The sequence below is a fragment of the Phycisphaeraceae bacterium genome, assembly GCA_019636795.1.
Lineage (GTDB): Bacteria > Planctomycetota > Phycisphaerae > Phycisphaerales > UBA1924 > JAHBWW01.
The window spans coordinates 1-57,671 of sequence record JAHBWW010000002.1 but is presented as its reverse complement, the minus strand read 5'-3'; the positions used below and the strand labels follow the sequence as shown (position 1 = coordinate 57,671).

At 60.3% G+C, this 57,671-nt stretch carries 43 protein-coding genes, 1 tRNA gene and 1 pseudogene (1 of these 45 running past the window's edge); 15 read left to right on the top strand and 30 right to left on the bottom strand.

The window, feature by feature from the left end; translation table 11 throughout:
• Positions 1–60: the 5' portion of a DUF3467 domain-containing protein gene (locus KF757_03400; GenBank protein MBX3322017.1), read on the bottom strand. The gene continues 258 nt to the left of window position 1, outside the view; the window shows 60 of its 318 coding nt (coding positions 1–60); the start codon lies at positions 58–60; its stop codon lies beyond the left edge, outside the window.
• A gap of 259 nt (positions 61–319) precedes the next feature.
• Between KF757_03400 and KF757_03395 the strand changes: the two genes are divergently transcribed.
• Positions 320–1,681, top strand: coding sequence for a hypothetical protein (locus KF757_03395; GenBank protein ID MBX3322016.1), 1,362 nt, complete (start codon positions 320–322; stop codon positions 1,679–1,681).
• 13 nt (positions 1,682–1,694) lie between these two features.
• Here KF757_03395 and KF757_03390 read toward each other — a convergent pair whose 3' ends face one another.
• Positions 1,695–2,534 carry an ABC transporter ATP-binding protein gene (locus KF757_03390; GenBank protein MBX3322015.1) on the bottom strand — a complete coding sequence of 280 codons (840 nt, stop codon included), beginning with the start codon at positions 2,532–2,534 and terminating at the stop codon, positions 1,695–1,697.
• A 117-nt stretch (positions 2,535–2,651) separates the two neighbouring features.
• Here KF757_03390 and KF757_03385 point away from each other — a divergent pair.
• Positions 2,652–2,724, top strand: a tRNA-Phe gene (locus KF757_03385).
• A gap of 169 nt (positions 2,725–2,893) precedes the next feature.
• On the opposite strand, the pseudogene KF757_03380 reads toward KF757_03385, so the two are convergent.
• From KF757_03380 to KF757_03345, 8 genes and pseudogenes are all read right to left on the bottom strand, one after another.
• A pseudogene (locus tag KF757_03380) lies at positions 2,894–3,973 on the bottom strand (site-specific integrase).
• A gap of 17 nt (positions 3,974–3,990) precedes the next feature.
• Positions 3,991–4,290 (bottom strand): HigA family addiction module antidote protein, encoded by a 300-nt coding sequence (locus tag KF757_03375; protein ID MBX3322014.1) that lies wholly within the window; start codon positions 4,288–4,290, stop codon positions 3,991–3,993.
• Positions 4,291–4,300: 10 nt separating this feature from the next.
• On the bottom strand, positions 4,301–4,582 hold the full coding sequence (locus tag KF757_03370; protein MBX3322013.1) for a type II toxin-antitoxin system RelE/ParE family toxin: 282 nt from the start codon (positions 4,580–4,582) through the stop codon (positions 4,301–4,303).
• Between the two features lie 62 nt (positions 4,583–4,644).
• Positions 4,645–5,070, bottom strand: a complete 426-nt coding sequence (locus tag KF757_03365) for a hypothetical protein (protein MBX3322012.1) — start codon at positions 5,068–5,070, stop codon at positions 4,645–4,647.
• 850 nt (positions 5,071–5,920) lie between these two features.
• Positions 5,921–6,121 carry a helix-turn-helix domain-containing protein gene (locus tag KF757_03360; protein ID MBX3322011.1) on the bottom strand — a complete coding sequence of 67 codons (201 nt, stop codon included), beginning with the start codon at positions 6,119–6,121 and terminating at the stop codon, positions 5,921–5,923.
• Positions 6,122–6,402: 281 nt separating this feature from the next.
• On the bottom strand, positions 6,403–7,485 hold the full coding sequence (locus KF757_03355) for a hypothetical protein (GenBank protein ID MBX3322010.1): 1,083 nt from the start codon (positions 7,483–7,485) through the stop codon (positions 6,403–6,405).
• A gap of 109 nt (positions 7,486–7,594) precedes the next feature.
• Positions 7,595–7,756: a hypothetical protein gene (locus tag KF757_03350; protein MBX3322009.1), complete on the bottom strand. Its 162-nt coding sequence runs from the start codon at positions 7,754–7,756 to the stop codon at positions 7,595–7,597.
• A gap of 19 nt (positions 7,757–7,775) precedes the next feature.
• Positions 7,776–8,426: a hypothetical protein gene (locus tag KF757_03345; GenBank protein ID MBX3322008.1), complete on the bottom strand. Its 651-nt coding sequence runs from the start codon at positions 8,424–8,426 to the stop codon at positions 7,776–7,778.
• 363 nt (positions 8,427–8,789) lie between these two features.
• On the opposite strand from KF757_03345, the gene KF757_03340 reads away from it, so the two are divergent.
• A complete protein-coding gene (locus tag KF757_03340; GenBank protein ID MBX3322007.1) occupies positions 8,790–9,224 on the top strand; it encodes a hypothetical protein in 435 nt (144 codons plus the stop codon).
• Between the two features lie 313 nt (positions 9,225–9,537).
• Here the strand turns inward: KF757_03340 and KF757_03335 are convergent, their stop codons facing one another.
• The 4 genes from KF757_03335 to KF757_03320 form a co-directional block, all read right to left on the bottom strand.
• Entirely contained in the window at positions 9,538–10,878 is a 1,341-nt protein-coding gene (locus tag KF757_03335) for an RNA-directed DNA polymerase (GenBank protein ID MBX3322006.1), read from the bottom strand.
• Positions 10,879–11,127: 249 nt separating this feature from the next.
• Complete coding sequence (locus KF757_03330) at positions 11,128–11,808, bottom strand: winged helix-turn-helix domain-containing protein (protein MBX3322005.1); 681 nt, start codon at positions 11,806–11,808, stop codon at positions 11,128–11,130.
• Positions 11,786–15,181: a hypothetical protein gene (locus KF757_03325; protein ID MBX3322004.1), complete on the bottom strand. Its 3,396-nt coding sequence runs from the start codon at positions 15,179–15,181 to the stop codon at positions 11,786–11,788. The genes KF757_03330 and KF757_03325 overlap by 23 nt, the downstream gene beginning before the upstream one ends.
• 77 nt (positions 15,182–15,258) lie before the next feature.
• On the bottom strand, positions 15,259–17,037 hold the full coding sequence (locus KF757_03320) for a sigma-70 family RNA polymerase sigma factor (protein ID MBX3322003.1): 1,779 nt from the start codon (positions 17,035–17,037) through the stop codon (positions 15,259–15,261).
• A 10-nt stretch (positions 17,038–17,047) separates the two neighbouring features.
• On the opposite strand from KF757_03320, the gene KF757_03315 reads away from it, so the two are divergent.
• Positions 17,048–17,263, top strand: coding sequence for a hypothetical protein (locus tag KF757_03315; protein MBX3322002.1), 216 nt, complete (start codon positions 17,048–17,050; stop codon positions 17,261–17,263).
• On the opposite strand, the gene KF757_03310 is transcribed toward KF757_03315, so the two are convergent.
• From KF757_03310 to KF757_03270, 9 genes are all read right to left on the bottom strand, one after another.
• A complete protein-coding gene (locus KF757_03310; GenBank protein MBX3322001.1) occupies positions 17,250–20,411 on the bottom strand; it encodes a hypothetical protein in 3,162 nt (1,053 codons plus the stop codon). The genes KF757_03315 and KF757_03310 overlap by 14 nt on opposite strands.
• A gap of 109 nt (positions 20,412–20,520) precedes the next feature.
• Positions 20,521–21,774 (bottom strand): AIPR family protein, encoded by a 1,254-nt coding sequence (locus tag KF757_03305; GenBank protein MBX3322000.1) that lies wholly within the window; start codon positions 21,772–21,774, stop codon positions 20,521–20,523.
• Between the two features lie 233 nt (positions 21,775–22,007).
• Positions 22,008–23,846 carry an ATP-dependent helicase gene (locus KF757_03300; GenBank protein ID MBX3321999.1) on the bottom strand — a complete coding sequence of 613 codons (1,839 nt, stop codon included), beginning with the start codon at positions 23,844–23,846 and terminating at the stop codon, positions 22,008–22,010.
• On the bottom strand, positions 23,843–25,681 hold the full coding sequence (locus tag KF757_03295) for an AAA family ATPase (GenBank protein MBX3321998.1): 1,839 nt from the start codon (positions 25,679–25,681) through the stop codon (positions 23,843–23,845). Before KF757_03295 ends, KF757_03300 begins: the two co-directional genes overlap by 4 nt.
• Before the next feature lie 33 nt (positions 25,682–25,714).
• Complete coding sequence (locus KF757_03290) at positions 25,715–26,908, bottom strand: DUF2130 domain-containing protein (GenBank protein MBX3321997.1); 1,194 nt, start codon at positions 26,906–26,908, stop codon at positions 25,715–25,717.
• A gap of 528 nt (positions 26,909–27,436) precedes the next feature.
• Entirely contained in the window at positions 27,437–31,639 is a 4,203-nt protein-coding gene (locus tag KF757_03285; protein MBX3321996.1) for a DUF3883 domain-containing protein, read from the bottom strand.
• Between the two features lie 9 nt (positions 31,640–31,648).
• Positions 31,649–32,563, bottom strand: a complete 915-nt coding sequence (locus tag KF757_03280; GenBank protein MBX3321995.1) for a nucleotidyl transferase AbiEii/AbiGii toxin family protein — start codon at positions 32,561–32,563, stop codon at positions 31,649–31,651.
• Complete coding sequence (locus KF757_03275) at positions 32,556–33,314, bottom strand: type IV toxin-antitoxin system AbiEi family antitoxin domain-containing protein (GenBank protein MBX3321994.1); 759 nt, start codon at positions 33,312–33,314, stop codon at positions 32,556–32,558. Before KF757_03275 ends, KF757_03280 begins: the two co-directional genes overlap by 8 nt.
• 377 nt (positions 33,315–33,691) lie before the next feature.
• Positions 33,692–34,750 carry a hypothetical protein gene (locus KF757_03270; protein MBX3321993.1) on the bottom strand — a complete coding sequence of 353 codons (1,059 nt, stop codon included), beginning with the start codon at positions 34,748–34,750 and terminating at the stop codon, positions 33,692–33,694.
• Positions 34,751–35,630: 880 nt separating this feature from the next.
• Between KF757_03270 and KF757_03265 the strand changes: the two genes are divergently transcribed.
• Positions 35,631–37,091 carry a family 16 glycosylhydrolase gene (locus KF757_03265; GenBank protein ID MBX3321992.1) on the top strand — a complete coding sequence of 487 codons (1,461 nt, stop codon included), beginning with the start codon at positions 35,631–35,633 and terminating at the stop codon, positions 37,089–37,091.
• Between the two features lie 7 nt (positions 37,092–37,098).
• On the opposite strand, the gene KF757_03260 is transcribed toward KF757_03265, so the two are convergent.
• Positions 37,099–38,295, bottom strand: a complete 1,197-nt coding sequence (locus KF757_03260) for a hypothetical protein (protein MBX3321991.1) — start codon at positions 38,293–38,295, stop codon at positions 37,099–37,101.
• A gap of 449 nt (positions 38,296–38,744) precedes the next feature.
• Here KF757_03260 and KF757_03255 point away from each other — a divergent pair, with 449 nt between their 5' ends.
• From KF757_03255 to KF757_03230, 6 genes are all read left to right on the top strand, one after another.
• On the top strand, positions 38,745–39,734 hold the full coding sequence (locus KF757_03255; GenBank protein MBX3321990.1) for a DUF1559 domain-containing protein: 990 nt from the start codon (positions 38,745–38,747) through the stop codon (positions 39,732–39,734).
• 6 nt (positions 39,735–39,740) lie between these two features.
• The gene (locus KF757_03250; protein ID MBX3321989.1) at positions 39,741–40,787 is read left to right on the top strand and encodes a LacI family DNA-binding transcriptional regulator; all 1,047 of its coding nucleotides are present in this window, start codon (positions 39,741–39,743) and stop codon (positions 40,785–40,787) included.
• A 68-nt stretch (positions 40,788–40,855) separates the two neighbouring features.
• Positions 40,856–41,569, top strand: coding sequence for a hypothetical protein (locus tag KF757_03245; protein ID MBX3321988.1), 714 nt, complete (start codon positions 40,856–40,858; stop codon positions 41,567–41,569).
• Between the two features lie 76 nt (positions 41,570–41,645).
• On the top strand, positions 41,646–43,025 hold the full coding sequence (locus tag KF757_03240) for an extracellular solute-binding protein (protein ID MBX3321987.1): 1,380 nt from the start codon (positions 41,646–41,648) through the stop codon (positions 43,023–43,025).
• Positions 43,022–43,918, top strand: coding sequence for a sugar ABC transporter permease (locus KF757_03235; protein MBX3321986.1), 897 nt, complete (start codon positions 43,022–43,024; stop codon positions 43,916–43,918). Before KF757_03240 ends, KF757_03235 begins: the two co-directional genes overlap by 4 nt.
• The gene (locus tag KF757_03230) at positions 43,879–44,796 is read left to right on the top strand and encodes a carbohydrate ABC transporter permease (protein MBX3321985.1); all 918 of its coding nucleotides are present in this window, start codon (positions 43,879–43,881) and stop codon (positions 44,794–44,796) included. Before KF757_03235 ends, KF757_03230 begins: the two co-directional genes overlap by 40 nt.
• 107 nt (positions 44,797–44,903) lie before the next feature.
• On the opposite strand, the gene KF757_03225 is transcribed toward KF757_03230, so the two are convergent.
• The 5 genes from KF757_03225 to KF757_03205 form a co-directional block, all read right to left on the bottom strand.
• On the bottom strand, positions 44,904–45,581 hold the full coding sequence (locus KF757_03225) for a hypothetical protein (protein MBX3321984.1): 678 nt from the start codon (positions 45,579–45,581) through the stop codon (positions 44,904–44,906).
• Positions 45,582–45,820: 239 nt separating this feature from the next.
• Positions 45,821–47,200, bottom strand: coding sequence for a beta-glucosidase (locus tag KF757_03220; GenBank protein MBX3321983.1), 1,380 nt, complete (start codon positions 47,198–47,200; stop codon positions 45,821–45,823).
• A 274-nt stretch (positions 47,201–47,474) separates the two neighbouring features.
• Entirely contained in the window at positions 47,475–48,509 is a 1,035-nt protein-coding gene (locus KF757_03215) for an alpha/beta fold hydrolase (protein MBX3321982.1), read from the bottom strand.
• Between the two features lie 123 nt (positions 48,510–48,632).
• Positions 48,633–49,319 (bottom strand): PAS domain-containing protein, encoded by a 687-nt coding sequence (locus KF757_03210; GenBank protein MBX3321981.1) that lies wholly within the window; start codon positions 49,317–49,319, stop codon positions 48,633–48,635.
• A 230-nt stretch (positions 49,320–49,549) separates the two neighbouring features.
• Positions 49,550–51,646, bottom strand: coding sequence for a cation-translocating P-type ATPase (locus KF757_03205; GenBank protein MBX3321980.1), 2,097 nt, complete (start codon positions 51,644–51,646; stop codon positions 49,550–49,552).
• 181 nt (positions 51,647–51,827) lie between these two features.
• Here KF757_03205 and KF757_03200 point away from each other — a divergent pair, with 181 nt between their 5' ends.
• From KF757_03200 to KF757_03190, 3 genes are all read left to right on the top strand, one after another.
• Positions 51,828–52,904 (top strand): NAD(P)-dependent glycerol-3-phosphate dehydrogenase, encoded by a 1,077-nt coding sequence (locus KF757_03200; protein MBX3321979.1) that lies wholly within the window; start codon positions 51,828–51,830, stop codon positions 52,902–52,904.
• 84 nt (positions 52,905–52,988) lie between these two features.
• Entirely contained in the window at positions 52,989–55,217 is a 2,229-nt protein-coding gene (locus tag KF757_03195) for a DUF2339 domain-containing protein (GenBank protein ID MBX3321978.1), read from the top strand.
• Positions 55,218–55,280: 63 nt separating this feature from the next.
• Positions 55,281–55,889, top strand: a complete 609-nt coding sequence (locus KF757_03190) for a hypothetical protein (GenBank protein ID MBX3321977.1) — start codon at positions 55,281–55,283, stop codon at positions 55,887–55,889.
• 450 nt (positions 55,890–56,339) lie between these two features.
• On the opposite strand, the gene KF757_03185 is transcribed toward KF757_03190, so the two are convergent.
• Positions 56,340–56,798, bottom strand: a complete 459-nt coding sequence (locus KF757_03185; protein MBX3321976.1) for a hypothetical protein — start codon at positions 56,796–56,798, stop codon at positions 56,340–56,342.
• Between the two features lie 174 nt (positions 56,799–56,972).
• Here KF757_03185 and KF757_03180 point away from each other — a divergent pair, with 174 nt between their 5' ends.
• On the top strand, positions 56,973–57,425 hold the full coding sequence (locus KF757_03180) for a flavin reductase family protein (GenBank protein ID MBX3321975.1): 453 nt from the start codon (positions 56,973–56,975) through the stop codon (positions 57,423–57,425).
• Positions 57,426–57,671: the final 246 nt, after the last annotated feature.

Genomic DNA, 57,671 nt, shown 5'->3' with positions numbered 1-57,671 from the left:
GCTATGCATTTTGGATTCGTCGATGCGGAGCTGAATCTGCTGACCTTGGTTCTCTGCCATGGCGTTGGGTCCACCTTTCGAGGATCTGGGTTTGCGTGCCACCCGGGTATGCTGCGGCTTCGGGCCGCACGCGCCGGGTCACAACCTTAGCCACACTGCGGCGGTTTTGACACTGCCTCACGATGCATCGGTCGGCCATACAGGGGCGAATATGCCTGTGGTAAGCAACCAGCTCTGTAGAATTGTGTGTGTACTGGGCATTGCTAAACCGCAAAGGTCGACGGGCATGCACTGGCCGATCTGCAGCCGAAGGGGGAGAATGATGCGATTGTGGCTCGTGATGGGATTTCTTGCGGCGTGTCTTGGGCAAGTGAGGGCAGACCTTGGCGAACCGGGGACATTTGCTGCGGGCTACAGGCAGGTCAGTGTGACGCGGGCAAACGGCTCGACTTTTACCGCCAGGCTGTTTTATCCGGCGTTGGTCGCAGGGGAGAACGCGGCGATCGACGGATCGGGCGGGCCTTACCCTGGAATCAGTTTCGGACATGGATTTGTGCAGGCGGTGTCCAACTATCAATCCACGCTTTTGCATCTCGCGTCGCATGGCTATCTCGTCATCGCGACCAACTCGGAGGGAGGCCTCTTCCCGAGCCACGCGAATTTCGCCGCCGATCTGCTCCTCAGCCTGACCTATCTTGAGCAGCAGAACACGCTTCCGGGAGGGTTTCTCGAAGGACTTGTCGATACCGCAGCGTTCGGGCTCAGTGGTCACTCGATGGGAGGCGGCGCATCGATTCTGGCTGCGAGCGATCCACGAGTGCGGGCGATTGCGCCACTTGCAGCTGCGAATACCAATCCATCGAGCATTGCGGCATCGAGCGCATTCTTTGTTCCTGTGCGGCACATTGTGGGTTCATCGGACACAATCGTTACGCCCGCAACGACCATCCAGATGTACAACAACTCGGCACGTGCTCGGCAGTTTGTGAACCTGCAGGGCGGGTTTCATTGCGGGTTCATCGACTCGCAGGGGTTCGGCTGTGACACCGGAAGCATGACGCGAGGCGATCAATTGCGCTTCACGCGACGCCTGCTCACCGAATTCTTCAATCTGTACCTCAAGGGCGACCAGAATGCATGGCGCGCAGTCTGGTTCGATGAAGCACAGTCCGACCCGCGCATTGTGACCACAGGCGAGGCGGACAGCGAGATCTCCCCTGCTGAAGCAAACCTCAGTGTGCGAGCAGGCGCAACTGTCACAATCCCGATTGATGTTTTCAATCGCGGGCCGGATGTGATGACGTTGACGCTCGAAGTCGTCGAGTCCCCTTGGCCGGTCGCGTTCGAGCCTGCGGGTGTGGGACCGCTGGCGATCAATGCTTCGGGCAAAGCTGTCGTGCGAGTTGTCCTTCCGCCCGAGGCTACGCTCGGCCAAAGCACGGTTATCGTCGCGGCCAGATCCGGGCGCGATGGTGGTTCACGCTCGATTGCCAGACTCGCTCTCACCGTAACTTGCGGCGGTGACTTCAACGGCGACAAGGTGGTTGACTTCTTCGATGTTCAGGCGTTCCTGGCGGCATTCAGTGACGACGATAGTTCGGCCGACTTCAACGGCGATGGCATCTTCGACTTCTTCGATGTGCAGGCATTTCTGGCGTCGTTCTCCGCCGGATGCGGGTGATCTCGCGTCAACCTTATCCCGCGCGCCGCGGCACTGGCCTGGGCACCGCGGCCAGCAGCGTTTTGGTGTACTCGTGCTGCGGGTCATGGATAATCTGTTCGCGCGCTCCAACTTCTACGATCTTGCCCGCTTTCATGACTGCGATTCGCGAGCACATGTGTCCGATGACTGCCATGTCGTGGCTGATGAACAGGTAGCTCAGATGCAGATCACGCTGGAGATCCTTGAGCAGGTTGATGATCTGGGCTTGAACAGAAACATCAAGAGCACTCGTCGGTTCATCGCAGATGATGAAGTGCGGGTTGATCGAAAGCGCGCGGGCGATGCCGATGCGTTGCCGCTGCCCGCCACTGAACTCGTGCGGATAGCGGTCGATCACGCTCGAAGGCATTCCGCAGCGATCCAGAAGCGTTGCGGCGCGGGCGCGAAGGTCGGAGCGTGTGCGCGCAAGACCGAAGATACGCAAAGGCTCAGTCACAATCTGCCACACGCGCATGCGCGGATTGAGGCTGCCAGCGGGGTCCTGAAAGATGATTTGCATGTTCTTGCGGTGTTCGCGCAGCTCGCGGCCTCGAGCCCCCAGCACATCGCTTCCCTCGAACATGACGCTGCCCGATGCGGCACGCACAAGTCCGAGAATCGTGCGGCCGACGGTGGTCTTGCCACAGCCTGACTCCCCAACCAGCCCGAGGGTTTCCCCTGGCGCAATGTCGAACGACACGCCATCAACCGCGCGCACATGGTCGGTCACTCGGGCGAAAAGACCTGAACGCACCGGAAAGTGCGTAACCAGATCGCGAACGCAAACAAGTGGCGGGGCGGGATGATCAGGCATGCGGCTTGCGGCGGTCATGGATAGGCATGGTAGAACGTCAGGGCGTGTCAACCGCCGCCTTGCGCCGTTTGATTTGACGCGGGCATCGAAGGGCATACTCTTGTGACTCGCCCGAGGGGGCGGGTTTGACAATCCGGGCAGATAGCTCAGTTGGTAGAGCACCGCACTGAAAATGCGGGTGTCGCCGGTTCAAGTCCGGCTCTGCCCATTAGGTAGTTGTTAGGTATGTCACACACGATACCACCCACTACCAAAACCGCAGGATTTTCAGGGTTTTCCGCTTCGACGTGTGTGTCGGTGCGCGCGCTTGGGGGCGTGTGTGTTGCCGGATTTGATGCCGCCTCGATCCCGCCTGTTGCCCGTGTCCAATCCGCATCCGTGACTTGCAGGTAGTGCCCCGCCGCAATCGCCTTCGTGTTGCCGATCCACGCGCAGACAGTGTGCAAGGGGAATGTCGCTGCAAGTTCTGTTTGTCGGCTCGCCCGCAGATTGTGCCACGTCCGGGGCCATGGGGTGACACCCGCTCTCGTGATGATCCGTCGGAAGTGCGGATTCAGGTTGGACCCCACCCGATACCGCCCGATGACGTAGACCGATCCCTCGGGGGCCGCGTCGTACACCGCCTGCAAGTGCTCTCGAATCTCGGGGAAGATTGGAACATGCCGCGTTGCCCGCCCTTCGTGATGCTCAGTCTTCGATGATCGCACCGTCAGCCGATTGTGTGACCAGTCCACGTCGTTCCACGTGAGGGCCAGAGCTTCACTCGGAACCCGCAAGCCGCCGAATCTGGAAAGTGCAATCAGCAGCCGCCACTCGGCATCGGGGGCTGCGTCGATTATCTTCTGGATGACTTCCTGACTGATGAAGACAGAACGCTTCGCGTTGACTTGCGACCCCGCTTTCACGTCGTCGAATGGGTTGCGTTGCACAAGTTCGCGCTTGATTCCCCACCGCCAGAACTGCCGCGCGTACAGAACGGTTCGGCTGATCGTCGCATCGGCATACTCAGCAGCCTTCAAGCCCGCACGCCATTTCTCGGCATCGGCTCCGGCAATCTTCGAGAGTTCACGATCTTCGCCGAAGTGCTCCAGCAGAGCGGCCTCTGCCTGTTTCATGCGGACCAGCGTCGCGGGCTTCACGTCCACCCCCGCAAAGAACTTCGTCAGCATCCCGCCCAGCGTCAACGCTTCGGCCGCCTTGCGGGGTTCGCACAGCCCCAGCCTTGCGACTCGTTCATGCAGCCGATCGTCGATTGCTTCGAGCCATCGCACGCCATCGGGGTGGATCGTCGATCCGATGCGATGGGCTTCGAGCACCCGCTCGAATCCGGCCAGTGCGCTTTGGGCCGCCTTCTCGGAGCATGGGCCGAGCCTCAGGGTTTTCTGCTTGCCGCTCGCGTCGCGGAAGATGATGCGTTTGAGTTCGCCCTTCGTGCCTTCGCGTCCGATGCTTGCCATGTGCTATTCCCTTCGTTTCACGCCGCATCCATCGGCTTGACTTGCTGTTCGATGTCCCGTCCGCGTTCGTCAATTGCAGTTTCAAGGTCGTAGCGGGCCTGCAGGTTCATCCAAAACTCGGGGCTTGTACCGAAGAATCTGGCCAGCCGCAGGGCCGTATCCGCCGTGAACGCTCGCGTCCCCTTGACCAGCCGGGCGATGCGATCGGCGGGCATCCCGGTTTGCTGGGCAAGTCGATACTGCGACAGACCTAGCGGTTCGAGAAACTCCGCGTTCAGGATTTCGCCGGGATGAATGGGCTTGTGTCGCTTGGCCATTGATGAATCCTCAGTGGTAGTCCACGATTGCGACGTTGTGCGCCGCGTTGTTTTTCCACTCGAAGACGATCCGCCATTGATCGTTGATTCGGATGGAGTGCTGTCCTTTGCGTTCGCCCTTGAGCGCTTCGAGTCGGTTACCGGGCGGAATGCGCAGATCATCCAGCGTTGCCGCCGCATCGAGCATGACCAGTTTTCGCAGTGCGACACGCTGGAGTCGGGCATCCATCCGGGCGATTCGCTCGCGTCGGAACAGGGCTTCGGCGTTGCGATCGGCGAAACTGGCGATCATGAAGTGTATCATAACGCTTGGCGTTAGTGATGTCAAGAGCATTTTGTCCTCCGATTCTGGTGCTATGCGGGTCTGATCAAGCGGGTCGTGACTTCACACACCGCTTCGCCAATGCTGGCGTCGCGTGCGCGTTGCTCCCCATGCGATCTCCGCAACTGTTCTAGTCTTGCGATGCTCGCCTGATCCTGCTTAGACAATGGTGGCCGCCCGGCGAGTTTGATCCCCGCCCGTGCAGCTAGCCGCTTGACCAGCACCGCGGGGAGATTCCGCACGTTGCGGTCCGATCTCAATGACCGAGTTTCTTCCTCGACCACACGCGCCGTGATGCCCGCTGCATTCGCTAAAATGTCGAGGTTTGGCCCCCTCACGCCAGCCTGTTCGAGCAGCCTCCGTACGTCTGGCGGCTCCGTCTGACCAAAGTCACCTGCTTCCTTGCGATCCAACCGCAACCGCGTTCCGTGGTCTGCCTGTCCAACCCATCCACCCATCCCAGCGCCAGCGCGTGCATCCTCACCAACTCCGTTGGGCGGCTTTGCGATCGTGTGCGTTGTGGATGGTTCGTCTGGTTGTTCATCTGGGAGATGGATGGATGGTTCCCCTGAACGCCGTTCAGGGTTTTGTGTCGTTGCGTTCAGGGTTGTTGGCCTCGCGGTTCCGGGTTTGATGTTGTGAGGCACAGGGGTCAACCCTGAATCCCGTTCAGGGTTGACCTCAGCCTTGTCGAAGCAGACGATCCGATACCGGTTCGTCTTGCCGCGGCCACCCATCGATGTGCCAACGACCTCCAGCAGTCCGCGCTCCACGAGACGCTTCAGAACTTTTCTGAGTCCACGCTCAGTCAGCCCAGCCATCTTTGCCCAGGACTCCACAGAAGGCCAAAGCTCTCCATCCTTGTTTGCCCAACGCAATGCGGCGAGCAATACAGCTCGTTCCGCAGGACTGCGCGTGAGGGTGTTGGCCACTTGGTCCATGCGCTGCCATGGGTTCATGCAGCACCCCCATTCGTTCGCAAAGCGCGAGCACGTCTCGCCGCGACTACCGCTTGATGTGCGTTGGGTATCGGGAATCGCTGATCGCATTCGACCGGATGCCATTGAACGTGTAGCACGCCCCGGCCGAGTGATGCTGACATATGGCGGATCCCTGTGTCCGCTGTCATCTCGGAATCGAATGCTTCGAAATGGGAACCGCTCTGCGCGGACTCAATGAATTGCTTGCGTGTATGATGTGGAGTAGTAGTCCATTTCTCGACTTCGACGCCAGCCCCGCCCGCCAGCGGGGCCGCGTCGTTTCTCGGAGGTGGGTCGGGCGGCCTGTAAGCGAATGTGCCGTTGGCGGTCATTCTGTCACCTCCTTCCGAGTCGCGATGAGCTGGCGGAGGTCTTCGACGTCGTAGAGGCGTCGCATGCCGATTTTCAGACTCGGCAGTTCGCCGCGGAGACGGAGGTTGTCGATCGTCCCGGGCGATACTGAAAGGAGTTTGGCCGCCTCACGACGGTCAACCAGCAGCGGGGGAATGGTGGGATGCTCATTTCTCACTGAACACCCCCTTTCTCCGGTGGAGCCGATTCGCGCAGCCGAGCAAGCACGATCCGCTCCACTTCCTCAGGGTCAAATAGCAGCACACTTCCCGCGCGCAGATGCGGGATGCGGCCCGCTTCGGCTTCTTCTCGCAGCCACTTAGCCGGAACGCGCAACCGGCGGGCCATTGCTCCCAAGTACATTGGCTTTATGTTTTCGTGAGACATGCCCCAACGAAAGGGATTGGTCGCTTCTGCCGTGGGTATTTTGCGCGGCAATAAGGGGGCATTAGCGGGGCATTAGTGGGGCGTCGGCGCGGTTGCACGTCGCAGCGCTTCCACCCCAGCGGGCAGGATCGCCACGCCCGTTCGACCACCCTTCGGAAAGTCCACCAGCGGGGGCGTTCTGTCGGCCAACTTTCGAAGGCGACTCGCCACCGCCTTTCGGTCTTGCGGTCCATTGTCAGGAAGCACGTCGGAAATCTTCCGACGCATATTCGGTATTCGATTGAGAAACTCCAGCAGCGCCAGGTCGTGTTCGTCGATCACGTAAGCCCCATCGTGAAGGGGTGGGGACGTGGGTTGCTCTGCGTTCATCTCTTTGTTTGCGGCCTCAGATTCGCCACATGCACATTCAGCCGGATCAGCTGTACCCTCGGTGATCCCAGATGCCTCATCCCCCTCGCGCAAGACCGCGAATTCTCGTTTGGTCTCTTGGTCGGGACTTGCGTCCTTGCGCAGCATTTCAGCTGGGACCTTCGTAATCACCTGCGCTATTCGCCCTTCGTCTTTACTTTCCTCGTCGTCATTTGCTTCCAGACTCAATTTCGGTCGGAGCACATCGACCGCACCTTCCACAATTTCTGGCCATCGACCCTCGCCGTCGTCGAAGCCAGCATTTATGGATGCGAATCCTCGGCCTAGTTGCTCTCCTATCTGGCCTTTCGGTAACGTCGCCAAGTCGATCTTGTCTCCCAGATATTCGTGAACATCCCGGTCTATCACCAGGGCGACGAGGAGCACAACTTTCGCGGCTTCCAGACGCTCGGTATCGCGATCGCTCCAACCCTCAATTTTTCCCCATCTCGGATCGATGTGAAACAAGTCAATCAGTGCTGCCGAAAGCCGCCAGACCTCAGCGGGTTTGCCAAGCTCAGTGCCGCAAATCTGCATCGCTGACCATCGGTGTGAGTGATCCGCACTGCGGTCGGCATCAACTGCTTCCCGACGCTGACGGACGGCCTCTTCGGAATACTCGGTATTGAACCAGTCAATTGCAGCCTGCCCTTCGGGTGTTGCCAGCAGATCGCGTGCGACCTCGCACGCGCGATGCAGTACCTGGATCCACTTGCGCCTGCGTTGATCAACACTCATATCAGTCATTGCTTCACCTTCATTGCCTCGGGCCGGAAGGTCTGGGCAAATCGAGAGGCGAGTGCCGCCGTCCAGACCGTTCCGTTCAACGAGCGATGAATCCCGACGACACCCGTGTTCAGGCATCGTATTGCGGGTCAATCTCGAAGGACAAAGAGCATTGAGGGAGCGTCGCCCACTGGTGTTCCAGGTCTTCGCGGATACAGCGGCGGAGCGCTGTGAGTTCTCGCCGCAGCTCTGCCAATTCAGCCGACCGCTCGCCGTGTTTGAGCGCGTTCATGCAGCTCCTGGCCTTGCCCTCAGCCGACTTCGGCCCGGTCGAGTGCTCCCAAGGCCGCCGGCTCAGGGCAGCATTCCGCAAGGACGCGCGCCCCTGAGGACTCAAGCGATACGGGCGACGCGGCTTGCCCGGCATCGCATCCTTGTTCGTTCGTCGTGTTTTTCGTTCCATGACTGTCCCCGTTGAGCACGACCTGCTGCGAGGCGAAGTTCGCCTGCTGAATGGCGGTGATGGTGTCGCCTTGCTTGGCCGGTCGGCGATAGTCGGTCAAGGTCAGCATCAGTCGGCGGTACGTGTTGCTCGCCCGCTCGGCGTGCTCGTTGAGGATGCGGATGTGGTCGAGATCGCTGGCTGACGTAGCCATCATGGTCAGCCGCACCGTGCGAGCATGAGCCATGAGCATCTGCGAGACAAGCAGTTCTTCAGCCGGGTCGCGAGGCTGCATCCGCTCGAAAAAGTCTTCAACAAACCGCAGAGTTGTGGTGTGCAGGCAGGGGCCTGGTGTGGGAGCGGTGCCAAAGAGAATGTCGTGCAGGAGCATCGACGTCATGAAGTCGACGACAACCTGTCGTGCACCTTTGGCATCGGTCTCCGGGTTGGTTGACATGCGAAATGCCGGCCGAGACCGAGCTTCGCCGCGCTTGCTTCCCGATGTTGAACGCCCGACCATGGCAGAATCCTCCGAGCACGCGAGCCGGAGGTATGGTACCACACGTCAGGGTTTCGTGCGGATGATCTTGATTGGGCTGAACACGTTTATCTCGATCAGGAAACTTGTTCAAACCCCGCCCAGAGCGCTAGATTTTGTTGGATCGGTCCCTCTCAGCCTAATGTGTCCCTCCGACCCTCGCCGCCTCGTGGCCGAGGGTTTCGAGCATGAGCATGAGGTCGAGTGCGTCGATTAGGCTGCTGGCATTGGGGTTGGTCGTCGGAACTCATTGGGCTTCGGGTGGAAGAAGGTGTGCAACGCTTGGCCTCAACATGAGGGCGTTCGGGCAATCGGCTGCGTCAACACGGCCGCCCGCTCGACGCGTTGCGTTCGCTGGTGGTCGATGCGCCGTGCCTGGATGACTCGGGCATCGAGGTCATCACGCGACCAGGCTTGCACCTGAGCCGGCTCATGAAGCTGTGGGTCCGCTGGTCGGAGGTCACCGACGAGGGCGTTCGGATGCTCTGCGAGCCCGAAGCGATGCCGATCCTCAACGACCTGAAACTCCGTCGCAACAGGCTCTCCGGCGACTCACTCCGTCTACTGCTCAGTCGCGGCACGGGCCTCTGCCATCTCGTCAGGCTCTGCGTCGCACAGAACTATCTCGGCCCCACCGCGACCGAGTTCCTGCGGCACGAGGACTCGGCGCTCATAAACCTTGAGGCCCTGAACCTCGGCTTCTGCGGCCTCAATCACCGGGCATTGATGGACCAGGCGCACAGCGAACGGGCCCTCCCAAGCCTGCACCGCATCGGCTAGGCCGGGAATGAAACCTCGGACGAGGACCTGGGCCTGCTTCGCGGCCTCGGGCACACCGTTGGTGAAGCGAATCACGCACTTGGATGTGAGCGACTCGCCGCGGGTCAGCGACGAGATGTTCGATCTGCTGGAGGGGCCCGGCCAGAACCTGACAGCGCTCACCCGCTTTTCAATGCGTCGAAACTATCTGACGGACCATGTGCTTCGGGGATGTTGTTTCCGGACACATTCACCGCGCTGCGAATCCTGGATCGCCGCGGCACGCATGTGGACACGATCGAACTCCATTTCGCTACGTCGCACCCGAACAGCCCTAAGCAGGGGAGAAGCCGAGCCCATCCCGATCCATGAGTGAAGCCACCGCGCTCACGGGCGGAGGAACGGGACGCACAACTGGTTGATAGAACGTAACCCCATTCGCCCGCATCCAGGCCCAGTTGGGGTCTGCGGCAATGTGGTCGCCACCACCCTTGGTCGCACGCCACCCCTTCAGCCTGGCCTCGTAGCTCACCAGCCACTGCTCGCCGTACAGCTCTGAAGTGGCCATGAAGTCCTCCCAAGCTGTCGGCGGTATTGGGCCAGGGAGCAAGCATTGGGCCTCTGCGTCGAGCAAAAGCATCGCGACGACCGAGTCGTCCATGGTTCTGGCCGCGTCCGTGGCGTCTACAGATAGCCGCAGGCCAAACGCCAATGTGGCCCACAGCGCCCAAGCGACGTCGTTCCCGTGCCCTTGGGGTGCGTGACGAACGATTTGCCTTTCGATGACGGTGGAGAGGGCTGCGGTATCCAGAACCATCCCGAGGGCCTGAAACCGGATAAGTTGGCTGAGCGCTTCAGGCATGACGCCGGGCTCAGCGAGTACCGCCTGGTGGAGGAACCTCTCGTGAATCTGCCAGTTGCTCGGGTCGATGCGGATCGGGCGGAGCCGAGACATCGAGTACTTCACTACGGCGCCATCCGGGTACTCCGCAGCTGTACGGAGTACGAGGTCATAGAAAGCCAACAGGTCAAACTTCTGCGAGCTCGCGCCGCGACGGAAGCGGAAGCGTCTGAGGGCGTGAATCCACGGTTCCGCAAAGGGGCTTGGCTGCTCAATGACCTTGGTCTTCTTGGGGTTCAGCGACAGCTCGTATGTGGTCAGACTCCGCTGTAACACGCCGAGCAACCATTCCGCTGAAGACCGGTCGGGTGAGCTCATCTCTATGTCATCGATCTGGCGACAGGCTCGCGTGCCCGGGGCACTCCGGAGTACGTCTTGGTCAACCGCTGAAAGGACGATCTCTGCGAGCACGAGGGAGGTGTCGGGCCCGATCGGCACGCCGATGGTCTGCCCGTCCTGCATGTTCCTGGCACATTCATCAAGCACATTGCCAAAGAGGGTGCGGCCATGATTTGCTTTCCCAACCGGCTTGGTGTGGAGGGCCCAGGGCAGAGAGTGGGTGTAGAGCGAGCCGTAGAACTGACTGACGTCGCTGCGCACGACATAGGGGGCAAGGGCGCGGATGGCGTGCCGTGCGGTCTCCATGTCGTCAAACATCGCCGTTGGAACAACGGCCCTCGTCACGCCTGCGGCCGTGGGTTTGCTGACCGAATACGTCGAAGCGTTGATGTGAGCTGCGATCGCCGCCCAGTTGGTCACGATTGCCTCGGTCATGCGGTGGAAGTGGACTGGATTCGGGATCGCGAGTTTGCGTCTCAGCGAACCGGCTCTCGCCAGATTGTGGATGCAAAGCTTGGAAGTCTTCGGCGTTGGTTTCGGCGGCGGTCCGTGCGCAGCTACCGCAGCGGCAAACGTTGTGGTGGAGAACGGAGGCGGCAACTCCCTCGGAAAGAAGCCACGCGCCAGGAAGTCGTCAACTGTGGGCAACTGAGATCTCCAGTGATTGGGCCAGTTAGACGCCGGTCAAACGGAGGCGGACAAAGCGCGTTGGCCCATGTCCGTCATCTCCCATACCCCACGCGGCGAGTCGCCCTTCAACAACCCCTCTTTCACCATAGCGTTCCTCGCCCACTGGGCGGCATTCCGCCATCGTGGATTGTCGGGGCCGGAGGCGAGGGGCTCGAAGTCCACGGACTGGAGCTTGGGCTTCATGATCTGGCCGACCTTCTCCAGCACGTCGGCGGCCTTGCATGAGCCGCCCATGCTCTGGAGGACACGGAGGATGGGCTCGCGGTACGCGGCCTCGGGAGTCCGCAGGCCGTTGCGGAGCCGGCCGAGATTACAACGCTCCGCCTTGGTCTCTTCATCCTCTTCCTGCTCGGCGATGGCGGCGATGGTCTGCCATTCCGCCCGCAGTGCGGATACCTTGTCGCGGAATGCGAGCAGAACTCCGGCGCGGGCAAGGGCCTCTTTGGCTCGGGCGTAGTCACGGCCCTCGAACGACCGGGAGCCGACGGTATTCACGAAATCGACCTCGGCTTCGACCTCCTCCAGGAGGGCCTCAAAAGCGGTTGAGACGTCTTGTGGTTGTTCTGAATCATGGTGTCCTGCTTGGGAGATACTGACGACTTGCACGTCTCGACGTTCTTGATGCCGCGCCGACCGATTACGCGCCGCCGATTCACTCTGATGCTTCTTCGCCATCGTCACGCTCAGTGTTTCGGATTCCCGCATCAAAGCCAAGGACAGTGTCAATCTCGTCAGGCGGAATATCATATAACTGACCAAGGCGACGATCGATGGCATCGATAAGGGACCGAGACTTCACACACGCGAACTCGGCGTACTCGATGGTGTCTCCACTCTTTGTATGAATAGTCTTCTTCTCTGCATTGGAAGCGATGTCCTTCTGCAGCGCCTTACCCAAGGACGTTAGGTCAGGGTCGTCAAGGAACGCAGTCGTTGTGGGAAAACTGGCCGCAACAGTGTCGCTAAGGTGGAAACAGTCGCTGAACGTCACGTAGTACAAGTAGAAGAGCGAGCTGTTCATGATGGCCATCGCGGCGTAAGCCCTCGGTTCAGACGAGAATGACATGGATCTCCCGTGCGCTGGCGCTCCGCGCTTGCCATTCTTCTTGTAGTACGGCACGCCAACTGATGCCTTTACCCAGTACTGGGTAGCTTCCTGATAGAAGACAAATGGCGCATCTGGCCGTTTCGAGACATGGTGTCCCAGGCCGAGTGCCGAGGTACGGTGAAGTCGTCGGAGAACATCGAGGTGGGATGGACCGGATATCTTTGGAAAGCACTCGATGACACCGAAGGAGTTGGGTGTCTCGACGTACTGCACTTGAGGAAAAAGTGTCGGTCTGCTGCTCGTCGGCCAGCGGTGGTAGCGGGTAACGAAGACCCTCGCTGAAGACTCCGCGTTGGTGCGTTCCGCGATGAAGATGGTGCTTCGGCAGTGCTGCAGCCCGTCGAACAGCTTGCCTGGTCGATCATCAAAGGTCGCAGTCCACAGCATCGATGCTGACCTCTTAAGCAATCGCCGAGCGGATTGCATGCGGCTGGACGACACGAGCGGTAGCTGAACGATGAAGCTGATACGGCCCCGATCACGTAAGAGCCCGATGCACCTCTCCGTACACAGGGCATGAAGGTTGCCGCACTTCTCGGTCTGATAGCCGCGTACCTCATACACCTTGCGCACTTTGGCGTACTCGATCCACGGTGGGTTGCCCACTATCACGCTGAAGCCGCCTGAGGACATGATTCCGTAGAAGTCCACGAGCCAGTGGAAGGGCTCGTGATTCTTCTGCCACGCGGCAAAGACCCGAGACTTCGCGGGGTCGATTCCATACTCAGAAGCGAGATACTTGTCGAGTTCGTCGTTGAGGGACTGGAGGGCAGCCCGCACACCTGCCTTGGCTGCCGACAGCGCCTTGGAGTCAGTGGTCAAAGAGGTCTGCATCTGCCGAAACAAAGTGAACTGCTCGGCGGCCTGAACGGCCTGGGTCTCGATGCGGGCGATCTCCTTGCCGAAATCAAAGCGACCTTCCATGGACTTCCGGACTGCATCCAGTGTGGCAAACCCAACGAGCGTGTTGCCCGCGCGGATATTGAAGTCGATGTCCGGCAATGGCTCGATCTTCTCGATCGCACCCTCTTCAACCTGGGCTACGAGCTTCAAGAAGAGCCGCAGTTTGCAGATCTCGCACGCCTCCTCCATGATGTCGACGCCGTAGAGATTGTTGACAATGATCGACTTCAGGATGAAGTAGCGGCGGTTCGGGTGATCCGCCACGCGGTCCAGAATCCGCTTGAAGTCCGCGAACGTGTCCGGAGCGGGCGCCCGTCCCTTGCCCTCGGCGGCCGCGGCCGTGTCACGCGCGAGGGAATCGAGAAAACCGCCCATTCGGTCGAGGCACGCTTCGTAGAGAGGCTCCAGAATGCTGAGCGCCGCGAAGAGGAATGCTCCCGAGCCACACGTGGGGTCGAGGACGGTGACCGACTCCACGGCCTTCCAAACGGCCCGGAGCAGGTCCGGCCCCTCGCTCTGGTCGATGACATCGCCGGCGAACTGGCGAATGTCGAGATTGAGCGTCACAAGGTCGTTGACGGTGGAAACCTCACCCGCAGCCAGCTTGCGGCGGAGTTCCAGGCACCGCTCTCGACGGGCGACATGCTCACGCCAGGTCTCCGTCGGCAAACCGAACGGCTCCGCTGCGGGCTTGTTCCAGCCGGCGCGCTTGGGGATGTCGGTAATGCCAGCCGCGATCTCCTTTGGCAGAGAGATGACAGCGCCAGCATCATCGATGACGCCGCGGCGGACGGGCTCGTAGAAGTAGCGGTCGGGGTCGGTCTGGAGGAGCCGCCACACGGAGCCGCCGCCGTTCGGAGCGTTGGGCGGGACGAACGCGATGGTGCAGTTGGCCGCGGCCTGGTCGAGGATGAAGGGGATGATCGTGTTCTGGGAGATGTACCCGGTGATGTCTTCCTTGGTGTAGTACGCCCCCATCTGCTTCTGGTTGATGTACTTCTCGAAGATGTAACCGAGAACATCGGGGTTGATCTCGTTGTTGTCGCGAAGCGGGCGCTCGTCAAGATGCCAGCGGTACTCGTCGAAGAACTTGAAGAGCTGCTCGAACGCCTTGTCGGGGATCTCGATGTCGGTGTACCGCTCCTCAATCTCGTGGATGTCGAAGAGTCCACCGTTGAGATAGGGGATGCGTCCGATGAGGGCGTCGAGGTCTTTCGACCGCTGAGCGGGCTTCGTGCTCAGACCCTCGTGGAACAGCCGGAGCAGGAAGTGCTGGTAAAAGGTCCAGAATTTGTCCTTGCCCTTGGTGGTCTGGAGTTTGGCGAGGCGGTTGCGGAGGTAGTCGGTGTCGCCGTCGAGCAGCCCCTTCTTTTGGATGAAGTAACAGAACATCAAGCGGTTGAGCATCACCGAGGCGTACCAGTCGCGGTCGGCCACGACTTTGATGCCGGCAATGAACTTGTGAAAGGCCGCGTGCTCCTTCTGGAACCGCTCGAAGAACTTCTTTGTGACCTTCTCGACATCAAAGGCGACCGCCACGCGTGCCCGGACATCCGGTAGGGTTGTGGCGTCGTCCTCCTCAAACGCGATCGCCATCGTCGGGAGCACACGCTGGAGAATCTGGCCGGTCGTCTGCCCCTTGAACCAGTCGTAGGAGCGCTGGCTGGCAGGCTTGCCGGGCACGCGGCGAACCCACATCCAGACCTGATGGCGGCGGTCCTTGTCCGCGAAGATGAGTAGATGCTCGTGGGCGGTCTTGGCGAGCGACCGCTCGATCGCATCGCGGGTGGCCCGGTCGGGCACGCGGCCGCGAGTGTTGGGCGAGCACAGGAAAACTGCGAAGCCCTTCTTCTCGGCGATGGCGGAGAGAGTGAATGTCGTTCCCGCGATGGGGATATCTATCGTGTGGTCGTGCCGGTCCCATCCCAAGTGCTCGCGAAACAGTGCCGGGAAGTCGTGAGCGTTGAGGAGCACGCGAGCGGCCGCTGGATCGAGGACGGGGGTTGATGCTCGCATGGTGGGGATATCCCTGCTCATTGGGTCGTTCCAAACAACGGGGGTTAAACCGGGACCGCAATACGTACGGTCGCGGACGGAGGGGTCGGCTTGGGGGGCTACTTGCTGCGATGCGCAGCGCCGGCAAGCTTCCAACGAAGATCAGGGCCGCGCTCGACTTCGCCGGAGCGAGCGAGATGGTGGAGGGTCGTGCGTATTCGCGTGCCTGAAAGGCGCAGAGTCATGATAATCTCAGAAACCAGAGCTCCCCCGTAAGGAGTTGCTTCGGCGACTGCTCGCTTCACATGTTGAATGTCTGGAGATGGCTGCGGCGATGAACTTTCGATCTGCTCCAGGACTGGGTCAGAGCGCATCCTACCGCCCTCGCTCTGCAAGGACACCCCAGTCGAAGCAGCAGTTTGCTTCGTCTCGGCGTTCGCATTGATGACCGCAGGTGCATTCAGTCGCGCCGCCAGCGCTCTCGTGGGTCGCTGAACGAACGCTGGGAGATTCGGCTGACGTGGTGTCGACTCCGTCTGGAAAGTGGCAGCGGTCTGCGGCGAGGTCACGGCGTGACGTCGGTGATTGGCCTTGTCAGGCAGACAATGACTACGAGCTAGAGGATGCCGGTAAGTTGCTTCCGGTTCGGTTGGCTCATCGAAGCAGGACCGAAGATCCTTTAGGGTTCGCATCAGAACTTGGCGCACTCGCTCCTTTGTCAGGCCATGAGCGTTCCCTATTTCTGCCAAAGTTGACTCCTGCCCGCTTCCATCAAGGCCGAACCGCTTCCGCAGTATTGCGGCATCGCGTGCTGGCAACGTGGCGAGAACTAATGGGATGCGGGCGATGCGCTCATCATGGATCATCTTTTCAATAGGCGTCGGATCTGGGTCAGGACGCTGCTCCAGCATCCTCCTGTAGGGGTGCTTCGGGTCATCTAGGGTGTCAATGTGGCGTATCGCTCGGAAGAAGCTCGCACTCTGGGTCGTCCTTCGGTAGGTCAGCACCTCAAGGAAACGCGAGGCTCTCCACTCTCCGGATTGTGCGGCCAGTCGGTCGGCTCGTCGCTCACACTGGCGGTAGATGGCAAATCGACCACTGCGACACTTGACGATGTCAGTCATTGCAGGCGAAGCACGCCCGATCCACTGCATCAAGGCTCGGGATGCGTAAGTAGAGAACTGGGCACCGTGGTCGGGGTTGAACTTCTGCGCCGCCTTTCGTAGCGCGAAGAACCCGATCTGTGCGGCATCCTCATGGTCCAAGCGGTGCGGCGCAAACCTCTTTGCCGCCCATGGCAGCAGCGGCAGGTGAATGGTCAGGAAGGCGTTGAGATCGTTGTCAGATCCGGTCTCCGTCCACTTCCGATGCAACGCCGCGCTAAGCGCCCGCCACCGCGCACCGCTGAAGAATGTCGAGAACTCCGCATCGTTGTCGAACGACCCCTTCATCCGAGCGGAAACATCGGTGAGGCTTGTCGAGTCCTCATGCTCGAATGCGATAGCGAGGGATCGAATCCGGGCCACAACGCCGTCGGGCGGAATTCGACTTGTAAACGGGTGTTCCCGGTGTCGCAAGCGTTTGCCTGAGGGTCCAGTCGCGGCCCACTGCCAGCACTGTTGGCCGAGTTGTTTGGAGTAGTAGATGACGAGGTGCTCGGCCGCGTGAAGTACGACCTGGGACTCGACGGTCCGCAGCAACTTGCGGTCGACGAGTTGTTCGGCGGTCAGTTCACAGACAAACACCTGTAATCCGCGCTTGTGTGAAACACGCCTAACCGAGATCGGTGTCCCGTTGGCTTGAATGGCAAGTTCGCCCGACGCGGCGTCCCACCCTAGCTCTTCGATAAAGAGCAGGCGAAAGTCGTGCCGGGCAAGATGGTCGCGGATTGACTGCAACGACTTATCCTTGAACGAGTCCGAGCGAGCAAATCAATCGGGGCTGGAGATCGCGGCGCTGGTCTTCGGGTACAGTCAGCCGACCCTCAGCGCGCATCGCTACAACGAGCAGCGCGAGGTCTTCATCGCTGATACCACTCTTGAGCTGGCGATTCAGCGTCTCGGTTGCTACGGGTCGAAGAGGCGACCGGTACACGTCCTCGATGGCCCGCTTAAGTTCGTCTAACGAAGAGTGTGCCCGATTGTTCCTGTACCCATCGATTCAGTCGGTCGTACACACGAAAGCGTGCTCCCGAGCGTCCGCCGAGCTGACCACCAATCCGCTTTTGCTCGGTGAGCAGGTGAGCGGCTCCAACTGCAACAACTTGGTGGTGCCAATCGCCGCGTGGAGCCGGCGACGTCTGCGGATCACACGCCGCAGCATCGAGGATTGACCGCTGCGACATACTCACGATCTTGCCGTCGGTGTTCAATCGCGCTAAGGCGTCAATGTCGTCGCCGGTACGGATGTAGACGATCGCGCCAGGCCCCATTAAATCCGATGGAAACGTCTTCGCGGTGTAGACGACGTCCGGCAGCGACGGGATGATTCGCTCAAGTGATGGATCTTGCTCTTTGGCGTCCTTCCAGATGCCATACGCGTACGATGCCAGGTCTGTCTCACCGCCATCGGCATCATTCAATACGCCTGACCGCTCGTTGTAGAGATCGCGAATCACGGTCTCGGGGGCTTCGTCCTCGAAGAATGCCTCGTCAGTTCCGACGACTTCCGCGTTCTGACGCAATCGGGCACGAATGCGCGTTCTCAGACGGATGATTGTGTCCACGCCCTCGGCCGGGAGGAAGCTGTAGCAGAGGATGATCGGCGACTGCTGGCCAATTCGGTCTACGCGCCCAGCACGCTGGATGAGCCGGATGATGGCCCAAGGCAGGTCGTAGTTCACGACAACGTGCGCGTCTTGCAGATTCTGGCCCTCGCTTAGCACATCGGTAGCAATGAGGATGCGTAGTTCGGAGCCATCATGGCCAGGACGCCGCTGGTTGCTGCGTGGGCTGAAGCGATAGGCAAGGGACGTAGGGTCATCTGAACTGTTGCCCGTGGCCGCAGAGACATCGGCGATGCCACGTCGAGAGAGCTCTCGCACGAGGTAGTCCGCTGTGTCGGCATACTGCGTGAACACGAGCACTTTCTCGGTGGCATGTGTGGTCCGAAGCAACTCGAAGAGTGCGTTCAGTTTGGCATCACTTGTGTGCTGCCACGGGCCAACCTCGTCGCAGATTGCGAGCAAGCGGTCACTGTCTTGGCGGAGATGCTCCTTGAGGTCTTCGGTGAAGATCGATGAGGGGAGCCAACGAAACCGAGAGGCATACCGATCGCGATAAAGGGCGTACAGCTCCGCCGCCTTTGCCCGGATGAAGTCGCGAGTCGGATGCCTGGGCTCTGAGTCCATCGGTTCAGTCTCGACAGGCTCATCGTCGTCCGTGCCGAAGAGCGAGGGTTCTGCGTCGCCATCGGATTGCGACGGGTCGAACTCGCCAAAGTCCGACTTGCCGATTGGAATTGGAAGTCCGTTGTCGAGAGCGTGCTGAGCGAGGGCGTTGCGCAGGATGTGACGCTCCAGGGACAAGATGAATGAGCCACCACTGCTTTCGAGGCGCTTGAACAGGCCCACCCGGCAGAATCCCATCATTCGCTGCCCGGCCCGCGATAGCCCGTCAATCGAGCGCTGCTCGTCGGCCGTTAGCCCCTGCGGAAGAGGGTCGGCGAGGTAGTTTTTGAGACCGTATCGAGGTAGGTGGAGCGTACTCAGTGCCTGGACCACACCTGGTGAGTAGAGCGTGGCGTACTGATCGGTCGAGTCGTTCTCGCGGCACTCAAACTTGACCACCTTTGGAACACGGTCGGGGAAGTAGTTTCGAGTACCATCGGCCAAGGTCAGATACTCACGACCAGCGTCCGTATCGAGCTGCGCGTAATGCTGACGTATGAAGCTTCGTGTGCGGCGCACCAGGTACATCTGCATGAGCTGGCGCCAGTCGTCAGCGTGGACGCTTTTCTCGAATCCGTCCAATGTGTTCGGCCTGCACTGATGGCGACGGATGAACTCCGTCTCTCCGATTTCCTGGACATACCGTTCGGGCTGACATGGGAGCGCCTGGTCCGGTTCAACAAAGAGGCGAAGCTGGCTGGCTAGGTCCGAGTATGACTTGTTGTAAGGAGTCGCAGAGAGCATGATGACTTTGGCCTCGTTCTGGGCCAGGTATTCTCGAATCGCGAGGTAGCGGCTTCCCTGGCGATTCCGAAGATTGTGGCTCTCATCGATGATGACAAGTCGGTGCCGACGAAGCTCAGGAAGCAGTTGCTGTGTCTGACCAATCGATACGATAGTCGCACGCAGTCCGAACCGTTGCCGGTAGTCATCCCACATGCGGCGCAGCTTTGGGGGGCAGAGGATAAGAGTCTCGACTCCGAGGTCGTCTTCGAGCATTCTGGCCAACGCAGACGCCATCATGGTCTTACCCAGACCGACAACGTCTCCAAGGATCACTCCCCCGCGACGATTCAGATGCTGGGCCGCGAGTTGAACGGCTTTCGCCTGGTACTCAAACAGCAAGCCACGGAATGCTGCGGGGAGGTTGAACAGCGTGGCACCTTCCCGTGCTTCGCGGCACAGGTGGTAGGCGATCTTCACGTAGAGTAGATATGGCGACAACTGCTTTTCGGTCGCCCAGCTCTGGTCGATTATATCGGCGAGTTCGTTGCTTATATCGATGCAGAACCGGTCGCTCCATCGGTCTTCGAACCACTTCGCAAGCTTGACGCACGCATCGTGGTCAAGGACATCTACGTTGAGTTCGCCTTGTTTTAAGAGGCCAGGCATAGTCAGATTGCTGGATCCCAGGAAGCCAATAGACGGGCTGGTGGGATCGGATCGAAAGCACAGATAGAGTTTCGCGTGGAGCGGATGCCGGAGGAAGAGTTTTGTTCTGACGCGACGGGACCGAAGCTGGCCAGCGAGGCGGCGGAGACCGAGTTCATCCTCGTTGGACGGCACGCCGCTCGCCAGTTGCCGGCGAAACTCCTCGGCGATCTGCTTGTGGAGCGACCTGGCAGTGGCTTGGTCAACCACTTCGTCAACAGGGGTCGGCGAGTGAAGCAGGCGAATAGCCTCTTCAGGCGTGCGATGCATACCCACTAAGAGCCGGCAGCAGTTGTCATCACTTCCTGTCCAGTGGTCGATCTGGCCGTCTAGCAACTTCCATCCACGCATGTTGAAGTACCCGACGCAGAAGTCGGCTCGCGATGCAGTGGCGACTGCCTCTTGAAGGCCGTCACCAAGACGGGTTTCGATGTTGTCGAAGATGCGCGGCATAATTGGTACTCCGAAATCTGTCGCGTGTTGGGGTTCGTCGCAGACGGTCTTCGGCTTCAGCCTGATAGTTCCGCGCGCCCGCCTAGACTGCTTAAATCACCTTGGGTGGTCAACGAATGCCTGAGCGTAGAAGTTCCAGCTCGATCTCCTTGTAGCAACGGTCATAGACGGCCGGGTTTCTTGCAATTTCGTCGGGCTTGGACTTGTTGTCGCGGTATTCCTGCACGCAGATAGCCACGAGGCCATCGATGACCTTCGGCAAGAGTTCCTCGAGGGGGGACTTCCATGTGAACTTTCCTTTAGCAAGGTCCCAGCGGACATTCGCTCGAAACGCTGCCAGCATGACAAGCAGCCAGCCGGTGTGAATCTTGTGGTCCATCGTCGTGCCGAGGAAGAAAAGCGGGGTGTCTTTGTGCTCGGCTGACCCTGCCCGCACACCTGACTTCTCGCCCTTCATGCGGCCAAGCTCAAACGGTGGCTTAAGGCGTTTGCACGCGGCCGGTGTCGCTTGGGCGATCATATCCATCAACACAAGAATTTCATGCACATGCGGAACGATCAGTGAAATTGGCGAAGGACGCTTCTCCGCGTCGTCGCGAAACGCGTCAAGCATCTGCTTCTGCTGGCGATAAAGCGTATTGGGATGTTTTCTGCCGTTGAACCGCTCGGAGTTGAAGAACATGATCGCCCGAATGATCTCGGTGATGTAATAGTTTCCCGGGTCGCCTTGCCTGTATGCGATCTCCTTGTGACCCGGCTTCCCCTGTAGGGTCTTGCGGATGTCTGCGAACTGTCCTTCGAGGTTCATCAGGCTCGGGTCATCAACCTGACGACTTCGGTTCAACCCCTCGGCCATCGCAGGCACTTTGTCGGGATCGATGCCCTCGAACAAGTGCAGGCGGATCCAGACTTCTTCAAGCGTTTGTGGATTCTCAGCGCGCTCCGCATATTCGCGGACTGCCGCATACGTGTGACCACCATTGCAAAGGCCGTGGGAGAATGGATCCAACATCGTGAATCGAAGTCGCCCCCCGTCTCGCTGGCGTTCATATTCGCCAATAGATGCGACGAGCAGATAGAGCCCTTGGTTCTTCAGTGCGAAGTCGGAAGGCGCCTCGCGAAGCGTGTCTTGAATGCCGCGAACGACGTGACCCGTGAGCACTTCTTTCGCGCTGCGAGTAGGCACGCGTGGATTTACCGCGAGCCACTTGTCGAGGTCCAAGTGCTTGATGAGTTCATCCCCTCGGATGAAGCAGGAACCAACTTTTGAATTGGTGAGACCCGGAATTCTGTGCGACCGGAAGTCGTCTACATGAACCAAGAACTCAACGAGCGCTGAGCGCTGCGCATCGGAAACAGCCATAGTAGGCTCCCTGAATTTTCGCGGGCGGCGGCATGCCGCGACCCGGCTTGACTCGGCGGCCCCGCTCAGATGAGTACGAGGCGACCGCGTGAGTATACCACCTCAACTATTCTGCAGTATGACTATTGAACAGGTACCAAGGAACAACTCCTGACAGAGTCCGAGCGTCCACGCCGAGTTCTTCGGGCCCCAGGTAGTGTGGACATTCAGAGGTTCCCGACGAGGCACACTACCTAGGGCAGGTGTGCGGTGGGCGTGGCTGCCGCTGCGTAGGTGACGAGGAACTCATCAACCGTCACGCATTGGAAGGAACCGACGAAAGCCGCCTGCGTCTGAGCAAGGCGCTGATAGCAAGCATCGGATACGCACACGACAAGGTCGGCTCGCGTGCGTGTCATCGCGACGTACGCGATCCTGCGTTCTTCGCGGTGCTCCGGGTTGTTCGACCACCACACCACGGAGGGACAACGAGGCACCGTAGACGGGTTAGGACACACGAAGATCGTCACATCGTGTGTTTCGCCCTTCACCGAGTGCACCGTCTGAACGGGGACGTCTGCGATCAGCGGTCCGACAACTGCTCCGGTGGGCAAGAACTCGCTGCAAGCCTTGTCCCACCCGGTGCGCTTCTTCGGTTTGAACTGGCCCGGCTGGAATGGTAACGACGTCGGTAGACCGAAGGCTGCAATCGCATCATCGACTAGACTGCCTGCGGCTGTCTGCCATTCGCGGAGGTTGAGGGTTGTCGGAAGAGCATTGGATCGCAGAAGGCAATGGACAGCGAGCGCCTTCCACTCGCGTGGATCGATTTTGTGTTCCGCGAGCGTCTCATCAGAGACACCTTCGTACCCGAACACAGCGAGTTCGAGGCCGGCACGGCCATTGGCCAGGCCCTGGACGTTGTGCCCCTGTCGAAAGGCCCTGACTGCGCGGTACATGTGCGTCATGGCAGGGCAATGGAGCGAGCCCGCATCCTTGACCGATCGTGCGGTCAACTCCTCGGCCGTCTTGGACTGCCGCGCGATGATTTTGGTGGTTGCCGTTGGCTTGGCGGTTCGGACAGCTTGAACGATCCGAGGCATATCCGCCAGCATGTCCGCGTATCGAACGAGAATCGCGCGGCCGCCATCACCGGCAGTGGGGTTGAACGCGTCTGTAGACTCCTTGACATGAATCGCGGCAGCCACGACTGGCGCAAGGCAGCGCTGGCTTCGGCCAAGCGGCAATGATGTTGCCGTCGGGATCTGTTCAAACTCATTGAACAGCGCCGGTCGCGCGCCGTTGAACTCATAGATGGCTTGATTTGGATCGCCGACGAGGATGCCACGAGCGGTCTGCTGCGATAAGAGCAGTCGCACGCACTTCGCGAGGAAGAAGCCGGTGTCCTGGAGTTCGTCGACAATCAGCAGCGGAAAGCGATGCAGTATAGTCGCGCGAATGGAGGCTCCGTGGTTGGCGTCATCGAGGAGCTCGCTGGCAAGCAGAGCGGCATCGGCATGTGTGAACCACCCAAGGCGTTGCCACATTTGTCGTTTGGCGGTGAGCAGTCCGGCGCGGTCGTTCGCTGTGACTTGCTCAAGCCCAGCTTGGTGAGTGCGAGGGTGGGCGAGGACGGGGCCGTTGGCATCCTGGTCAATGAAGCACACCTCAAAGAGGTTGTAGCTCTTGACGTTCTGCCCACCACCCCCGCGGTGATCCCATTGTGCTCCTCCCAGCCTCTTACCCCAGTGCTTGGGAGACCATTCTGCCGGGATCAATCGCGGTGGTTTCCATGTCGGGTGGACCTGCCGCACAAATGGACGCAGAACGTATCTGAAGAGAAAGGCGTCAATCGTCCCGACAAAGTGTGGGTGGCCAAGGTCGTAGCCGAGTTCCTTCCGAATCTCTTGGCCCCCGACCCGCGTGAAGGAAAGAGCGGCGATACCGCCGGGCACTCTCGGCCAGTTCTCCAGCTCCTTGCGGATCAGCATCCCAACGAGTACGGTTTTTCCACTGCCCGGAGACGCTCGCACGACACGCACCAGGCCCGGATCGTTGAGAACGGCCAGTTGCTCCGGAGTGGGCGTTCTCATTGAGCGACCGCTCCCACGGTCGCCGCGGGCGATCGGAGTGCTGTGACTACGTATTCAATGGCAAGCTTGAGGTACTCGGGAACGGCAAAGGCATCCGTGGGCTGGCCATTTGCATCCTTCGCGCCAAGCTTCGCGGACAACCGATGCGCGAATTCCGCCTTGCTACCGGAATGGTCGGCGCGGCAAATGCCGCGCCACGCGGCGAGCGCCTTGTCCGCTCTATTGGGTCCGGCACCCGCCACCTTGGCAGCATTGAAGGTGCCGGGCGTACCGACGAAGCAGGACTCCCAGGCGGCCGCCATGACCGCTGCGTTTTCGTCTCCTGCATCTGCAAGGTCGTACTCAAGCGTCAGTTTGGAGTGGAAAACTCTGACCGTGGCATGTCCGTTGAACAGACCGATCAACTTGTTCATCCGGTCGCACAGCTTGAAACCGGTTCCTTCCGCCTGTGGTGTGTCGGTGTCCCAACTCGCACCGCGAGCGACAGTCGGGTCGGCGTCGCTCACGATCGCGGCTGGAATGCCGAGCACCGCCGGGTCAAGCAGTTTCTTGAATGTCTCGAACGCCACGCCGCAAATCGGAATGACGGAGACGTGCTCTTTTGACAGGTCGTGTCCGAGTCGTCTTGCCAAGACCGGGATAAGTAGAGATTCGGAGATGCCCTCAACCAGAATCACGCCCTTCGCGAAGTAGAGCGTGGCCCGCGTGATGTCCATCATCCGCTGCAGTTCGGCCTGCGACGGTTCATCCATTCCCGCCGCCGCCACACTGTGGCAGCACGGCTTCTTCGCTTGATGATCGGTGAAGACGACATGGATCCGATTCGGGGGCACGCTGGCCGCGAGGGTTGGCGAGTGGGTCGTCACAAGCGTTTGCGGGGCCTTGGCGCCTGGGGTTGTGTTCGACAGGTATTCGGCGAGGAGCATCGTTAGCTGGGGGTGAAGGTGAGCCTCGGGCTCTTCGACGAGAAGGAGTGGGCACTCGTTCGGGATGTCCTGCTTGAGGTGTTCGAGCACCACGGCGATGTAGAGCAGATTGTTGAGGCCGAGGCCATTCGCCGACAACGAACCGATCGGTGCCCCCTTCATCTGGACTTGCAGCGTTCGGAGGATCTTCTCGAACTCAGCGGCAGCAGCGTTGATCGTTGAGCCCACATGGTCGGTGCCCGCGATTTTCTGCGTGGTCGTCTGCAGCGAACTGGTAGTGCCGCTTACGAGTGCATGCGCCTCCAATGCCGTATTGGCGGCGGTGTAGATGGCCATGATCTCGGCTTCGGTGTTCTTGCCTGCTCGATCGGCCATTTCGCGGAGGAGCAAGGCCAGTCGGCTACGGTATCCGGGTGCGAGGCATTCCTCCGCATTGCGGAGTGCGGGGAGAAACGTGATCGGCAGTGATTCGAGCAGTGCGGTCGGCACCTCGGGGGGCTCGGCGACGGAGGGACCGCCAGTCCGTTTGATCGTGGCTTGTCTCTTGCCCTTTGGCCAAGACGCTTCAAACCGAATGAGCGCCTTCGAACTGTCGAGGTTCGCAACGTCAAAGTCGACGATTTCGTAGAAGTGAGTTCTTTGATTCTCGGTCAAGCCCGAAAAAGTGAGGCTCACAGACATCGTGGATTCTGGCTCTGCCGTCGCCGAGCCGCGGAAAAAGTCGTCACGGTCGAGCCAAAGAGCGTCGCCGCGCGAAGCCGAGGGGCCGAGCGCATGCCGGATTGCCTGTATCAGATTCGTCTTGCCCGTGTTGTTCCTGCCAACGAGTACGTTGAGGCCAGGTTGAAAGTCAACCCGGATGTCCTTGAGTGACCGGAAGTTCTTGATTTCGACAGAGGAGAGGTGCATGCGATCAGGCTTTCTGAGTGGCAGTGTTCCGTGCTAATCATGGCTCGCTTCGAGCATCTTGACGTCCAACCCATCGATCTCCAGGAGCGTCTTGCCCGCGATGCCTTGAAGGTCGCCGTACATGCCCGCCGTGGACTCGATCACGCCGCGGATCTGCTCTTCACACTTGGCCCACTGCTTGGTCATCACCTTTCGCTCCTTCTCCAGATCTTCCTGCATATCGCTGAACTTCTCGACGATGGCCTGAATGCGGTGGCGGAAGCGGGGACCGGTGAGGTATTGGTAGACCAACTCCATTTTCGTCTGCTGCCCTTCGCCGGCCTGTCGGGCCGCGGCGATCTCGACCAGTGAGTGCCGGAGTGCTATGACGACGGGGACGACACATCGTGGGGAGGTGACCCAGACCCCGTCAATCTGGTCAAACGTCTCGACTCCTTTCGGGAGCACCTGGGTGACGATGATCGCGATCTCGGCCTTGGCGGCACGTTGGTCTTCACGGAGTTTGCTAAGCCAGCTGTCCGACCAGTTCTTGGTCCGCTTCGATTCCCAGAGGATCGTGCCACAAGCCTGCCCCGTCGCCCCAAAGACGCGGTGCAGCGCATCGCCGCCGTGCTGTCCTTTGGGAACGGGCTCAATAGTGTCGCGGGGGAACTTATCGCGGAGAATGGCTTCCAGTTCCAGCTCCTGCACTTCCCCTTGGAGCTGCTGCGATCCTTGCTCCATCTTCCGCTTCATCTCCTCGACCTGACGCTGGGCGTCGGCGATGAGCTTGTCCTTCTCGGCCATCTTCAGACGGTTCTCGTCGTCGGCCCGCTGCCGGGCCTTGGACTCGACCGCGCCGAGGCCCTCCGTGATGCGCTTCTCGATGGTGAGGTCCATCTCGCGCTTGGCATCGTCCAGTTCACGCTGTTTGCGGACAAGGTCGGCCTCCGCCTTCTGTGCCGTTGTGAGTTTGGCGTTGAGCGTCTTGACCGTCTCACCGAGGTCCGCAATGAGGCTGTCCTTGCCGGAGAGGTCCGATTCCAGCGCCAATCTGGCCTTCTTGGCCTCCTCGACCGCGATGGCCGCTCGCTCGGTGCGGAGTTTGGCTTCCACCTGCTCATCGACGGCGGCCTCAGCCTTGGCGACGGCAGCCTGCCGGTCGCGGAGCGATGCCTCCCGCTTGGAAATCTCCGCGTCTTTGGCGTGAAGCCGGTCCTCGTACTGCTTCCGGACGACGGCGAGCATCGGCGCCGCGAGGGACTCCGTCAGGGGAATCTCTGTGCCGCAATTTGGGCAGCTGATGGTTGGCTCGGCCATAGGGACTCCCGGTCGGTTCTCTTTGTGAATCGCAGCATCGTAAGGCCCGGTGAGGCACGGCAGCTCCCAACCCGGGCAACGGAGGTGGTCGCCTCGAAGCGCTCCAGACCCATCGACTCCACCCCCGGACGTGCTCGTTGGGTGGTCTCTTGTGGGTTCGCCGGCACGGGCATCGTCGTCGGGGTCACAGGCACCCCCGATTCGAGGCCCGAGCCGGGAGAGACTGTGCCGAGCGCTGCCTCAACACAAGCCCCTTGCCGGATGGGTCAGAGTCCGAGGGGTCCTGATTCACAGCCTACGACAGCTTGAGCACACTCAATCCGACCAGATGGACTCTTCGCTCAGACTTGGGCGCATGCGCTGGTATCGTCGCCTCGAAGGGGCCCCACCGGCTTGCCTACGCGGACACACGGCGGGGACGCGTCACGTGGAACCATCGGTGTCGCCGGACGCGGCTTACTCTTCCTCGGCCTCGTTGTTCATGGTGAACCACGCAGCTCCCGATTCTTCGGCCAAGTCAAACCGAAGGATGTTGCGGATGGCCTTCGAGTGCACGGGGTCTTGCAGAATCGCAACCTCGAATCGGTACGGGTCTGTAGGGTCACGGAATACACGGTAGATGAAGTAGCGTTCGCACTCGGCCTGTGCTTTGTCGTACTCGTTGTCCGTGAGTTCGAGCGGGCCCGTCCTGGAACTGCTTCCTTTTACCTCGATGAAGCGCAGGATGTCCGCTTCGACGACCACGCCTTCTTCCCTGGCTCGGACGCGGGCATCGTGGGTGCGCAGAGAGAGGAGGTCGCACCCGAACGCCTGAGTGCCGCGGATGTGGCTCACGCGGATCGGGAACCTTGGCGGCTCGGCCAGCTCCTCGTACGCCTCGACGACTGGGAACGTATCGTGCTCCGTTGCGAGGGGGCCGCGTGCACGGTCCGATGGGAGTCTTGGTGACGGGGCGATGACGAGCTTGCGCTTGATCCTCCGCCGTTTCTCGGGGCCGGTGGTTGGGTCGAAGGACGTGGGCTTTGGCGGTTCCGGTTGCGGCTGGGCACCGCCTCCCGCGGGCGAAGACTTTCCTGCTTCGCCGGCGGGCGGCTCATCAGCGGCTGGTTCAGGCTCGTCTTTCGCGGGTGGCGGCACAGGATGCTCCCGCTCATCGTCATGGCCATCTTCGCGGAGAAAGCGTTCCCTCGCCTCAGTGAGGACATCGTCGGCCTTGTCGGGTAGAAGGCCGCGAACCACGTCCTCCATCTCGGAAGTGTTGCGACACCTGAGGACGTTCGCGGCTTCCGCGGCGACGTCGGTGCCCAGCAGCTCGGCAACAAGATTCGCGACGCCTTGCCAGAAACGGACCAGGGTGGCTGCGTTCCGGTCGTAGTCCCCAACAACGTATAGAGAGTCTTTGACGAGGATGGCGTCGCCGCGGACGGTCAGGTCGATGGAGCGAACATCTGCTCCCGGCAGCATGGCGTTGACACATACCCGCGTGCAGAGCAGGAGGCGTGCCCGAGCGAGCTGGTTGCGTTCTCTTCCGTCTTCGTCGAGCTTGCGCGCGAGGCGCAGGGCGTAGATGTACGGCACTGCATCGCGGAAGTGGGCGTTCGCATCCTCGCTGGAAGGGTCGTAATCCGTGCCCTCCGGCACCACGTCAATCCGCACATCCGTCGACGACAAAGGGTCCACACCGAAGAGCTGTTGCACCTGCTTTGTGCTCTTCCGCTTCGGGATGTCGGCCAGTTTGAGATATCGCTCGACCAGCGGGGGAATGGTGATGTTCGCGTTGTAGCGAACCGTCTGCACGGGCAGGTACTGTTCAGTGCCATCGTGTTTGGACCAGACGCTGCCGGTCTGGATGAACTTGTTGCGAGACGGACCTTCCTCGGACTGCACGCCGGATTCGATCAGCGTGCGATATATGCCCGGAGCATGCTTGCCGTCGGGGTCCTGGCCCGGGAGACGCCGCAACAGGTCGTACAGCGCTTCAGGGTCGATGGCGTCCAGAGACGCGATGGACCCTAGCCGCGTCAGGAGCCCGTTGATCGCTTTGCGCCCCCCGACCGCCAGAATATCCGGGTCATCCACGCGCAACGCCGGTCGGAAGTACAGGCCCTGGAGCACGCGGCTGCCCGTGGCGCTCAGAATGACCTCGGAGGGTGTGTGCTTCTGTCCATCATCGCACGGCACCCAAGGGGTGGTACGCAGGTAGTGCAACACCGCATTGGGGACCCGGAGCGAAGGGTCGGCCCATTGCTTTTGTTCCGAGTTGACGCGGGCCGCGAACTGCGCACGAGGGTCAAAGTCCGCGGCTACGAAGTGATTTCCGGGTCCCAGCAAGTACGACATGAGCGTGGTCGCGTCGGCCTGCGCCAGCATCTGAAGCCAGTGCTCGGGCACCATGAGGCTGTCAATGCCGTAGTCCCGGCAGTGTCGCTTGGCTTCGGCACTGCTCTCACAGAGATGTCCTCGCACCGTGGCCGGGTAGTCCACCGACTCCAGCACGTGCGTCGCGAACGTCTGGGATGCGGGATAGGGCAACGGTTTCGCGCGCGGGACGTCATCGACTCCAAGCGAGCGGAGGAATGCCTCAACCCCGGAGAGCGGCAGGGCGTCGAGGCCCAATCGCGAAGGCGACGCGAGGAACCCGACGCCGTCGATGCCCGCATAGAGCCGCGATAGAAGCTCTCCGGCCGGAAAGTCTGGCCCGAAGTAGCACTCATCGGGGCGTCGGAGTGCTTCCTTCTGGTCCAGCACCGGGACAGCTACCTGGCTTGACGGTGGAGGCGAGCCGTTGAAAGCGGTGTACAGCCATGGCAGCAACTCACGCACGCGGCCTGGCCGGAGGTCCTGGTTCCCGTCGTGCACTCGTTGGACCAGCGCACGCGTTACGGTGTCCAGTCGGTACTCTTCAATCTTGGATTGGCGGCGGTCGAGCAGAGTGGAGAGGCTGCGGAGGTTGGTCGTCTTCGAACCATCCTGGAGACCTTTCTGGAACTCGGCGTGAAGGAATCGAATGTCGCGAGCCCAGTCGGGCAGCGGCGGGAGAGCCAAAGCGGGCGCAAAGAAGCAGGGGGATTCTGCTTCGCTGAGCTGACCGGAGGCGTCGAGGATCAACGAATGAACTGGGAATGAGCCAAGTCGTTCACCCGCGACGAGTCGACCGACCAACTCGCCGAGCTTAAGGGGCACCATCCCTGCGGCCTGCAATCGAAGCCGGCGAAGAATCTCCTCAGGCTCGAACCATCCGATCCCGAAGAGTTTGAGCAGGTCGACCAGCTTGTCGTCGGCGCGGACATCGAGGACATCGGCAAAATGCTCAGCACCGAGGACGGCCCGCCACGCGTCATTGGGCATGCGATGGGAGCGTTCCGCCACTCCCAGCGATCCATCGAGCCAGGGGAACACGACCTTGGTTCTCACCGCTTGGACCGTCGCCTCCACGAAACCAAGTCTGACGAGTTCGCCGTCGGCTCGCTCAAGGCCCTGGAGCAGCCGGAGCGCGCGCTGCGGGTCTTCTTCGCTGGCTTCCTGCGCGACAATGTCCGCAAAATGAACGGCAAGAGCGGCAAGCACCTTCCGGTTCTTCGAGTTGTCATGGACGCGATTGCGGTCATCGCCGAGCTCCAGCGTGGCATGGAGCACCACGGAGAGCGGCAGTGTGTCCTGCGTGGGGAAGAACACGCACAGAGTCCGGGCTTCAGCGGGCTCTGGATGTTCGGGCACCGCGACCGCGGTCTGGTATTCCCGCTTGGAGACCGGCTCCGCGACGCCCGCTTCCGGGGCGAGCGTTCCCTGGCGGCTGTACACCGTCCACATGCGGCTGACGCCATCCTCGTCGATCATGAGGCGCATGGCCTCGGGATTGAGCTGCTGGCGCAAGAACTCCCAGCGTCGAACCACCGGTCCGTTGAGGATGACTTCGGACAAGTGCCGGCAGAACAAGAGGCTCTCGGTGGGCAAGGCCTGCATCTGCGCTGTCGCTTCGTGGAGTGGGCCGGTTCCGTCGGGCGAGGCTCGGAGGGGAAGCACGATGACCGTGGCGTACCCCCGCGCGTGATAGGTGCCGGCCAGCTGAAGGTCCGGGTCACGCTCGTCCGGAACGAAGGGGAAACGCATGATCGGGATAGGCGGGCGTCCTTCGGCGGCGACGACTTCATCGATGGTCTGCGCGAGGGCGGGGTCGGACTCAGCGAGGCCTTGAACGGTCGAGCCCGCTCGTTCCAGGTCGAACGCCACGCGCAGCGTTCCGCTGGAGATCAGCGGGCGGTCGGTCCACGTGAGAACCGACCGGAATCCCAGACCCTTGCACCCGATGAACCGGTTGCGGTCGAGTCGCTTCGGGCTGCAGTCGCTGATAACGAGGGATTCGAGGCCACGCTTCGAGAAGGGGATGCCGGTGTTGGCCACCACCAGCCGGTCTCCCACGAGGTCGATCAGCAAACGAGCGTCGCCACCGTCACTCCCGGCATCGTCGCCGTTCTGCAGCAACTCAAGCAGTTGCCGACCACGGTACCCCTCAACGACCGACCGCTCTCGGTAGAAGTGGCTCACCAGCTCGCGGCTTTGGCGGCGATAGGTCTCGGTTTGATGCTTCGCGAGCGTCTCGACGATCTTGCTTGCCGCGTCGGCGGATTCGGGCAACCCATTCTCGTCGGAGATGATCATGAGTTCCTCTCACACCAGCTTCTGTTCAAGGGCTTTGGCCTGTCCCTCAAGCTTCTCTGGATTGGCTTTCTTGAGCTTCTGCAGGTTGAGCAGCTTCCACTGGAGCGCCGGCAGACTCGCGGCGTGCGGGCACTTGAGCAACGTCCAGTCGGGTTCGGCACGAGCCAGACCGATGAGGAGCTGCCGGTGGTTGGCCTTGAGCTTCTTCGGGAGATCCTTGAACAGTCGGTCGCGGGTCTCCAGAAGTGTTTCGAGCTTCACGTCCTCGGTGGTCATCCCGACGAACGTGGTGCGGTACACCTGTGCGATGTCCTTCTGACTCCCGAAGAGCACTTCGTGCGTCGGGCGATTGTGCCCGGCCAGGTACGTCACGAAGCACTCGACCATCTCGTCGGTGAGTCCGCCGGCATTGTCCATCTCCCACACGTCGAAGAGGTCCCGTGGGTGCTGCCGGTCCATCGCCGCGACCAGCTTGCTCCCGTACAGCTCGTCGATGGCCAGGACGGGCAGTTCCAGTTCTGCGGCGAACATGTCCGCGGCGCTCGTCACCAACGGGCGTTTCTGCGCCGGGAGGAGGGTGCCTCGGAAGACGACGTTGACCTCGATCTTCACCATGCTGACGCCGCTGGTGACCAGGAGCGTCCGGTCCCCGGTGTCGGTGTTCCCGACGGTCTCGACACTGAGACCGATGTGTTCCAGCCGCGTACGGATAGCGGCGAGCTCGGCCGTGATCGCGGCAAGGGCCGAGTCCCGCTGCACGCCCCACGGGGTGTAGACGACGTCGATGTCGACCGAGAGCCGCGGCATGTCCCGCACGAACATGTTGATCGCCGTGCCGCCCTTCATGGCGAACGCCGGGTTCCGGAAGACATCCGGAGCGACGGTGAGGAGGAGTCGGACAGTGTTGGCGTATGACTTATCCATACTGCTTCAGGGTAAGGAGCGTTCCATCTTTGAGGCGGGCCATCCAGCGCTTCTCACTTCCGACCCGCAGCCGGTAGCGTTCACGCAGCGTATCGACGTCCAGCACGTTGGTTTGCCGTGACCAGGTCAGGAAGAGTCGAACTGCTTTCACGCTCGTGCAGGACGCGAGCAGACGCCCGGCCACGTCCTTGCGCAGGTTGCGGAGACCCTCGAAAAGATTGCGGGCTTCTTCCAGGCCCTGGTTCGTTCCCACCTCGTAGAGCATCTCCAGCGCGGCTCGCTCAGGAGTCGAGGCGAGAAGTCCGTCGGTGGCACCGGCCGGCGACGACAGCGTTGCGGTCGCGAGCTTTGCATCGGTCCACTCGAACAGCTTGGCGGAGAGGTAGCGGGACGGGAACCGGGACGTGAACCACTTCGGCAGCACGAACCGCTGGTCGCCCCAAAGGACAAGCGTGTCTCGCACCGCGAGATTGTGGCGGACGGCGTGCAGCGCGAGCGCGCTCTTGCCCCCAACGTGCAACCCCTCCACCCGTTGCTGGAGGAGCAGGACGCAACCGTCCCGGGTCAACTCGTCGCCCGGGAAGCTGTACACGCCTTGGCCGAGCCGTTCGAGCCATCCGTGCTTGGCGTAGCGTGCCGCCAACTGAGGGGTGACGCCGAGCGTGGTGAGGCTTGCCACGTCGAAAGGGCGGCCCCGGGGCATCTCGGCTTGGAGCCGCTTGATTACGCCATGTCGTGGATTTCGATCCATAGGCTAAATAGTCTGCTCATTTCAATCAGAAATCCAGTTAGTGATTCGATTATGCGCCATGAATGCATCCATGGGCTAAAAATAGCGACTGCTTTCAATCAGTCTCCACCGCAGTCACCGACCCGTCCACAGACCGAATACGATGAGATCGTCCGTGAGCTCGGCGACAATACCGGCATGGAAACCCTCGAAATCATGACGCGGGACCAGCTCTACGAAGCGGGCTGTCAGGCAGAAGGTTGGCGGCAAATCGCGTGCGTGTCCTCTCCCGAAGCAGCGTGTTCTGCTTCAGATATAGCCCGTAGCCGCCTCCGATGATTAGCGGGATATTGTCACCCAGAAGCGAGGAAAGGTCGAGCAGGCTTGCCCGGAGCGGGTCATTCGTCTCCATCTGATCCCCCTTCTATCTGACCCGCTTCGCGGAGGATGAGCGAACGGATCTGCTTGGATACATCTTGCTCCCGTTTGTCCCCGGTCGCAAGCTCAATGTACGCCTGGATCGGTGAGGCGAATGGCGTTCTGCCGTCCAGACGCGCATCGAAGTACACCGTGGGTTCAACGGTCTCGTATAGCTCTAGGTTCGCAAAGCGCTCACCCGGTTTTGCATCCGCTCCGAGCATCTCCACCAGTTCCGATGTAGACTCACAGTAAACACGGAGCCGGTCTTCGCGTCCCATGACCGCGTATCGCTCAGTGGATGACTGTCCCGTGAATACGGCGCGGCTTTCGAGTTGCGACAGTTTGTCGCCCAGCGCTGCGCGATCAAGGGTGGTCGATCCGATGAACGTCTTTCGGAGTTTGGGCGCCTCGTACGAAGCGACCAGCTTGTCGAGCAGGCCCTCGGGCTGGAGCAGCCGTGCCCATCCACCTTTGCGCTCGATCAGTACATCGTCCTCCATGCGTCGCAGTGCTTTGGAGATCGTGGTAAGCGTGATCGCCCCTCCCCTTGAACGGATAAACCCATCAAGGTCACTCAGTGATTCAGAAACAGGGCGTAGCAGTAGGGCTCTTGCGACTAGAGAAGTCGCCCCGCGATAAACCGCACGGATGGGATAGGACTCACGATACTTATTCGGCGATCCGGACCGCAGAACGAAGAGTTCCCCCGGCACCGTGACAATCCCGTTGCCACACAGGTCGATTCCGCTCACACCAAGCCCGGCCAGCTCATCCAATCGCTCAGGGGCGAGATATGGCAGGACAATCATGGGATAGCGTCCGGCTCTGGCGGCATACTCGCGCGATTGTGCCACCGCGTTCACGAAAGTCCTCGGAGTGCTCCGGCCTTTGAGTTCGGCCACGAAACGAAACTCCCGCCCCTCCCACCGCACTTCCGCTGTGACGTCCGCCTCCCCACCGCGCGGACCCGTGCCAGCCGTCCAGCGGATAAGCAGCGGCGGAACGGAAGCTTCACCGTCCTTTAGGCGGGCAAGCATGTCTGTTTCTGAGAGCGGTTTTGAGTTGGTTCGTACCATGGCGATTGTCCCACTATAGCCTATTATCCTATTCCAGACAATCGGCCATTTTGGGACAATACTAGAGACTTCTTGGATCTCTGGCCATGAAGCCCATGGCTTGCTTTGATTTTGAACGAAATGGTCTGATAAACCCTAGCAGCTCAGGCTCCACCTCTCCCCACACTCGCCACCATAGCCACCATCCCAGCCCGCACAGCCTCTGGAAGCGTTGCCCACGCTGCGATGATCCGCCTCAAGTCATCATCTTTAATCATCGTTGGCGTTGCAATATTTGGAGTTTGAGCGGTATTGGGGGGAATGTTGCCGGATTTGATGCCGCCTGAATCGGAAACGCGCGGAATTGCCGGGTTTTCTTGGGGATGTTCAAGTCCGGCTCTGCCCATTAAGTCTCGTCGCACCACTTCGCGGTCGCTCGAATACGGTTGCGAATCCCATGCAACTCACAATCCTAACTGTCGAAACTCGCGTACTGTGCGGTTCCGTGCGTTTGAGTTGCGCTGACTTTTCCCTTCCATGATGCTCCGCCTTCTCGGCTCGGCTTTGGATCAGCCTGTTCTTCCAAAGCCTTAGAGAAGTCTTTTGCACTCCAAGGTCAGCGATCCAATGCCAACGCGATTCACCGCCACGAATTTGCTCAGGCATGATCCGGGACGAGCCCTTGTGCCCATTTTCACCCTCTGTCGCGATCAACCCACCAGTGCCGCACGCTGCCTTTGTGGTATATACGCATTGTGTTCGGTTCAAATGAAGCAGTTACGTTTGCATTCGCTTCCCGGATCTGCTCTAATCCTGAGGTGCCGCGAACCGCGCGACTTGCGCCAGCCCTCCCGGAGTTCTCATGGATCGAACAAACTGGAATACCCTTGGCCTGATTCTGTCTCTGGGGACCGCTGCCAGCGCGCAATGGACTCTGTACTGGGCAGAAGAGTTTGAAGGCTCCGCTCTGAATCTCAATAACTGGGAATACCAAACCGGAACGGGGACCGCGTACGGCCTGCCCGCCGGCTGGGGCAATAACGAACTTCAGTACTACACCAACTTCGCGGACAACATCTCGGTCTCGGGTGGCACCCTCAAGATCACCGCACGTCAGCAGAACTTCGGTGGTCGACAGTACACATCGGCGCGCATCCGCACACAAGGCAAAGTCGATTTCAAATGGGGTCGCGTCGAGGCTCGCATGAAACTGCCCGGAACCACCGGCATCTGGCCCGCGTTCTGGATGCTGCCCACCAACTCGCCCTATGGCGGATGGGCCTCGTCCGGCGAAATCGACATCATGGAATCGATCAATCAGGCCGACCGCATCCACGGCACCATCCACTTCGGCAATAACTACCCCAACAACGCATCCAATGGCGGCTCAATCAACACAGGCATCAACTACGCGCAGGGCTTTCACGACTACGCCATCGAGTGGGAACCGAATCAGATCCGATGGTATCTCGACGGGCAGTTGTTCCACTCTGTCAACTCTTCGCAGTGGTTTTCAGCACTTGGTGGCTCGAACCCGCGCGCGCCATTCGACCACCCGTTTCACTTCCTGCTCAATGTTGCTGTCGGAGGCAACTGGCCCGGTGACCCGAATGCTTCGTCGCAGTTTCCGCAGACACTCGAGGTTGATTATGTGCGAGTGTATCGCCGCGAGCAGCGCCCATTCGAAGGTCAAGCCCGGGTCATCCCGGGGTTGATCGAAGCGGAACACTACGACGAGGGGTACCCGGGCGAAGCGTACCACGATGTCAATGCAGGCAACACCGGCGGCGCGTTCCGCGATGATGATGTCGATATTCAGGCCTGTTCAGAAGGCGGATACAACATCGGTTGGATCGAGAACGGAGAATGGATCGAGTATACCGTGAATGTCGCCGCTTCGGGCACTTATCTACTCGAAGCCCGCGTTGCTTCGCTGCACGCGGGCGGATCGTTCCGCTTTGAGATCGATGCTGTCGATAGCACTGGCCCCATTGCTGTGCCCAATACCGGTGGCTGGCAAAACTGGGCAACCGTCTCCAGCCAGATCATGCTCAGCCAAGGCATCCAGACCATCCGCTTCGCCCGAATCGACTCGCCCAACGGGTTCAATGTCAACTGGTTCCGCTTCACCGGCTTGTCGGTGCCTTGCTCACCTGCCGATCTGGCCGAGCCGTACGGCGAACTGAACTTCTTCGATGTCTCTCGATATCTCGCGCTCTTCAGCAGCCAGGATCCCGCAGCGGACTTTGCCGAACCTGTCGGGCAGTTCGATTTCTTCGATATTGCTGCCTTCCTCAGTGCATTCAGCGCAGGATGTCCCTGACGGACCATCACTCAGTGACCAGGAAAGGCAGATTGGCGGTTCCCGCTCGGCCTGTCCCATCGCGGACGAAGACAAACAGGCGGTACGCGCCCGGCTTCGTCGGCGCTTCGATCATCACCCTCGGCCCTTGAACGGCGATGACGCAGTTGGCGACCGCTTCGGGCGCACGCTCAGCATCACCTCCAGTGCGACGATCGCTCGACTCTCGAACCACATGCCATTCATACTCGAGCGCATCCGAGTCAGGGTCATAGACACTGACAGTCGCCCCAAACCTTTCGCCGGGCTTGATCGAATCCGGCTCACGGCCATCAAGCCGAATGGCCGACACGCGCGGGGCGTTGGCGCTGGGCTGGAGACCGGTCCAGAATCGGCTGAGATAGTCCACTGCTTCAGTCGTCTCGCCGGTGGGCAGCAGCAGCCCAAACCACGTCGAGGTTGTTTCCTGCTTGTTTCCCCAGAGAAACGCGAATGAACCGAGGCAACGACCCAATCGCTCAGCCTCGACGCCGCGCCGATAACTATTGGAATAGAACTGCGCTTTCTGATGGCTCGCTTGCTCGATCGGCGCGCCCCAGTCGGTGAGCGGGCTTTCCCAAGGCCCGAGTGGTCCGAACTCCGTGATCAGATATGGGCCGGCGTACCCTTGTGCGAGCAAACGCTCGGGCACCGTCGCCGCTCCGCCGTATGCGTTGATGCCGATGATGTCGATGCTTGGGCACTCGTGCGCGATTCGACGGGCCTTGTCTTCACCGATCTCCGCGATGATGGCCACGGTCGGGTGGCGAGGGTCGAGGCTTTTGATCACCGAGGCTGCCTCTTCGATCGACCTCAGCGCGAGATCGAAATCTCCTCCCAATTCGACTTCATTGCCTACACCCCACGCAAGCACAGCCGGATGCGACTGATATCGCTTCACGATGCGCTCGACCTTGTCGAGTTGCTTCTGCTTCTCGCGAGGATCGTTGTAGTCGTGCCCGTGTCGCTCGTGCATCAGCCAGATACCGACGCACACCGCCAGCCCGTGCGCGTGTGCATCTTCGAGCAGGTCATCGATGCCCTCAGCATCCCAAGTTCGGATGGTGTTGGCACCCATTGCGGCCAGGCGATCAAGATGCACGGTTCCACCCACCCCGCGAACAAAAAATGGCTGTCCATTGCGAAGCAGTTCGTAGCCCCCTGAGGTCGAACGAACCTCGACCATGGACGGCGGACCGGTTCTGGACCAATCGCGATGAGGCTGGGAAACTGCCGCTCGATGGCATCCAGACACGAGGAAAATCAGAATCAAAGCGAACAGGGGGCTTTTCATGGCTCAGAGTGTAACTGTTTCTGTGCTCGGTGGGGCCAAATGTACAATCCAAGAGCCTGAGAGAGTGATCTGACGTACAAGCAGACTATGAACAAATGGGCAAATCATGGCGGTTCAAGCGTGCATTGATGTGATTTTTACACAATTTTCTCAACAGACTCGAATTCGGGTTGACACCGTGGGCAACTTCGAGCACACTGATGTAACTGTTTCGTTCCGGCCCACTCCGTGGCCGACGTGATAGGGTTCAGTTCGGATTGCGGGTTCGGCGAGCGTCTTCGTCGATCACGAGAGTACGAGAGAATGGACAGAACTCCAGGTCATCGAGGGAGTCCCCTGATATGCTGACCAGAAGCAACTCGGCCCGATGCCCAGCGTTCACGCTTATCGAGCTGCTCGTTGTGATTGCGATCATTGCGTTGCTGATCGGGATCCTGCTCCCGGCTCTCGGCCGCGCCCGCGACACCGCCCGCGGGCTGGTTTGCCAGACAAACATCCGGCAGATTGCCACCGCAACGATGGTCTACGCAGCCGATTTCAATGGCCGGTTTCCCCCCGTGATCGGTGGGCCTCAGGTAATCGATCCCGAGAATGGTAAACGCAACATGGTGTGGCACGATGTCAACCGCATCGGGCGCTATCTGCCTCAGACCGATTTTCGCAATGTCACGTTCGACAACATCGAGAACCCGACCGTCGGCGGCGGGGTCTTCAGTTGTCCCAACCACCCGGACGGTGCTCGTTCGTACGCCATGAACTACTGGGCTGCTTCAGCAGGCGAGTTCATTCCCAACTTCCAGACGGGAACCATCCGACCGGTGAAGCCCGGGCAGAGGCCTGGTGTACCTACTTTCCAGATGGGAAACGCATTCGACGACTCGGGCAATCTTGCTGGCCAGACCATCCTGTTCACTGAAGCTTGGGCCAATTGGCGATCCCAGACTCCTTCTGACGTTGGGGATACGACATGGTTCACATCGGCAAGTGTCGGCGGTCAGTTCATGCCCGGGCGTCGATTCGGCGGCGGGCTTGGCGTCAACAGTGATGTCTGGTTCGGGAACTGGCGCAGCTCGCCATCGGCGCCAGAGTTGGGAACCGACACGCAGGTCCTCCCCAAGTCATACATTCCGTACTATCGTCACCCCCGCAGAAATGCCGAGACCAAGGCAGTCAGCGGCAGCGCGCAGATCGCCTTCCTCGATGGGCATGTGTCCAATGTCAAGCCTGCGGATCTGTTCGAGTCTGTTGGCACCGGGGATCAGGTCAGGAGCACGCTATCGGCCCTGTGGTCTGAGAAGGATTTTCAACTTGAACTCAACCTCCGGAATTGAGACACGATGAGTTCCGTAAGGGCCATCGCTGATGCATTGGGCGTTTCGGTCGCGACCGTATCGCGCGCGCTGAACAATCAGCCAGGCGTCAGCGAAGAAATGCGCAAGCGCGTGCTCCAGACTGCCGACCGCGCTGGCCACCGCCCATCCGTGGGGCGCAAGCCAACAAACTTGATCGGCTTGGCCTACCCCGACGAACCGGTACGGGCGGACTTCGGCGCGTTTGAAGCCGTGCTGCTGGCCGGAGTGCTCAAAGGGGTCAGCGAGCGAAAGTTCGATCTGACCTTCATCAGCGTCAATCGCGACAAAAACCGAAGCGAGACGTACAAACAATTCTTCAACCGCAAGGGTGTGCGTGGCGTGATCGTGCGTTCGCTCGACAACTGTGGCATGGCAGAAGCCATCGCGGCTGATGGTTCACCGATGGTGCTCGTCGCAGATCGATCCGACGATCCGCGAGTCAACTTCATCGATTCAGACTCAAGGCAGACCTCCCGCCAGGCGGTTGAACACCTGCTCGGCCTGGGGCACCGGCGAATCGGACTCGCGATCCACCGCGTGGCAGATTCCGACCACCGAGACCGCGAAGCCGGCTATCGCGAAGCGCTCGCCGGTGCAGGCATCGCCATCGACGAGTCGCTCATTGTGCGGGCAGATGCAAGTCCCGAAGGTGGCGCCATGATGCTCGTGTCGCTGCTCGATCAGGCAAGCCCTCCTACCGCCATCTACTTCACCAATCCGCTCTCGACGGTGGGGGGGCTGCACAAATGCCTGCAACTCGGCATCCGCGTGCCCAAGGATCTGTCCATCATCGGCTTTGATGACGGAGACATTCGCATGCAGACCTTTCCACGCTTTACCGCGGTATGCCAGGACGCTCAAACGCTCGGGCTCGAGGCCGCCCGCTGGCTGACGCGATCGCTCACTGGCGAGGTCAGCGGCACGTTTCGCGAGATCCGACCGACGACGCTTGCCGTCCACGAGAGCACATCGTTCCCGCCCGTAAGTCCGGTTCGATTGTTGGAGCATTCACGCGTGGTCCAGGCAACCTGATTGCTGGCGTGTGTTGTATCTGGAGGCACTTTTTGTACCGCATTTTCGCAAAGAAAGAGGGAGGCATCATGAGGAACACACTGATTCTTGCCGCATTGGCGTCGCTTGCGACGGCCGCGGCCGCGGATATCTCGGCTTATTCGCAGGACTTCGAGGGGCTCAACCAGGCATCACCGACCGCGCTGGGCAATGATGGCTGGTTGGTCGGAGCGAACGTCTTCGATTCCGGAGGAGGCTTCCTCTACAACTACTTCGCCTTCCCGGCACCCAACGGCGGCCCGGCATTCTCGGCCATCGCCAGCGGCCAAGGCGGACCTGATCAGGGCAACCAGCAGTTGGTTGTGTACAGCGACTACAACAACGGCGACCACGGCAACGGCAATATCATCGAAGCCAACTTCTTCCGCGAGTACATCGTCGGTGCCGGAAATGTCGGCCAAACATGGTCGTTCTCGTTCGACTACAAGCGAGGCGACATCGGCGGCTCATCGACGGCCCTGGCGTTCATCAAGACACTCGACCCCAACGCCGGCTACGCGCTGACCAACTTCCTGATCTTCGACACGACCAACGCAGACACCCTCTGGTCCAGGCATACTCTTTCGCTGTTCATCGACGCGTCGCTCACGGGCCAAATCTTCCAGATTGGTTTCCTGAACACCGCGACCAACTATGAACCGTCCGGCATCTTCTACGACAACATCAATCTCGTGCCCGCTCCGTCGGGTCTGGCTGCACTCGCGGCTTTCGGTCTTGTGGCTTCACGCCGCCGCCGAAACTGATCAGTATTTCTCGGGGCCGAAGGCTTGCCAGCCTGCGGCCCTTTTCATTTCAGAAGCCACGGGCGGAATCCGACGCATGAATTTTGCCACGCTCATCATGGCCGCACGCGGAATGCCGCTCGGGCTGTGGGTCATGGTTCTGTTGATGCTCTGCTCCGTGACTGTGCTCTTCAGCGGGCAGCGGACCAATGAAGACGCAGTGCGACTCTGGGTTTTTTCTCCCACCCACCGCGACTTGTACAACCCCATGCTCGACCGTGCCGGGGCCGAGGTTGGCGTTCCTCTGGACATGCGATTGATGAGCATTCTGGCCATCGAACGACGCATGATGTCCGGCTTCTTCAGTGGCTTGCCGACCGCCGATCTGATCGAGTGCGAAAGGGCGATCGTCGGCCGTGCGTTTGTTGGGCCGCTCGAGGCTGTTGGATTTCTCGATCTCACGGATCGGCTCCGCGAAGAAGGATTGCTTGACCAGATCAACGCGCCCTCCTTCGGGCCTTGGACCTCCCGAGGTCGCATCTTCGGAATCCCACACGATGTCCACCCAGTCATGCTGGCTTACCGCGCAGATCTCGTTGAGCAAGCCGGCATCGACCTGTCTGACGTAGAAACGTGGCAGGACTTCTTCCGTGCCATGCGGCCATTGATGGGAGAATCTACCAACCCGCAGCGCTATATCCTCGGGTTCTGGTACACTCACCTCGACAACGTCGAAGTGCTGCTGCTTCAGGGCGGCGACGGGCTTTTCGACGACCAGGACAGACCAACGATCGCAACGCAGAGCAATGCTCACATCCTTGCTGAAATAGTCTCGTGGTGCGTTGGTCCCAACCGCGTTGCAGCGGACATTGAGGATTTCAGTGGCACCGGGCATCAGCAGCGGATCGATGGCTACGGCATCGCGTACCTCGCCCCGGACTGGATGTGCTCCATCTGGAAGGAGCAGATTCCACAAATCGGAGGGAAAATGAAAATCATGCCCCTCCCCGCGTTCCATCCCGGCGGGCGACGGACCTCGGTACGCGGAGGAACCATGCTCGGCATCGCACGCGATTCCCATCAGATCGAAGAGGCTTGGAAACACGCCAAACTCCTGTACACTTCGCCGCAGGTCGCGCGACAGATGTACCAACTCACCGACATCATCACCCCGGTGTCTTCGTTATGGAATGATCCCGTCTTCGACGAGCCCGATCCCTTCTTCATGGACCAGCCGAAGGGCCGCATGTACATCGATCAGGCGCCGCACGTACCGGCCCGCTCATCTTCGCCGTACAACCGCCAGGCGGTGGTCCTCCTGCGCGATGCAGCGGTCTCTCTTGCTGAGCACGCCCGGAGAACACGCACCTACGACTCGCAAGCCCTGCAACCCGAAGCATTCCGTCTGCTTTCCGACGTCGAGAGCAAGATCTTGCGTGTCATGGAACGCAATGCCTTCTCGGGAGCCGTGCGTTGAATCTGGGCCGAAGGAGCAGCAAGCCCTCGCAGCACGCTGTCTGGGTGTTTCTTGCACCATTCGCGCTCTTGACGCTTGTGTTTGTCGCCTACCCGCTCATTCAGTCTGCGGTGCTCGCCATGCAACAGACCTATGGCCCCGGCACAAAGACCTTTGTCGGAACCCGAAACTTCACTGATGCAGCTGCCGATCCCGTCTTCTGGACCGCTCTTCGCAACACCATCATCTACACACTTGGCAGCCTCTTCATCCAGTTGCCGCTCGCCCTCGCCTTGGCCTTGGCTCTGAACTCGCCACGGCTGCGCGGCCGAAGTGGATACCGACTGATCTTCTTCAGCCCGCAGCTCATGGGCCTTGTCTTCGTTTCGATTCTCGCAGCTCTCATGTTCGAAAAACAGGCAGGGCTCATCAACCAGTCTCTTCACACGCTCACTGGTGGATTGTGGAGTCTTGATTTTCCATGGCTCGAATCACACGTCATGGCGACCCTCATCCTGATTTCACTCTGGATGTATGTCGGCTTCAACATGATCTACTTCCTCGCAGCACTCCAGAATGTCGACCACGCACTCATCGAAGCATCCGCAATCGACGGCGCAAACTCCTGGCACCGATTTCGACATGTCGTGCTCCCTGCAATCCGCCCGGTCGGCACCTTCGTCGTCATGCTGTCGATGATCGGAAGCCTGCAACTCTTCGAACTCCCGTTCGTCCTGCTCGAAGGGACCGGAGGCCCACGAAACCAGGGACTCACTGTTGTGATGTACCTCTATCAATCAGGCTTTGAAGTCGGCGACCTCGGCTATGCCAGCGCCATCGGCTGGGTGCTGGCGTTGCTGCTGATGAGCCTGGCATGCGTTCAGATGTGGATGATTCGTCGGGAGGGTCGATGAACACCACCCCGGCCACCATCAACCGCAAACGCAGCAAACGCAGCCGCAAGGGTTGGGTACTCCAGATCGTGCTCTCGGTACTGGGCGCGATCACACTGGTCCCGTTTGCGTGGCTGGTGATCGCCTCCTTGAAATCACGCGAAGATTTCTTCGTCGCCATGTTCTTTCCGCCCGGCGATGGACTTCTGGGCATCGCGTGGGATCGGCTCACACTCGACAACTATCGCAATCTCTTCGAGCTTGGCTTCGGACAGGCTGTCCTCAACTCGGTGTTTTATGCTTCTACCACTGCTGTTCTTGGCACTCTGGTCTGCTCAGCAAGCGGATACGCCTTGGCCAAGTTTCATTTTCCAGGACACCGGCTGGCGCTCGTGGGTGTGCTTTCGCTGATCATTCTCCCCCCAACTCTGCTTATCGCGCCGGGATACGAGCTCCTCTTCCATCTGGATTTGCTCGACACCGTGCCGGGGTTGATTCTCCCAGTGGTTGCACCGGCGTTCGGCGTCTTTCTATTCCGCCAGGCCATTGCGCAATCGGTGCCGGATCAGCTCATCGAGGCCGCCCGCATGGACGGCTGTCGAGAGGTCGTGATCTTTTTCTCGGTCGTACTTCCGCTGATTCGCCCCATGGTCGGGGCATTTCTGCTGATCACTTTTCTGGCAATGTGGAACAACTTCATCTCGCCGCAAATCGTGCTTCAGTCCCAAGACAAACAACCCCTGTCGGTGGCCATCGCCCAACTTCGCGGCATCTATCGCACAGACTACGGCTTGCTCATGGCGGCCACCGTGGTCTCGATTGCTCCCGTCGCCGTGCTGTTCCTGCTGCTTCAGAAGCAGTTCATCTCCGGCCTCACCAGCGGTGCGGTCAAGGGCTGACCGGTTGCGACGCATACGTCACACTCATCACGCAAAAAAGAAACGCCGAGTATGGTGGCTCGGCGCTTCGCCTGGACGTCGTGGATCAGGTTTGACAGAAGCAATTTTTATGGGCAGCCCTGCGAAAAAGCCGCAAGAAACGCCTGAACATCGAAGAAATCGAGCACACCGTCACCATTGAAGTCGGCCGGGTTGTTGCACCCGCTGCCGCCGCCTTCGACAAGTTGCACGTTGTCCCAGAACGTGGCCCCCGCAGCCACCCCGTCGAGTTGCAGGTGCAACAAGGCAACCAGAATCTGACTGGTATTGGGCGGAGCAATCCCGCTCACCTCAACCAGATTCCACTGATTGGTCGGCGTGGATGCCGGGTTGATGGCCACCACTTCGAGCGCCTCTAGGTTCGCTCCCTGAGCGTTACGAAACACCATCTGCAGCAGAACCAGATTGCCCGGCTGAACCGCGTCAAAGTCATTGTGCCACGCGTGAGCACTGAGGGTGTACGTCTGACCGGCACTGATGCCCGTGACGGTCTGGACCAACACCTGATCATTCTGCGAGCCTGTGAACTCCCCGAACATCTTGGCACTGGTCACGCCGTCCTGTGCCGGAATCTCAACTGACTGATCCGCAAAGACCCCGCCGCCATAGTTCTCCCACCCTTGAAAAAGCACGAACCCCGGACCCGGTGTCTCAAAGCTGCCATTGGACACCAGATTGGGCCCGCCCGCCAGCGCGCCGCTGCCCATCGCCGCGATCATGGCCGCACCGATCATCTTGCTACGCATATCGAGATCCCTCCTTCAACGCTCCATGAGGTGTGCCCGCAAGTTCCCCGTTTGGACCCTGCAGTAAGTAACAGTTACATCAATCTACATATTTGGGCCCGCCTGTCAAGCCCGATTGCGCGCGATATCATAATAATTATGGGTACTCAAGGCCAGTTCGGGCCATGGACGCCACTGGAAAACCATTCCGTAACTGTTCCAGTTTCGGGCGACCTGCCGCATTGGATGCACCATCGCTCTCAACGCAACGGCGACATCGATCGGGGCAGGCTGCGACCGTTGGACTCGATCACCGACCGATACCAGTGGTACGAATCCTTCGCGAGGCGCTCGCCCGTTCGATAATCGAGGTACACCAGACCAAAACGCAACGCATAGCCCTCAGCCCACTCAAAATTGTCCATGATCGACCACTGGAAGTACCCGCGGACGTCCACCCCATCGTCGATCGCTCGGCCAAGTTGATGCAGGTATCGCGTCAGGAAGTCGATCCGGCCAGAATCGTGCACCTTGCCATCGGCGTGCACCCAGTCCATCGAGGCGAGCCCGTTCTCCGTAATGACCACCGGAAGCTTGTACCGCTCCTGAAGGAAGCGAGGGCCCCAATACAGCGCATCTGGCTGAATGGGCCAGCGAAACATCGTAATCGGGGATCCGGGACTGCGCGTGACCTGCTCGGCTTGGCCATTCTTACCCGCACGAACCACATCGCTGTTGTAGATGTTGACGCCGAAAAAATCCATTGGTTGATGGATGGTCTTCATGTCCGCATCGCTTGCATCAGGCGCGTCAGCCCCAAAAAGTCGGAGCCCGTCTTCCGGGTAGCACCCGCGCAGCATCGGATCGCAGTACCAAGTGTAGTTGAAGGTCCAGCCCTTCACCGGCACGCGGAACGTCTCGGCCCGGGCTGCTTCAATATCGCTCGGCGAGTCCGTCGCCGGAGACTTGAGATTGCCCACCGGAGCACACCCGATCTGGCTGGGCACCTTCGCGCGGGCGCGGATGATCTGGGTCGATGTGCCATGCGCAAGCAATGCATGATGCGTAGCCCGCAGCACATCCTTACGCGACAACTTGAGCCCCGGAGCGTGGGTGCCTTCGGAGTGGCCAAGGCCCAGGAAAATCTGAGGCTCATTGAGAGTGAACCAGTGCGTCACGCGGTCCGAGAGTCGATCGACCACCGCTTGCGTGTACTCGCCGAACCAGGCCGCACTGTCGCGGTTGAGCCACCCCCCGCGGTGAAACAGACACGCCGGCATATCCCAGTGGAAGAGCGTGACCCACGGATCTACGCCACGAGCGAGCAAAGCATCGATCAACCGGTCGTAATACGACAAACCCTCCACATTGATCGTCCCCACACCCGAAGGCATCACCCGAGGCCAGGCGATCGAAAACCGATACCCGGTCGCGCCAAGACCCGCGATCAGATCGACATCGTCTTGAATCCGGTGATAACTGTCGCACGCCACATCGCCGGTGTGCCCTTCCAGAACCTTGCCCGGAGTCCGCGAGAACTCGTCCCAGACACTGGGCGATCTCCCGCCTTCCGCAGCCGCGCCCTCGACCTGATACGAGGCCGAAGCCACTCCCCATACAAATCCGTCAGGCATACCCATATCGATCGAACTCCTCTGATGCACCAAGCTCAGCAAGGGAGCGATCGTAGACCCCGCATCCCACCCAATCGGCACAGGCTCACAATAGGGCCTTCATGCGCACGATTGACGCTGATCGCAATGAACCAGCACCAGACAGGCCATGACATCCAGCGAACCACGGGCATTGCCGAGCGACTGCCGAGGCGCAAAGTGGGGGAGTCCGCATGGGCGTGAACATGCACGCCGCTTCGACTCGATGAGACTGTTCATTCCGCCACGAACTGGAGCAGGTTCACTCGCCCAGGAACCACGCCAGAACATTCGAGTGCACGCTCTTCCACCCATCCGCGTCGGCGGGCGAACGGAATCCATGGTCGCCGCCCTCGATTCGCAGGTAGGTCACATCGCGACCCCGAGACAGCAGTTCGGCGTAAAGCACTTCCGCAGCCGAAACGTGTGATGCCTGGTCGGCGGTGCCTTGAGCGATGAACACGCGGGCCTTCGACTTGTGCATCGCCTCGACCGGCGATGTCGCAAGAAAACTCGACCATCGGCGATGCGGATGCCCAAGCCAGAACTCATCATGCGCATCAGGGTCGCCAAGGACACGCCGCCACCCATCGAGCAGCCACTCCACGCGCTCCTCAGCGTCTGCATTCGGAGGCCCAAACCCGCTCGATCGCGCCAGTTCAATCAGATCAAACAACTGCGTCGGACCGCCGCCAGCAAGCGTCGCGACATGCGTGATGCTCGCGTTCTTCGCTGCAAGATGACACACAACCTGTCCGCCTTCGGAGTGGCCAACCGCCAGCACCCGCGAAGCGTCTACCCCCGGCAGTACACTCGCAGCGTTGATCGCGGCGTGAATCGCTTCTGTCCACCGATCGAGCGTGTGCTCTCGCCGAAACTCCTCGGTGCTTTCCATCGCCGATCCCGGCTGGCTTGGTTGCACAAGAAACTCGACGCCCGGCTTTTCCACCACCAGAATTCTTGCTCGCGAGCGTGCAAGACCCAGCATCATCGCCTCAGGCCCACCCGATCCGATCCGCTTGCCGCTGGGCGTTTCCACCTCGACAAACACCGATTGGCTACCCGACCCCTGCACACACACAATCAACGGAAGCAGCGAGTCAGGCCCCGGAGGCTTCGACAGATAAAACCTGATTGTGCGCCCGAACGCATCGGTAGTCGTAAAACCGTCATACGGAAACTGATCGATCGGCTCGCTCGCAACTGCGACATACATCGGCGGGATCGCACGCGTTGGAACCTCTCCCTCCTGAATCGTCCCAAACACAACGACAAGTAGCAGCGTAATGAGTGTCATCGACTCATCAGGATGCGCAGCATCCCCGCCTCCGTCGTTCGACTTCGCCCATAGGAATGGCTCAGCACGAAAGGATGCCGCGATCGGTCACCACGTTCGTTCAGTTCAATGTCCCAAGCCAGATCAGTTGCTGCTCGCCTGCCGAACTCGCGTACGGGATTCATCACCCGGCACCAGCCCAGCGCGGCCCGCAATGATGCTCAGGGCGACCCGGTCAGTCTGGCGCAGTTTCTTCCCGATCGACGCTCGATGGTTGTCGATCGTCTTGAACGACCGCCCCAGACGCTCAGCGATCTGCTTGAGCGTCAGTCCTTGTCCTACCAGCGCCAGCACCATGAGTTCACGCGCAGTCAGAACGTTCAGAGGCCCGAGCTCCACGTAACTCGATTCAGTCAGTGGGCAAGTCAGATCTGGCCGCTCGTCGCGCGATACCGGCCTCGAAATCACCACCACCGTGTTCACTGCGCCCGTCTCGTCAACGATCGGCCTGATCGTTGCGATCAGTTGTCGGCCACGCCAGATTTCGCGCACCACCACCGGGCTCCGCTCGGATCGTGCGCGGGCGATGAACCCCGACCGCTCCTCCGCCCACTCGCGTGGGAAGAGATCCGCCAAGACACGTTTTTCGAGGTGCGCAATTGTCGTGCCGAAGTAAAGAAGGCGAAACTCATCATTGGCGTACGCGAACACGCCGCTCGCGCTGATGACTGCAACACCGACTCCGGGGCAATCCACCAGTGCGTCCCACAAAAGGTCGCGCTCGAGCCCGAGGCCAGCGACCTGTTCATTGCCATTTTCCTGAATGTGCATGCTTGCTTCCAATGGTTCCGTGTTGTAGCGAGCCGAGCATTGTGGCTACACACCACCTTGCCCGATTCTCCCCCCCCCGGCTCACACCCTACAACGTTTTCGTTAAGGATGAACTGACCGACGCGGACAGATCCCCATTCCGCCCGATCGACGCAAGTGTACACACTTCAGGAACGCAATATCCCTAGGTGATACACACCCATTTGCAAAGTACACGTTGCCGATTGTGTTCAAGTCGCTGCAGCCGTCAGATTGCGCACGCTCGCGTCACGCACGATGCGGACTCGCTCAGCATTGGCCTTATTGAGCTGCTCAGCCTCAAGGAACTCCTCGCCAAATCGGAAAAGCCTGAAACTGTTACCGATCACAAACACGTCAGGCAGGAAGTGATACAACGCAGCAAAACCCACCCCCAGTTCGCCCGCACGCGCAAACTGCCCAGTCGCAGCCAGGATCAGCCCGATCAACGCCATCAAAATCGAAACCGCGATGTTCTGCGCGATGATCGACTTGGTACGGCGAGCAAGCTCAATCAGGAACGGCAGGCGATTGAGTTCGTCAGTCATCAACGCGATACCAGCACTGTTGGCCGCGATGTCCGACCCCGAAAGCCCCATCGCAACACCCACGTCCGCCTCGGCCAATGCCGGGCCGTCGTTGATCCCGTCGCCCACCATCATCACGCGGTAGCCCTGGCCGACCATCTGGCGAATGAGCTCGTGCTTCTCCTCAGGCAGGCACTCGGCCTCGATCGAATCGGCACCAACCGCGATGCCAACACGCTTGGCCACATCAAGCCGATCACCCGTAAAGATCGAAATCGTCCGCAGCCCCAGTTCGCGAAGCCTCTCAAGCACATTCCGTGCGTTCGGCCTCACCTTGTCCTCGAGCCCCACCGCGCCGAGATACTGCCCGTCTCGCATCACATGCACGCCCGACATTCCTTCAATGCGAGCCTGCACCTGCTCAATCGCAGCCTTGGCCGACGGATTGACCTCCATGATCCACGACGCACGCCCAGCATGCAAATCGCCCAGCGTCGTCCGTGCCCGCACACCACGTCCATGAAACTCCTCATACTCACTCGAACCATCAACCGTGATGCGTGCAGCCTGCGCTGTCGCAAGGATCGACTGCGCAAGCGGGTGGTTCGAGTGCTGCTCGCCATTGGCAGCCGCTTCGAGCAGTGCCGCTCCCTCCACGCCGGGCACCGGAGCAAGACGCGAAACGCCGAACTTGCCCGTGGTAATCGTGCCGGTCTTGTCGAGCACGATCGCATCGATCGAAGCCGCCGCCTCGATGTAATCCGGTCGTTTAACCATGATCCCCAGTCGCGCCGCCGACGCGAACGCCGCGACCATCGCGCTCGGGCTCGACAGCAAAAGTGCTGTCGGGCATGTGACGACTAGCACCGTCACAGCCGTAAGCCCTGCAATTTCCTTCGTCGCTGGGTTCGTTGCCGTAATGAAGTACACGAGCGCCGCCACCGACACCGCAATCGGGACAAAGAACCGTGCCACCTGCTCGATAAGCAACTGTCGCGGACTCTTCATCGACTCGGCTTCGCGGATCAGTGTCGAAACTTTGCCGATCGTCGTTTCCGCCCCGACCTGAAGCACTTCGACATCGATGCCGCCCGTCAGATTCGTCGTGCCCGCGTAAACATCGGCACCAGGCTGCACTTCGACCGGCATCGCCTCACCAGTGAGCGACGCCTGATTCACCGTCGAACGCCCGCTGCGCACCCGGCCGTCGACCGGCAGGTTCTCGCCAGGCCGCACCCGCACCATCTGGCCGACTTTGATCTCGGAGATCGAAACCATGCGCTCTTGCCCATCTTCGATCAGACGAGCAGTATCCGGAGTGAGGCGCACGAGCTGCTCGATGGCCCTCTGTGCACCAAACGCCGTGCGACGCAGCACTTGATCCGCAACCAGAAGAATGAACGCCAGGAAAGCTGCCGTCACGAACTCCTCGATCACAATTGACGCAATGATCGCAAGGGCTGCCAGCGACGACGAACTGAATCGTGCCCTCAGAATTTCCTTGAACGCGGCCCGGAAAAGCGTACTGCCCAGCAGCAGCGCGCCAACCAGCGCCGGCAGCTTCGCAACCGCCGGATCGGTGACATTGAACGCATTGGCCACCCAACTCACCAAAGCCAGCACACCGCCGACCAGATACACAATCAGATAACGATCGCTCTGTATCTCGTGGTGCGAACAGCACGCCACGCCTTCGTCGTGCTTGTGATCGTGCTTGTGATCGTGCTTGTGATCGTGCTTGTGATCGTGATCGTGTGTCTTTGATGCCGATGCCTGAGTCATCCGGAACTCCCGTGGTTCTGGTTGAAGTGTTCGCCTGCCCGCAGAATTGGGCCGCAGTGCCGCAGGAACGCCGATCGTAGGCGAGGAGGCTTGCCTTCTGTTCCTGAGCCGACGCATAGGCTTACGTCATCGCGGGGGTCAAGGTTTTGCATTCCTTCACCCGCAGGCCAGGAATCCCACTGTGACACGAGCCCAAAAATCCGGAAAACTCCCTGCTTTCTCGCGGACCTGCGTGCTCGGGCTGGGCCAGATGGGGCTGGTGAGCGCGGGACTGCTCGCCGGAACCGACCGAACAGACCCAGGACATGCTCCCGAGGTCGTGATGTGGGGCCACTCCGAAGATGAAGCCGGGCTCATTGTCCAAACCCGTTCGAGTCGACGCCTCCCTGGGTTTGTGCTGCCCGATGCCGTGCGCGTCGCCCTCACCGATGCCGACGCGCTCGAAGGGGTCGATCTGGTCGTCGTGGCAATTCCAGTCCAGTTCATCCGCAGCGTGTTCGAACGCCTGCGCTCGCACATACCGCGCGGAGCCGCGATGCTCAGCGTCGCCAAAGGAATCGAAAATAAAACCCTCCTCCGCCCCACGCAGATCATGGCCGACGTTCTCGCCGACGACATGGACGCAGCACCTCGACCACTGGGCGTCCTGAGTGGCCCGACCATCGCCACAGAACTGGCAAGGCGCCTCCCCGCCACTATGGTCGTCGCAAGCGATGCACCCGGCTTCAGCCAGCGCGTGCAGCAACTGTTCTCTGCCAGTTGGCTCCGCGTCTACACCAACGATGACATGCTCGGCGTCGAACTCGCAGGCGCCATGAAAAACGTCATCGCCATCGCTGCAGGCATCATCGATGGCCTCGGTGCCGGCTCCAACGCCAAGAGCGCACTCCTCGCGCGAGGCCTGGCCGAGATCACTCGCCTCGGTACCGCAATGGGAGCATCCAGCGCCACGTTCTTCGGCATCGCAGGCGTCGGCGACCTCGCAACCACCTGCTTCAGCCCCGAAGGACGAAATCGCTCGCTCGGCGAAGCACTCGGCCGCGGCGCAAGACTCGCCACATACCTCGCCGAATCCCCCTTCGTCGTCGAAGGCGTCGCAACAACCAAATCAGTCGTCGATCTCGCACAGCGCTTTCGCGTCGAAATGCCCATCGTCGAGGCAACGCACGCCGTGCTCTTCGAAGGCCTCGACCCGATCGACGCCATCGGCATGCTCATGAGCCGCGACCTCAAAAGCGAACAGGCGAGTGAGCGATGATCGCCGAGCCAGCGCGGACAATCTCCGATTCTGCTATTCTTTCGTGACAAGTTCCTTGCTGCCGACCCTTGGCATGGGAGTGCGATGGATCACGTCAACGCGCGAATACTCAAGCGTCTCGCAGATATTGAGAAGCGCCTAGCCCGACTCGAACAAGTCGGTGGTCTAGACGACTTGACCATCCACCAACCCGCCACCGATCAGGTTGACACGCCGCCGCTTCCGCCAGCCGAAATTCCGCTTCACACCGAACGGCCGGCGTATTCATCGCCTCGTACCAACGAGTCACTCGAGCTTCCTGCATACGCAGATCCACCACGCGCTGCTACCGCCAAAACCGACTCGACAAAGCCTCACGCAACAATGGAACAACTGATCGGTGGCCGTTGGTTCCTCGTACTTGGTGCGCTGATCGTTGTTGCTGGTGTTGGTTTCTTTCTCAAACTCGCTTATGACCAGGGCTGGATCGGAGCGATCCCGCCCGCCGTGCGATGTTTGTTCGCCGCCTGCTTCGGCGTTGCTCTCATCGGTACCGGGCTTCTCGTCGAGCGACGCTTCGGGCGTTTCGCATCAATAGGGATTATCGCAGCCGGGCAGGGAGTACTCTTTACCACCGCGTACGCAGCCTATGCCTTTTTCGCGCTCGTTGGCTCGGGCACGACCTTCATTCTGTTGGTTTCGGTGGTCGTGCTTGGGATTGGGCTGGCGCTGCGTTCCGGTTCGCTGACTCTGGCTATTCTCTCAATGGCCTGTGGATATATCACGCCGATCCTCCTCTCCAAATCCAGCAGTCCTGACTGGGCACTTCCTCCATATCTCCTCAGCCTGCTGCTCGTCGGTTCAGTTCTGGCTGTTCGCGACCGTCGATATCACGCACTTGCTCCAATAGTCTGGTGGGCAACTGGCATTTTCGGCTTCCTTTGGATAGCGGCAGTTGGCGCGCCAGCAGTTGGTGCCGCTTTCGTTGTTCTCACGTGGGGGATCGTTCACGCAACACGCCTCGCGCTGCCTCGCCGCAACGAACGGAATATGAGGCTCCGCGCCGGAGTCGTCAGCTTTTCAACCACGCTCTGGACCGTCGGCTCCCTCTGGGTTCTCGCTGATAACTTCGGGCTTACATCCATGTGGCTCGTACCGGCCGGTGCCGCAATGGCGACTTTGCTCGGCGGGCTTGCGCTCGCAGGAATGCTCGACGCCTTCACCCAAAAACCCGAGACAACCGCCGAGTCTGTCGGCGCTTCGCTCCTTTGCCAGGCAGGCGCATTGCTTCCTGTAGCCATCCTCGTCGGGATTGACACCGCATGGTCACAGATTGCCATCTGGGTCCTGCTCGGGCTTGGTGCAAGCGCGGCAGGACACTGGATGCGAGCAGTTTCACTCGCGTTTTATGGCGGTGCGCTGCTTGTCATCGGGGCTGCGCGAGTCCTGATCGAAGTCGGTAGTCCTCTTCACATCGGTACGCCGACTGTCCTCGGCATCGTCCCTTCGTGGTGGATGGGTCTGATGCTGATCTCTGCAGCCGCCTGGTTCGTCGCCGCCGAACTCACGCGCCATCCCGTTGAGCAGGACGCACACGAAACCAATCTCGCGCTGAAGGTCCTTCGCATCTTCCAGATCGTCATAGCCTGCGGCCTGATCGCACTGAGCGTCGTGCACCCCGATGTGACAGCACGCGGCGTCCTCCTCGCTTACATCGTGTTCAGCGTCGTCGGCCTGGGATTGTTAGCAACACGCAATCGCGAATGGCTCTGTGTTGCATCAGTTGTTTTTGCCTTCCTGGCTTCGCTCGTATGGATCGCCACCTTCCCCAACAGCGATTGGTATCTTTCGCGTACTCCTACGCCGCTCTTTACCCACCCAGGTCTCCTCTGGTGCCTTCCACTCGTCGGGCTCTGGGCCGCATTCGCTCTTGTCGTCGCTCGACGCACCGAAGACCAGATCCGCACCGCTCGCTACGTCGGGTGGGGCACTGCACTGCTTCTTCTGCTCCTTGCCACAACGCTGGATGTTGCTCGTGTCGCAGGCTCAATGACCAACGATCACACGCTCCGCGCCGGATCTGTGTCTTTCTGGTGGGCCATTTGCGCCATCGTCATGTTGCTGACCGGATTTATTCGACGAATCCCTTGGCTTCGCTATGTTGGAATCGGGCTCCTGCTCCTGACCGTCGCAAAGGCACTGACCTACGACATCTCACAGGTCAGTCCCGTTGTTCGGGTCGCCTGTTTCATCGCGCTTGGTTTGGTCTTGCTTGGTGTTGCTGCGCAATACCTGCGGTCAAGCCGCTCCGGCCAAATTGGCGGGCGCACATGACCTCCCGCACCTTGTGACAATCCCGTGGCGCAACCGAGGCGGCATGCGGTGTATTCTGTGCCCATGAATCACACTCTTCACATCGTCACTGCCATTGTCCTCGCCCTCACGCTCACTGCCTGCTCTTCGCATCGCTCCGCGAGCCCGCGCATCACCACCGGCCAGGCCGTCGAAGGAGAATCACGCATCTACCTCGCCGGCGATATGTACTTCGGCCCGCAACTCGACGCCGAAGCTTTCGAACGCATGGCCGACCGCGGCGTGCGCACCGTCATCAACCTCCGCAGCACCAGCGAAATGATCGAACTCGCACGCGACACCATCGACGAAGAAGGCGGAACGCCCGGCTTCGACGAGGCTGCCGCCCTCAGCGCACTCGGCATCAACTACATCCACATCCCCCTCGGCGGCGACGATGGTTACGAGCCCGCCGATGTCGATGCCTTCGCCCACGCCATCGAATCTGCCCATGGCCCTGTTCTCGTCCACTGCCTCTCGGGCGCACGCGCTCGCGTCATGTGGCAGGCCTACCTCGTTCGCGAGCGAGGATACACACTCGATCAAGCCGTCGAAATCACCCGCACCCTCGGCGATCAGCCGTATTCCATCGAGCGACTCCTCGGCAAGCGCATTCACCAGAAGCCGACAAGAGCGCTTCAACAGTCAAACTGATTCGTCGAAGCAAGCCCTCGCTCAGCACCAAAGCACAAAACAAAAGCCCGCCGGGTGGGACCAGCGGGCTTTATCGTTGGATCGGGCTGCGGGAGGTGTGCAGCCTCAGATCCGGGGCTGAGGCAAAGGCGTTCGATCGGGGATCAGCCGAGCGAACGCTGGGGCCTGTGTGGGTCTCGAATCTCAGGTCGCGCGTCCTTGCGCTTGTCTGCCCCATCATGGAGCCCTGCGAAGTCGATCCCACGGCTGGCTTGTTCGCGGCATGGGATTCATTCCCATCTGCACGGCGTTCATCCATGAACTCCGCACAGGCCGCACTGACGCCCAAATCCTGGCGTCAGGAACACATCTATCTGTCAAACGCCCGACCCGGCCCTGTCGAGCCGCTGCGGACGTAGACCCGGTTGGCATCATGCCTGCCCGGGATCTCTCCTCGACCGTCAAACCCGCTCACTGTCCGTGCGAGCGAGACTCCTGCCTGGCGACCTGCGATCGCATTTCCTGAAACCGCGATTGCTGCGTTGCGAGCCACAGCTCGCGCGAACGCACCTCGAGCCGATTCCCCGCGCCGATCACCATGACCTCGCGCGGAAGTTTGATCAATTCCAAATGCCACGTCGGAAGCCTGACCCGGAAGTTGGCGTCCACATCCAGCTGCTCGGTATTGCCGAAGAACGTCGATTCCAGATTCGCCGCGTCCTGTGCCGGCGTCAGCGTCTCTTCCCGCTTGAGCGCCGCGCTCTCGAACCACTTTTCCGTATACAGCCGAAGCACGCCGTCTTCCGGCCAAGGCACGCAATACCACGTCGCCCCGTCCGTATCCGGGTTCCAACGGGCGCGAAACTTCGACGGAATCGCCAACCGAAACTTGGCGTCGATCGTCGCCTCCGTCTGACCCGTGAACAGCACCTTGGAACGCCTCCCGCTTCATGGTATGGGCATCCTACCCACTTTCGCCCACAATGCAACCCACAACACCCCCTTTTCGACATTTTTTCTTCAAAACTTGAATCCTCAGCCCCCATAACATCCAAACAAAACGCAATCACAATGACGCCCGTATTCAGTCGATACACTTGGGCAATGTCCATGGCAGACACGATCGATCGCGCACTCGGCTTCCTCGGGGTCGGAACCTGCATCATGACCTCGGCTTATGACGGTCAACGGGCAGGCATGCGCGTTCTCTCTGCCCAGCCTTGCTCTCTCGAACCCCGCCTCATCGCCGTCGCAGCCCGCAAAGGCCACCCGATCGAGCCCCTGATCCGCGATAGCCACTACTTCGCGATTTGCGTCGTCGACACATCCCAGAAACTCGTCCTGCGCAAGTTCAACGCCGACCCAGTCGATTTCGAAGAGATGGATTCCTTTGAGGATCCGTTCGACGCTTTCGCGGTCGATCAACTCGTCACCGGCTCACCGATCCTCACCAAGTGCATCGCAGCCCTCGATTGCGAAGTCGTGCGCCACTTCGACCTCGAAGCCGACCACGAAATCTTCGTAGGCCTCGTGCTCGCTGCCCGCGCCGGAGTCTGAAGCCCTCGCAAGCCTCTTCCCGCCAAGATCATCCGAGGGGCGGTCGATATTCCGCCAGTTCGTTGGGCAGTTTGCCCATCGTGGTGTACCTTCACCTCGAAGAATGGCTCGTTCGGCATTCGGGAGGTGGATATGCGATTTGGGATAGAGCGAAACAGAGGCTTCTTCGGGCGTGTCGCGGGTGCGGTGGCTGGCGCGGTCACGGCATCGGTCACGGTTATCGGCGCGCTGGCGTTGCTGGCCGCT

Coding starts and splice junctions, on each gene's coding strand:
- KF757_03290 (MBX3321997.1), bottom strand. CDS start 26,908: ATGCTCGCCGTCGTCCGGAAGCAGTACGAGGACCGGCTTCACGCCAAA.
- KF757_03225 (MBX3321984.1), bottom strand. CDS start 45,581: ATGCGTAGCAAGATGATCGGTGCGGCCATGATCGCGGCGATGGGCAGC.
- KF757_03285 (MBX3321996.1), bottom strand. CDS start 31,639: ATGATCATCTCCGACGAGAATGGGTTGCCCGAATCCGCCGACGCGGCA.
- KF757_03345 (MBX3322008.1), bottom strand. CDS start 8,426: ATGGTCGGGCGTTCAACATCGGGAAGCAAGCGCGGCGAAGCTCGGTCT.
- KF757_03260 (MBX3321991.1), bottom strand. CDS start 38,295: ATGGTCGAGGTTCGTTCGACCTCAGGGGGCTACGAACTGCTTCGCAAT.
- KF757_03220 (MBX3321983.1), bottom strand. CDS start 47,200: ATGGGTATGCCTGACGGATTTGTATGGGGAGTGGCTTCGGCCTCGTAT.
- KF757_03295 (MBX3321998.1), bottom strand. CDS start 25,681: ATGCACCTCTCCTCTGTCGAAATCAAGAACTTCCGGTCACTCAAGGAC.
- KF757_03310 (MBX3322001.1), bottom strand. CDS start 20,411: ATGCCGCGCATCTTCGACAACATCGAAACCCGTCTTGGTGACGGCCTT.
- KF757_03330 (MBX3322005.1), bottom strand. CDS start 11,808: ATGGCGAAGAAGCATCAGAGTGAATCGGCGGCGCGTAATCGGTCGGCG.
- KF757_03250 (MBX3321989.1), top strand. CDS start 39,741: ATGAGTTCCGTAAGGGCCATCGCTGATGCATTGGGCGTTTCGGTCGCG.
- KF757_03210 (MBX3321981.1), bottom strand. CDS start 49,319: ATGCACATTCAGGAAAATGGCAATGAACAGGTCGCTGGCCTCGGGCTC.
- KF757_03305 (MBX3322000.1), bottom strand. CDS start 21,774: ATGGCTGTTTCCGATGCGCAGCGCTCAGCGCTCGTTGAGTTCTTGGTT.
- KF757_03265 (MBX3321992.1), top strand. CDS start 35,631: ATGGATCGAACAAACTGGAATACCCTTGGCCTGATTCTGTCTCTGGGG.
- KF757_03350 (MBX3322009.1), bottom strand. CDS start 7,756: ATGAACGCGCTCAAACACGGCGAGCGGTCGGCTGAATTGGCAGAGCTG.
- KF757_03395 (MBX3322016.1), top strand. CDS start 320: ATGATGCGATTGTGGCTCGTGATGGGATTTCTTGCGGCGTGTCTTGGG.
- KF757_03325 (MBX3322004.1), bottom strand. CDS start 15,181: ATGAGCAGGGATATCCCCACCATGCGAGCATCAACCCCCGTCCTCGAT.
- KF757_03335 (MBX3322006.1), bottom strand. CDS start 10,878: ATGACCGAGGCAATCGTGACCAACTGGGCGGCGATCGCAGCTCACATC.
- KF757_03300 (MBX3321999.1), bottom strand. CDS start 23,846: ATGAGAACGCCCACTCCGGAGCAACTGGCCGTTCTCAACGATCCGGGC.
- KF757_03190 (MBX3321977.1), top strand. CDS start 55,281: ATGAATCACACTCTTCACATCGTCACTGCCATTGTCCTCGCCCTCACG.
- KF757_03275 (MBX3321994.1), bottom strand. CDS start 33,314: ATGGATCGAAATCCACGACATGGCGTAATCAAGCGGCTCCAAGCCGAG.
- KF757_03240 (MBX3321987.1), top strand. CDS start 41,646: ATGAATTTTGCCACGCTCATCATGGCCGCACGCGGAATGCCGCTCGGG.
- KF757_03215 (MBX3321982.1), bottom strand. CDS start 48,509: ATGACACTCATTACGCTGCTACTTGTCGTTGTGTTTGGGACGATTCAG.
- KF757_03195 (MBX3321978.1), top strand. CDS start 52,989: ATGGATCACGTCAACGCGCGAATACTCAAGCGTCTCGCAGATATTGAG.
- KF757_03270 (MBX3321993.1), bottom strand. CDS start 34,750: ATGCTTGCCCGCCTAAAGGACGGTGAAGCTTCCGTTCCGCCGCTGCTT.
- KF757_03280 (MBX3321995.1), bottom strand. CDS start 32,563: ATGGATAAGTCATACGCCAACACTGTCCGACTCCTCCTCACCGTCGCT.
- KF757_03390 (MBX3322015.1), bottom strand. CDS start 2,534: ATGACCGCCGCAAGCCGCATGCCTGATCATCCCGCCCCGCCACTTGTT.
- KF757_03255 (MBX3321990.1), top strand. CDS start 38,745: ATGCTGACCAGAAGCAACTCGGCCCGATGCCCAGCGTTCACGCTTATC.
- KF757_03375 (MBX3322014.1), bottom strand. CDS start 4,290: ATGGCCAAGCGACACAAGCCCATTCATCCCGGCGAAATCCTGAACGCG.
- KF757_03365 (MBX3322012.1), bottom strand. CDS start 5,070: ATGGGTGGATGGGTTGGACAGGCAGACCACGGAACGCGGTTGCGGTTG.
- KF757_03370 (MBX3322013.1), bottom strand. CDS start 4,582: ATGATCGCCAGTTTCGCCGATCGCAACGCCGAAGCCCTGTTCCGACGC.
- KF757_03245 (MBX3321988.1), top strand. CDS start 40,856: ATGAGGAACACACTGATTCTTGCCGCATTGGCGTCGCTTGCGACGGCC.
- KF757_03205 (MBX3321980.1), bottom strand. CDS start 51,646: ATGACTCAGGCATCGGCATCAAAGACACACGATCACGATCACAAGCAC.
- KF757_03355 (MBX3322010.1), bottom strand. CDS start 7,485: ATGACTGATATGAGTGTTGATCAACGCAGGCGCAAGTGGATCCAGGTA.
- KF757_03230 (MBX3321985.1), top strand. CDS start 43,879: ATGCGTTCAGATGTGGATGATTCGTCGGGAGGGTCGATGAACACCACC.
- KF757_03180 (MBX3321975.1), top strand. CDS start 56,973: ATGTCCATGGCAGACACGATCGATCGCGCACTCGGCTTCCTCGGGGTC.